The sequence below is a fragment of the Mycobacterium alsense genome, assembly GCF_002086635.1.
Lineage (GTDB): Bacteria > Actinomycetota > Actinomycetes > Mycobacteriales > Mycobacteriaceae > Mycobacterium > Mycobacterium alsense.
Genome location: NZ_MVHD01000002.1, coordinates 225,096 through 268,020 on the forward strand (window position 1 = coordinate 225,096; position 42,925 = coordinate 268,020).

The window sequence follows — 42,925 nt, forward strand, 5'->3', positions numbered from 1 at the left end:
ACAGGTCCCGTATCCGTGACCAGAACATGATCCGGGACATGCCTTCGCAACTCGTGGTTCACATCTGCCCGAAGCAGGAAAGGCTGAGCGGCAATGCGCCGTACACTCTTGTCAAAACCAGCAAAAGCAAGCGCGCCAACAAGTCGCGATTCGTAGATGATGTGGTCGCCTACCGTGCTCGACCAGCGGGACCCGAGTAATGCTTCTGCCCGCGGTACCACCGAAAGGCTCGCCAGGGCGCCGCGTTCGCAAGTTCCTCGCTCCCGGTCGTCGCCCATTCACCCGCAACTTCACTCAGGTCTTCAGCACGGCGATACGAGACAGACGTAGTCGACGCCTTGTCTCCGCTAACCTGGCGGATCCGCCATCACTCCGCCATCACTCGTGAGATTCCGCCACGCCCCGTGAGAACCTACAACAGCGGTGTCATATCAGCGCGCCATGTTGGCGAAGCGCGACAAGTGCAGCTGATGCGCGACAGTCACCGTCTTGGTCGGGCCGTTACGGTGCTTGGCGAGAATGAAATCCGCCTCTCCCCCGCGCGGGTCGTCACGCTCGAACGCGTCTGGGCGGTGCAAAAGGATCACGACGTCGGCATCTTGTTCTAGCGAGTTGTGAACTGCAATACCATTAGCGATGAAATTATGTGTGCCGCTTACTGTTCCGTCGTAAACGTCCTGTTCTCCAAGGCCGGTAATTTCCACCACGGTGTCCCAGTAAACGTCGGTGGTTGCGAGCGCGTGGATTTCCCGATCGTCAAGCACCATTGCCGCACGATGAAGTCTGGACCGGCTGGGCGAGCGCTTCCACATCGTCGAGCCGCAGAACTGGGTACCCATGGCGGCGGCGAACTGTCGATGGGTCATCTGCCTGGCGGACCAGATGCTTCGAATCCGCGCCCAGACCTCGACGGGCACGGTGTCCAGGTTGGGATTGCGCACCAATCCCTCCAGCTGGTCTATGACCTGTTGCACCGCGACCGCTTTCGCACCGTGCACCCCGACATGCCTAAGGAATTTGAGCTGGTTCTCGGCCCCGTAGATATGCAGGTGCCAGGAGGCGCGGTACCCGACCTTCTGGACGTGCTTGATCCGCCCGTACACGCCCACCCGAAGCAGCAACTGAGCGACGTCGTCGATGAGGCGTCGGCTTGTCGACGCATAGTAGATGCGTCCCTGACCCACCTTGGCGTCCCACCGAGCCGAGCCGTCGGTGGCCCAAAGATGACGCAGGAACAACCCCACCTGGTCGTAGGGCACGCGAAAGACGGGTTCCGGCACGAACTTTTCGTAACTGCGCTTGCCGAACAGGCCCAGCCCGTCGAGCCAGGCCGCGATCGGGTTGCGTCTGCCGCGCGCCAGCCGCTCCGGCGCGGGCATCCGCAGCGTGGTCACCCGTGCCGCCGCGTAATCGTCCCGAATCGCGGTCACGCCGAAATGTGCGGCCGAAATCGTCACCGCGGCCAGGCTCGCCTCGTCCACCGATGCGTACCGGATCGGTTGGCGCTTCACACACGACCCGTCGCCGATCATGTGGGCGAGCAGAATCAGCTCCGAGTCGTCCATCCGCTTGGTGTCTACGGGCTCCGGTACTCGCCGCGGAACCGCGAGCCGATCGCCAACCTTCAGCTGCTCCAACGGGGTCCATCCGTCCAGCTTCATGAAGGGATGGTTGCCGGTGGCCTCGACCTCGCGGCCCGAAGCTAGCCGAAGACGGAAGACTTCCTTGCGACCGCTCGGGAAAACGTTGGTCATCGGCCGGGCGACCATGCGCAGCCGCTCGTCCAGCGACCACACCAGGGGCCGCTCACCGGTGCGCATCAGCTCGCCGAAGGTCACCTCGGCGCCCGTGTCTGCGCGCAAGATCCGCGTCGACGCGGTGAGGCAGCCCGACTCGCGAAGGTCGGCCAGCATTGGTTTCTTGTCGGTGCGCTGCTCGGGACCGCGGTTGAGCTGGCTGATGGCGACCACGGGAACCTCGAGCTCCTTCGCCAAAAGCTTGAGATGGCGGGAGAATTCGGAGACCTCCACCTGGCGCGACTCGTGCTTCTTGCCCGACGTCATCAGCTGCATGTAGTCGATGACGATCAGCCGCAGGTCCGCCTTCTGCCGCAACCGGCGCGCCTTGGCGCGGATCTCCATCATGGTCAGGTTGGGCGAGTCGTCGATATACAGTGGCGCCTCGCTGATTTCGCTCATCCGGCGCGCGAGCCGCGTCCAGTCGTCGTCGCTCATGCGGCCCGAACGCATGTCGGCCAGCTTGATTTTCGCCTCCGCGGACAGCAGCCGCATCACGATCTCGGACTTGCTCATCTCCAGCGAGAAGATGACGCTGGCCAGCCGGTGCTTGATCGAGCAGGACCGCATGAAATCCAGTCCCAGCGTCGATTTCCCCACGCCCGGCCGCGCCGCCACGATGATCATCTGGCCCGGATGCAGACCGTTGGTCACCTCGTCGAGCTCGGTGAAGCCGGTCAGCACGCCGCGCGACACCCCGCCGCTGGACGCGATGGCGTCGATCTCGTCCATCGTGGGCTGCAGCAGATCCTCGAGCGCAACGAAGTCCTCGGACAGCCGACGGTCGGCGACGTCGTAGATCTCGGCCTGCGCGCGGTCGACCACCTCCGCCACGTCGGCGCCCTCGGCACCCGCGTAGCCGTATTGCACGACCCGCGTCCCCGCCTCCACCAGGCGGCGCAGCAGGGCCTTCTCGGCGACGATGCCCGCGTAGTAGCCGGCGTTGGCGGCCGTCGGCACCGTCGAGATCAGGGTGTGCAGGTACGGCGCACCGCCGATGCGGCGCAGCAGCCCGCGGCGGTCGAGCTCCGCGGCCACCGTCACGGCGTCGGCCGGCTCGCCGCGGCCGTAAAGGTCGAGGATCGCGTCGTAGACGTTCTGATGCGCCGGGCGGTAGAAGTCGCCGGGACGCAGCCGCTCCAGCACGTCGGCGATCGCATCCTTGCTCAGCAGCATCCCGCCCAGCACCGACTGCTCCGCGGCGAGATCCTGCGGCGGCTGGCGGCCGAACTCCTCGTTAGGCGGCGACGAACCCATGCCCGGTGCCAGGTCATCGACCACCGCCACGGATTCCCACCTCCCCTGCCACGAACACCCTTGTCACAGGCACCCGAACATACATTCGATAACAGCTACCCGGAGCGTAAGTCAAGGCACCGACACCCACGACCCCGCGCACCGATACCGCATCGCGCGGGGACGACGGTAAACGTTGCTGGCAAGTACTTAAAGGGGCCGCTGTTCATAACGTTGTGCATCGCGTGTGCATATCCTTCGACACGTGTGTTAAAGGGGGTGTGGAGAACCTGTGGATTATTTCGGGACACTGCGACATCACTGCTGATACGAGCAGTACAACTCGTCACCGTCGGTGTGGACAGGAAGTCGTTCGGCGTGTCGCGCGAGGTTACCGCGCCGGGCGTGTTGGCTTTCGGCCATATTTTCGCGGCGTTAAGGGCGGGTTAAGAGGATCGCTCTGCCGCCCGCCGAAATAGTTCGCCAGCCAGCCCCCGTGCCGCGTCAGAGGCGCCCGGAGAAACGCGCGCCCGGCGCCCCAAGACCGGCGGCGGCCGAACCGTGGCCGCCGCCGAAAGGGAGCAAAAGCTACGTCGTCAACTACCCGCGACGACCTCGAGCGCGAGCTCGACGTCGACCTCCGGGTGCAAGTGCACCGAGACCCGATGAGAGCCGAGCGCCTTGATGTGCGCTTTGGGCAACCGGACGACGCGCTTGTCGAGGTTTGGCCCCCCGGCCTTCTTGATGGCCGCGACGATGTCGCCGGCGGTCACCGAGCCGAACAGCTTGCCCGTATCGCCTGCGGCCTTCACCGGCAGCGTGACCGCGCCCAGCGCGTCGATCGCCGATTTGATCTCGTTGGCGTGCTCGAGGTCGCGCACCGTCTTGGTTTCGCGGGCGCGCCGAATCTCGTCGGCCTGTTTCTGCGCGCCGCGCGAGGCCAGGATCGCGAGGCCGCGCGGAAGTAGGAAGTTGCGGCCGTAGCCGTCCTTCACTTCGACCGCGTCGCCGACGGTCCCGAGGTGGTCGACGTCGGCCGTCAGAATCAGCTTCATCGTTTACATACTCTCCGTAGGGGTTCGGCGACTAACGCGCCGACGAGGTGAAGGGCAGCAGGGCGACCTCGCGTGCGTTCTTCACCGCAGTCGCGATGTCGCGCTGGTGTTGCACGCAGTTGCCCGTTACCCGGCGCGCCCGGATCTTGCCGCGCTCACTGATATAGGTGCGCAGCAGCGCGGTGTCCTTGTAGTCGATCGCTTGCTCTTTCTTCGCGCAAAAGACGCATTTGCGCGCCTTGACCGGCTTTTCCGGAGCCGGGCGCCGTTTGTTGGACTTGGCCATCTTCGTCTTTCTTTCCGTTTACTGCTGGTCTGAAGTTTGTGGGTCAGAACGGTGGTTCGTCGTCGCCGCCGCCGAAGGACCCCGAGGCCGGGGCGCTGCCCCACGGGTCGTCCCCGGATGTTCCCCCGCCGCTCGGCTGCGCGGCCGGCGCCTGGCGAGAACCCCCGCCGCCTCCGCCGAAGCCGCCGCCCCCGCCGCCGCTGCGGCTGGCCTTGTTGACCTTGGCGGTGGCGTACCGGAGCGAGGGTCCGATCTCGTCGACCTCGACCTCGACGACGGTGCGCTTCTCGCCCTCGCGGGTCTCGAACGAACGCTGCTTGAGCCGCCCGGTCACGATCACCCGGGCGCCGCGCGTGAGGCTTTCCGCGACGTTCTCGGCGGCCTCGCGCCAGATGTTGCACCGCAGGAACAGGGCCTCGCCGTCCTTCCATTCCCCGCTCTGCCGGTCATAGATCCGCGGCGTCGAGGCCACGGTGAAGTTCGCCACCGCGGCACCCGACGGAGTGAACCGCAGTTCGGGGTCGGCCGTCAGGTTGCCGACGACGGTGATATTGGTGTCACCAGCCACAGTTTCCTCCTCGTTGCTGCCTGCTCCGCGCCGCGGGAAGCGGGATCGTCATGGGCATGTCCTCGCTGAGCCTACGCAGGTCGCACGACACTCGGCAGTCAGTGCTTGTCGGTGCGCATCACCTTGGTGCGCAGCACGGACTCGTTGAGGCTCAGCTGGCGGTCGAGTTCGGACACCGTCGCCGGCTCGGCCTTGAGGTCGATGACGACGTAGATGCCCTCGGCGTGCTTGGCGATCTCGTAGGCCAAGCGGCGCTTCCCCCAGATGTCGACATTCTCGACGGTCCCGCCGTCCTTGCGGACGACGTTGAGGAACGTCTCCAGGGACGGAGCCACGGTGCGTTCGTCGAGCGTGGGGTCAAGAATGACCATGATTTCGTATGGACGCATGGAAACCTCACCACCTCCTCTGGTCTCAAGCGGCCACGGTCGGTCCGTGGCAGGAGGGTCGCCTGCGTCGGCAACCGCATCAGGGTACCGGACGCGGCGCCGTGCCGGGAAATTCGAGCACCTACGGGCGGGCTTGCAGGTATTCGTTGGCCCTGGCCAAGGTGGCCTCGCCGGCCTTGGCCAGGGCGCCCGCGTCGAACGGCGGCTGTGGGTCGTACTCGATGAGCAGCTGCGCGGCTTGGGCGGCCTGGCGATCGACGAGCAGCTCGACCAACCGCAACGCCATGTCGATGCCGCTGGACACGCCCGCGGCGGTGATGATGCGCTGCGGCAGGTGCTCGACGACGCGAGTCGGGACGTAGCGCGCGCCCAGGTCGTTGAGGACCTCCGCGGCCCTCCAGTGGGTCGTGGCGGTGAGCCCGTCGAGCAGCCCCGCAGCGGCCAGCAACAGCGCCCCGGTGCACACCGAGGTGGTGAACGCGGTGGTGGGATGCACCGACCGCAGCCAGCCGCCGATGGCGCCACCTCCATCGTCACGGATCAGCTCGCGGGTTCCGATGCCGCCGGGGACCACCACCACGTCGGGGGCGTCGACGTCGTCGAAGGTGGCGTCGCAGGCGAGGCCGAGCATCCCGTTCTCGGTGCGCATCTCGTCCCGGCGGCTGCCCACGAACACGACGTCGATCGACGGAATGCGTTGCAGCACTTCGTAGGGGCCGACGGCGTCCAGCGCGGTGAACCGCGGGAACAGCGGGATCGCGACCAGTGTCATGCGTGCGCCGCTTCCGCCTCGGCCTTCTCGCCGGTTTCGGGCCCCGGTGCGGCCGGGTGACGCAGCCCGGGCGGGCGCAGCCGGGCGGGCAGCCACGCGGGCGGGGCGTCAAAGGCGCGGTCGAAGGGGCCACCCGCCGGATCGTCCACGCGCCCGCCCCAGCGCACCACGTCGTCCTCGGGCCGATAGATCTGGCGTAGCACCAGCGCGCACAGCGCCGCGACCGCGATGTCGCGCAGCAACACCGTGGTGGTGAAGAACTGCTCGGGCAGCCCCCGGTTCGGATTGCCGTACAGGTAGTACATTCGCGGCACCCACACGAGTGCGTCAATCGTCATCCAGGCCAACAGGATTCGACGATGTGGCAACGCCAGCACCGCCAGGGGCACCAGCCACAACGAGAACTGCGGACTCCAGACCTTGTTGGTCAGCAGGAAGGCAGCCACCACCAGGAACACCACCTGCGCCACCCGTGGCCGGCGCGGGGCGGTAAGCGCGACGTACGCGATCGCCGCACAGCACAACGCGAAGGACACCGCGACGACCGTGTTCAACACCGTCGGCGGTTGCCAAAAGCCCAGCCGCGGATCGAAACCGCGCCACCCGGTGAACGACTTCACCACGGCGTACAGCGAGTCCATGTCGTCGCCGCGGCGGGTGTTCAGCCGAAAGAATTCCGACCACCCCCGCGGGAAGAGCACCAGCACCGGCAGGTTCACCGCCAACCACGTCGCCGCGGCCGTCGCCGCGGTGCGCGCAAGGGCTCGAAGGCGCCCGGTCCGGATGCCCAACACCAGCATCGGGCCCAAAAACAGCAGCGGATAGAGCTTTGCCGCGGCGCCCAGCCCGATCAGCACGCCCGCCAATACCGGTTTTCGCCGGGCCCACGCCAACAGGCCCCCCATCGCGAAAGCCGTTGCCAGCGCGTCGAAGTTGGTGAATATCTGGAAGATTATTACGGGGGAGGCGGCCACCAGGGCGGCATCCCAGATGCGCCGGCCCGACAGGCCCGCGGTCGCCCAGACGGTCGCCAGCCAGGCGAACGCCAGCCCGAACGCCGCGACGTCGAAGAACACCACCACCTCGGCGACCACCGGCAGCGGGGCGACCTTGCTCAGCGCGGTGTAGGTCTTGGCCACCGCCATCGACGCGTACTGATACAGGCCGGTGAGCACCGGATACTCCATGTATCGCACCGCAGGCTTGCCGTCGTAGCGGGTCTGTGGGGCGCCGCCGACGTCGGTCTCGATCCAGCTGGATTTATACGGAAACTTCCCCTGGCTCAACAGTTCCGCGCCGTAGAGGGGCACCGTGTCGGAGTAGCACAACTCGTAGTAGGCGCGTTGGTTCTGCCAATTGGCCACCCGTTGATCGCCCGGCCCGGTGCCGCTGCTCTGCAGGCACGCCGCCTTGGTCGACCAGCCGAGCGCCAGAAACACCAGCGCGAGCGCGAACATGACGCGCACCGGCGTCATCAGCCGGGTCCGGCCGATGAGCGCATGCCGGCCCACCGGCCCCCCGGCGACATCCGCCAGTGCCGCGCCGAAAAAGTCGGTGCGGCTGGGGCAATCGCGGTTGTCGGCGCTGCGCCGGTCATGCGCCAAGGGCGCCGGTGAGATCCGTGAGATGGGGGCGCTCTGTTGCCGAGCGCCGGTCACGGCGGAGGCGGGGGCGCTTGCGGGCCGCCCGGCGGCACGCCGGGTGGCAGCGGCGCACCCGGTTCGGTCCCGCCCGGTGGGACGCCGCCGGGTTGAAGTCCGCCGGGTGGCGGCGGCGCATTGGTGACGGTCGTGGGCGGGCCGACCGGGATGGTGATGCCCGGCGCCACCTCGATCGTGGGCTGAATGACGGTCACCGACGGCTGCGGGGGCGGCGGCGGTGGCGCGGGCACGCCCGCGTAGCCGCCGATCTCGGTGGGCTTGGGGAAGCTTTCGTTGGAGGTGCCCTTCAGCGCGCCATCCATGGTCGACTTCCAGATGTCCGACGGCAGCCCGGCCCCGTAAACCGGTCCGCCCGAGGCGGTTACGAGTGGTTGGTCGCCTTTCGCGGTACCCACCCAGACGGCCGTGGACAGCGCCGGCGTGTACCCGACCATCCAGGCGTCCTTGTTGGAGTTGGTGTCACCCAGCTGGGTGGTGCCGGTCTTGGCCGCCGACGGCCTGCCACCGGCCAATGCGTGGCCGCGTGAGTAGCTGGCGATCGGTTCCATGGCCGCGGTGACGTTGTCGGCGACGGCCTTGGGGATCCGCTGCTCGCCGCTGTTGTCCGACGTGCTCGCGTCGAAGAGGACGTGGCCTTCGGAATTGACGACCTTCTGCACGAAGTGGGGCCGGTGATAAACACCCGAGGCGGCCAGCGTCGCGTACGCCGAAGCCATATCGATCACTCGGGTCTGATACTGCCCCAGCACAATTCCGTTGTTCGGCGGTCCGCCCTTGCCGTCCTCGGACAGCGTGTGCTCCACACCGGGAAAGCTGGTCGCGATGCCGGCCTGGTGCGCCGCGTCCGCGACCGCCACCGGCCCGCCCTTCAGCTTGAGCATCAACCGGTAGTAGGAGGTGTTCAGCGACTGCTTGAGCGCCTGGGCGATGTTGCAGGTGCCGCAGCTCTCACCCTCGACGTTGGTGATCTTGATGCCATCGACGGTCAGCGGCGAGCTGTCAACCTGGTACCCCAGCCCGATCCCCTGCTCGAGCGCGGCGACGAGGGCGAACACCTTGAACGACGAACCGGTCTGCAGGCCGGCCTGCGCGAAGTCGAAACCGTTGGCGTCCGTGCCGCCGTAGTAGGCCCGAATCGAGCCGTCGTGCGGGTCGATCGACACCACCGCGGACCGCATGTCCGGGTCTTGCCCGTCGAGGTACTTCGATACCGCCTTCTCGGCGGCCTGCTGGGCCTTCGGGTCGATCGTCGTGGTGACCTGCAGCCCCTGGGTGTTCAGCGTCTGCTCGTCGATGTTGAAGAGCTCCATGAGCTCCTTGGTCACCTGGCGCTCGATCAGGCCGTTGGGACCGGTGGTCTGGGTCTGCGCGCGGGCCTGGTCGGGCGGCACGGTCACCGGAAACACCTGAGCGGCGCGGTCACTCGGCGACAGCGACTTGGTTTCCACCATTCCGTCGAGGACCCAGTCCCAACGGGCCCTGGCGCCCCGCGGGTCGACGGCCGGGTCCAGCGTGGACGGCCGGCGAATCAGCGCGGCCAGCAGCGCTCCCTCCGAAACGGTGAGCTGCTCCACCGGTTTGTCGAAATACGCCTTGGCGGCCGCCGAGATCCCGTACGCCCCCCGGCCGAAGTAGATGATGTTCAGATACGCCTGCAAGACATCGTCTTTGGACCACTCCCCCGACATCTTGGTGGCGATGACCAACTCCTTGGCCTTCCGCATCAGGCCGCTGAGCCCGTGTTGCGCCGAACCGACCAGCGCGTTCTTCACGTACTGCTGGGTGATCGTCGAGCCGCCCTGCAGGTCACCGCCGCCGAAGAGGTTGTTGTTCACCGCGCGCGCGAACCCGCTGAACGAGAAGCCCGGGTTGGTGTAGAAATTGCGGTCCTCGGCCGCGATCACCGCCTGGCGCACATGCACGGGAACCTGGTTGATGTTGACATCGACCCGATTGCCTTCGGGCGGAACGATTTTGGCGATCTCCGAACCGTCGCTGGCCAAAATCGTCGACACCTGGTTGGTGCGGATGTCGCCCGGCCTGGGGACGTCGACGATGAAATACGCCATGGCAAAGGTGACGATCGGCAACAAGACCAGCGCCGCCGCGGTGAGGTAGGCCGCGCGTCGCACCCACAACCAGTTGATCTGCTGGGTCCAGGTCCAGTCGACCCCCCGTCGGGGGGTACCACCGCCCGGTACGCCCGGCCCACCCGGCGGCGGGGGCGGGGGCCCGCCAGGTGGGCGGCGCTCGCGCAGCGGCCCGTCGCGTCGCGGTGACGTCGCCCGTCCGTCCAGTGCCGCCTTGACCTCCTCGAGCGCGTCGCGGTGCGGCGGCGCCGACGCGGGACTGTCCAATGCCGCCTTGACCTCGTCGATGGGATCGGGCCGCCGCGGCGAACGGTCCTCGGCGACCGGCGGCAGGATCGTCGTCAGCCGGTCGTCGGGGGGAACGGGGCGCCGGGCGCCCCGGGGCGAGTCCCGCCGGGCCGGGCGGTCGGCATCGTCCGGTCGGTCGGCGCTGGTGTGCTTGCCCACGCGCTCAGTCGCTGATCCGTTCAGGTCGGCGGGCGACTGGTCGCGGCGCTCGTCGCTACTCAATGGCCGTGCGGGCGTCGTCGCGCGCCGCCCGCGTGGTCGTGCGCCTGCCCCGGGGAGGAGGTGCCGTGCGCACCGCGCCCATCACGTACGACTTCACGAGGTGGTTCCAGCTGCAGGTCCGGCACACCTCCACTACGTGGACGGAAAACTCCTCGAAGCGGGTCGCCAACATCACCAGCTCTTCGGCCGTGCGCGCCGAGCCCGACACCGCGCCCAGGTGGTCGCCGAACACCCACGAGACCAGCGTCAGCTGCTCCTTGCGGCAAATCGGGCACATCACCTGGCTTTGTTTCCCATGAAACTTCGCGGCACGCAGCAGATACGGGTTGGCGTCACACACATCGGACACGCCCGTTCGGCCCGAGTACACCTCGGCCAGCAGGGAGCGCCGCCGAAGCGCGTAGTCCACCACTTGTCGCTGCAGTCGCACCCTGACCAGAGTACGTGGCTGTTCGCACCACCGATACGCAACCGAGGCCGTTGCGGGCGCATCGGTCGTGACCTTCTGTGCCCGGCAGCCGCCGGACTTCTACGATCATCGGCGTGGCGAAATTGCTCGGGACAGCGTTGCGTATCGGGGCGACAACGGCGACCCGCGCCAAGGACAAGGACCGGCAAGACACCTGCCGGATTCTCGACGGCGCACTCAACGACGGTGAGCTCTCCGAGCAAGAGCACCGGGAACGGGTCAGCGCCGCGACCAGCGCGGTGACCCTGGGCGACTTGCAGACCTTGGTGGAGGATCTGCAGACCGACAGCGCGCTCCTGCAGGAGCCGGCCGGCGCACGGACGCCGCGGCTGCCGAGGGTGCCGAAGCTCGGCGGCTTGGGTGTCGTCGCCGCCGCGTTGGCGGGGTCGGTCCTGCTGGGCGTCGCCATCGGCTGGGGTCTGTACGGCAACACCCGCTCGCCGCTGGATTTCACGACCGACCCCGGAGCCAAGCCCGACGGGGTCGCCCCGGTGGTCCTGACCCCGCCCACCCAGCTGCACTCGGTCGGCGGGCTCGCGGGCCTGATGGAGCAAGCGCGCAAGAGGTTCGGTAACACCATCGGCTTCCGGCTGGTGATCTACCCGACCTACGCCGTGCTCGACCGGCCTGACCCGTCCGACGATCGCCGCGTCCTGGCCTACACCTACCGCGGCGGCTGGGACGACCCGACGAGCTCGGCCAAGAGCTCCGCCGACGGCCCGGTCCCCGTCGACCTCGGCAAGTTCGACATCGCCACGACCGTGGGCATCCTGCGCGGCGCTCCCGAGAGCCTCCACATGAAGCCGTCCGACGTCAAAAGCACCTACCTGGTGATCGAGCCCGCGACCGACCCCACCACCCCGGGGGCCCTGTCACTGTCGGCGTACGTCTCGAGTGACTACGGGGGCGGCTACATCCTCTTCGCCGGCGACGGCACCGTCAAACGGATCAGTCCGCCGTAGCGCCTGGTCGGGGGGCAGTTCCGCCGGCAGTCCCGTCGGCGAATGGCGGACCAACGCCCGGTGGTGTTGTGACGAATATATCGAAACGATACGATGACGCGAGGCGTCGAACCGCTAATAAGCAAGTCAGCAACCAGGCCGAGTCATTCCAAGGGGGTGTATCGATTGCTGGAGCTCGCCATCCTGGGCCTCCTGATCGAATCGCCCATGCACGGCTACGAGCTGCGCAAACGGTTGACCGGTCTGCTCGGGGCGTTCCGCGCGTTCTCGTACGGGTCGCTGTACCCGGCCCTGCGGCGGATGCAGGCCGAAGGGCTGATCGCCGAGGATGCCGCGCCGGCGGGCACCCCCGTACGGCGAGCGCGTCGCGTTTACCAGCTCACCGACGCCGGGCGCCGGCGCTTCGCCGAGCTGGTGGCCGACACCGGGCCGCACAACTACACCGACGACGGGTTCGGCGTCCACCTGGCCTTCTTCAACCGCACGCCGGCGGAGGCGCGGATGCGCATCCTGGAAGGCCGCCGGCGTCAGGTCGAGGAGCGCCGCGAAGGCCTTCGGGAAGCGGTGGCGCGGGCGAGCAGTTCGTTCGACCGCTACACCCGCCAACTGCATCAGCTCGGGCTCGAGTCCAGCGAGCGCGAGGTCAAGTGGCTCAACGAGCTCATCGCCGCGGAGCGCGCGATGCCCGGCCTTTCCGAACAGACGTGAAACCCCTGCACGAATCAGCACGAGAACACCCAAGCCCAGAAGTTGTGAAGTTAGGAGAACGCCCTATGAGTGACCACCAGCCGTTAGGGGCGCCGGAGGCGCAGTCGGAGGTACGAGTCGCCATCGTCGGTGTCGGTAACTGCGCGTCCTCGCTGGTTCAGGGCGTGCAGTACTACCAGGACGCGGACCCGAACAGCACCGTGCCGGGCCTGATGCACGTGAAATTCGGCCAGTACCACGTCCGCGACGTGAAGTTCGTCGCCGCGTTCGACGTCGACGCCAAGAAGGTCGGGTTCGACCTGTCGGAGGCGATCTTCGCGTCGGAGAACAACACCATCAAGATCGCCGACGTGCCCCCCACCGACGTGGTGGTGCAGCGCGGCCCGACGCTCGACGGCATCGGCAAGTACTACGCCGACACCATCGAGGTGTCCGACGCCGAGCCCGTCGACGTGGTCAAGGTGCTCAAGGACGCGCGGGTCGACGTGCTGGTCTCCTACCTGCCGGTGGGCTCCGAGGAGGCCGACAAGTTCTACGCCCAGTGCGCCATCGACGCGGGCGTGGCGTTCGTCAACGCGTTGCCGGTGTTCATCGCGTCGGACCCGGCGTGGGCCAAGAAGTTCGCCGACGCGGGCGTGCCGATCGTCGGTGACGACATCAAGAGCCAGATCGGCGCGACGATCACCCACCGCGTGATGGCCAAGCTGTTCGAGGACCGCGGCGTGCAGCTGGACCGCACCATGCAGCTCAACGTCGGCGGCAACATGGACTTCCTCAACATGCTCGAGCGCGAGCGGCTCGAGTCGAAGAAGATCTCCAAGACCCAGGCCGTCACCTCGAACCTGCAGCGCGAGTTCAAGACCAAGGACGTGCACATCGGCCCGTCGGACCACGTCGGCTGGCTCGACGACCGCAAGTGGGCCTACGTCCGGCTGGAGGGCCGCGCGTTCGGTGACGTGCCGCTGAACCTGGAGTACAAGCTCGAGGTGTGGGACTCCCCGAACTCGGCCGGCGTCATCATCGACGCCGTGCGCGCCGCGAAGATCGCCAAGGACCGCGGCATCGGCGGACCGGTGGTACCCGCCTCGGCCTACCTGATGAAGAGCCCGCCGAAGCAGCTGCCCGACGACATCGCGCGCACCCAGCTCGAAGAGTTCATCATCTCGGGCTAACGCCCTTTGACCGCCAGCGTCGAGTCGTTGCGGCGAACCGCCGTCGAGGCGCCCAACGACTCGACGTTCGGCCGGGCTTGACGGTGCAATAGGCGATTCGTCGACACGGCGCTGTGCGGGTGCTTAGCATCACTCACGATGACCGTTCAACCCGCGGCGTTCCTGCGAACGACCCTCCCGCTCGACCTTTCGCAACTGGCGGAGCTCGACAGCGGCCGCTACCACTCGATCTGGCTTCCCGATCACATGGTCAGCTTCTGGCCGGATTCCATCTGGACGCCGGAGTTCACCGACCTCGCCACCGCGTCGCCGTCGCCGCATCGCCACCTCGACGGGCTGGCGGTGGCGGCGGCCGCCGCGGTCCTCACCGCAAACGTTCCGCTTGTCAGCGCCGTCGTCGACACCGTCCGGCGGCACCCCAGCATGCTCGCGCAGACCGCACTCACCATCGACCACCTGGCCAAGGGACGGTTCGTTCTCGGCCTGGGCAGCGGCGAGAGCGAGAACACCCTGCCCTACGGGTTCGACTTCTCGCGCCCGGTCAGCCGGTTCGAAGAAGCGCTGGCGGTGATCCGGCTGCTCTGGGAAAGCGACGGCCCCGTCGACTTCGAGGGGCGGTTCTACTCGCTGCACCACGCCCGGTTGGACACCGAGCCGTACGCGGGGACCCCACCACCGATCTGGATCGGCGCCAGCGGCCCGCGGATGCTCGAGCTCACCGGTCGCCACGCCGACGGGTGGTGGCCCGCCGGCGCATGGTCCCCCGAGCATTACGCCGAGATGCTCGCCACCGTGCGCTCGTCCGCCGAACGCGCCGGCCGGGATCCCCTGGCGATCACGCCGTGTTTCATCCAGGTGTGTTTGCTCGGCGAGAGCGAAGACGCCCTGGCCGAGATCCTGCGGGCACCGCTGGTCAAGGCGTTCCTGCTGCAGGTGTCGGCCGAAACGTTGCGCGGCTTGGGATTCGAACATCCCATGGGCGACGGGTGGCGCGGGTTCCAGGACATCGACCCGGCGGTGCTGAACCGCGAGCGGATCATCACCTTCCTGAACGACACGCGTCCCGAAATGCTGCTCGCCGTCGTGCCGCACGGGACCCCGAGGCAGGTGGCCAAGATCATCAAGACCTACGTCGACTCCGGTCTTCGGGTACCCAAGATCCTCGACTACGGCGCCATGGCGGGCCTCGACTACGCCGCCTCGTCGGCGGCGAATGTGCGTGCGGCCGAGGACGAATTGCTGCGACTCTGTGGACAACCGGCATGAGCGCGCGACTGGACGCGTCGGAGATGCTGCGGGCCGCCGAGGCCGAAACCGGATTGCACGACTACGGCGACCCCACCTTGCCGCAGCGCTTCGCCGCCGCCGTCGAGCACCTCAACGCCCTCGGCATGGACGCCGACGGCGGGGAACGGGCCGCGCAGGTATGCCGGTGGCTGCTGACGTCCCGGCTGGAGTTCATCGAGGACCGCAACCGCTACCCGATCGGTGACGAAGTGATCGATGCGCCGATGTTCGTCACCGGCGAACCGCGTTCGGGCACAACGCTCATGCACGCGCTGATGTCGGTGGATCCGCACGCTCGGGCGCTGCGCTTCTGGGAGGTGATGTATCCCTCGCCGCCGCCGGGACTCGCAACGCCCGACGACGATCGCCGCCAGCGGGCCGACGCGGACTGGCGCGAGATCAACGCCAAGATGCCCAAGTGGCTGCACAGCCACCCCTACAACGACATGCTCGGCGACGGCCTGCCCGAAGACGAACGCACCTGGGCGTTCGACTTCCGGGTCATGACCCCGACGGCGTGGTGGCGGGTGCCTATGCAGTCGCTGGTCGGTGGCCTGCCCACCGATGCGGCGGCACAGTATCGGCTGCACAAGGCCATGCTGCAGCAGCTGCAATACCGCCGGCCGCGAAAATACTGGGTATTGAAGGGCTTTCACGGGTTTCGACTCCGGGAAATGTTCGACGCCTACCCCGACGCCACCATGGTCTGGCTGCACCGCGACCCGGTGCAGGTCGCCGCGTCGCGCACCATGATGATGGCCGACATCGCCGAAGGGATGGTCGGTCCCGTCGACCTGCACGCCCTGGCGAAGATGCATCTGGAATTGACGCGCGCCGGCGTCGCCAACACCATGAGCAATCCCCTGGTTGACGACCCGCGCATCCTGCACGTCCGCTACACCGACTTCATCGCCGACCAGGTGGGGACGGTGCAACGCTATTACGCCTTCGCCGGCCGCCGGGTCGCACCGGAAGCCGAGTCGGCGATGCGCGACTACCTGGCCAACAATCGCGGCGACCGCTACGGCAAGTTCACCTACTCCACCCAACTGCTGGTCGACATCGGCGAAGACCTCGATGCTCTGCACGCCGAATTCCGGCCCTTCCGTGAGCGATTCGGCGTCCCGATCGAGAACCGCGGCTGACATGGGGACCGCGCACGACCGGCTGTCGGTGCACAACGTCACGTTCTACGGCGACTCGCTCGCCGACCTGCGGGCGCACTGGGCGGCCCTCGGCGTCTCCAGGCTGAGCATCCTGGACGCTCAACTGCTCGATCCCGAGTTCCCAAAGCTCCTGCAGCGTAACGACTACACCGTCGAAGCGGTATGCCACCTTTTCGCGGACGGCCGGCTGTCCACCGACGTGAACGCCGCCCGGGACGCGCTGTCGCGGGTGATCGACGCCGCGGCCGAGGTGGGCGCGCGCACCGTCTACCTGCTCACGGGCGGGCGTGAAACCCTGACCTGGGAGCGCGCCGCCGGCCGGTTCCGCGATATGGTCAGCCCCTGCGTGGAGCGGGCCGCGCGATCGGGCGTGGCGCTGGCGATCGAGAACGCCTCCAGCCTCTACGCCGACATGCACCTCGCCCACACCCTGCGCGACACGGTAACCCTCGCCGAGATGTGCGGGCTGGACGTCTGCATCGACGTGTTCCACTGCTGGGCCGAAGGCGATTTCGAGCCGATGGTGCAGCGCGCCCTGCCGCGGACGGCACTCATCCAGTTAAGCGACTACGTCCTGGGCGACCGGGCACTCCCCGGCCGGGCGGTCCCCGGGGACGGCACCATCCCGATCGAACCGTTCGTCGCGCAGGCGCTCGCCGGCGGCTACGCGCACGGCTTCGATCTGGAGCTCATTGGTCCTAGAATCGACGCCGAAGGCCGCCTCGAATCCGCCCGGCGCGCGTGTGACGTCGTCGGGGCGATGCTGACCAGACTGGGTGCGTGACAATGGCTTTCGGTGACGGCGCCGACGACGCGGAGCTGCGATCGGCGTGGCATGAATTCTGTGCACGGCTGCGGGACGCGGGCGAGCAGGTCTTCAAGGAGGCAAACGTCGCCTCGGGCGCGCAGCGCGTCGACGCCTTCCGCTTTCTCACCCAAAACCTGGGGCAGGCCTTCGATCTGGCGCTCGAGACCCGCGACACACGCTACCCGGCGCTGCACACCTTCTGCGGGCCAACCCGCAAGCTCGGCGGGGACTGCGCCGACTTCACGTATCAGCAGGCGTGGATCGACGGTCGGTCGGCGTACCGGCTGACCGGTCATCGGGGCACGTCCCGATTCTTCAACGTAACCGTCCAGGGTGCGCGCAACCCAGGCCCGGGCGTGCTGCACGAACCGTTCGGCGACACACCGCAGGCCAACCTGCTCGGACACCAGCTCCACGTCGACGACGACGGGAGGTTCGAGGTTTTCATCGGTGGCCCCGAACGCGCGCCCAACTGGCTGCCCACCGACGCCGAATCGCGCAAGCTGTTCATCCGCCAGGGCTTCGACCGGTGGGACGAGATCCCCGCGCGGATGCGGATCGAGCGGATCGACATGGCCTCGCCCAAGCCGCTGCCCACCCCGCACGGCATGGTCGAGGCGATGCATTGGGCCGGCGACTTCGTCACCGGCCTGATGTCGGACTGGCCCGAGTTTCCGTTCGCCCACGGGGGCGTCGACGCCACCCACCCCAACACCTTTCCCGGCGTCGGCGCGACCGACGCCGACAGCAAGCGGGGCCGCGCCGCCGCCAACATGTATTGGGAACTGCGCCCCGACGAGGCGCTCATCGTGGAATTCGACGCACACGACGGGCTGTGGATGTTCACCAACATGGGTGTCTTCTTCAACAGCATGGACTACCTCTACCGCCCGGTGAGCTACACGCCGAGCCGCGCAAGAACCGATGGCGACGGCCGGGTGCGGCTGGTCATGGCGCACCGAGATCCAAACGTGCACAACTGGCTCGACACCCAGGGCTTCGCCCGCGGAAACCTGACCTACCGCCACATGCTCGAGGGCGAGCCCGCCGCGCTGGAGACCAGGGTCGTCAAGCACGACGACCTATTCGACGAGCTGCCCACGGACACGGCGATGGTGAGCCCGGAAGAACGCAGCGCGGCGATGTGGGAACGATTCCGCGGCATCCGTCGTCGATACGTCCTCTAGTGTCAAAGATCGTGACCGAGATGTCTGAGGATGAACTGGCCGGCCTATCGGAGTTCTCGCTGTTATCGGAGAACGCCGAGCAGGCCGGGATCGCGGGCCCGCTGCCGGACGTCGAGCGCGTGGAGCGGGGTGCGGCGGAGACCAGGATCAGCGCGCTGCGCTGGGGCCGCACTCCCCCGCGGATCGTGTTCTTCCACGGCGGTGGGCAAAACGCCCACACCTGGGACACCGTGATCGTGGGCCTGGGTGAACCCGCGCTGGCCGTCGACCTGCCCGGCCACGGGCATTCGGCGTGGCGGGAAGACGGCGACTATTCCCCACATCACAACGCGGACGCCCTGGCGCCGGCGCTGCGCGAGCTGGCGCCGAACGCCGACCTCGTCGTGGGCATGTCGCTGGGCGGGTTGACCGCCATCCGGCTGGCCGCCGTGGCCCCCGAGCTGGTGCGTGAGCTCGTCCTCATCGACGTCACCCCGTCGGCGCTGCAGCGCCATTCCGAGCTGACCAAAGAACAGCAGGGCACGGTGGCGCTGATGCACGGCGAGCGCGAGTTTCCCAGCTTCCAGGCCATGCTGGATCTGACCATCGCCGCCGCCCCCCACCGCGAGGTAAAGGCACTGCGCCGCGGCGTCGTGCACAATTCCCGCCGGCTGGACAACGGCAACTGGACGTGGCGCTACGACGCCATCCGCAAGTTCCCGGATTTCGCCGGCCTGTGGGACGACGTCAACGGGTTGGCCGCGCCGATCACGCTGATCCGCGGCGGCTCGTCCGGCTTCGTCACCGACGGGGACGCCGAAGAACTTGCCAGGCGTGCAAACGATTTCCGCGCCGCGCACGTCGTCGAGAACTCGGGGCATTCCGTGCAGAGCGACCAACCCCTCGCGCTGATCGATCTGCTGCGCGGGGTGCTCGACGCGCGCTGATCCATCGTGACCGACCACGATCGCCGTGCCAGGCGGGCCGGGCGGCCGCGTGACACCTCGATCGACGAGCGGGTGCTGGCGGTGACGCGCGGGTTGCTGGTCGAGGTCGGCTGGGACGCTTTGAGCATGCGGCTCGTCGCCGCGCGGACCGGGGTCGGACGAGCCAGCCTGAACCGCCGCTGGTCGTCGAAGGCGGAGCTGGTGTTGCACGCGATCCTCGGTGAAACGCCCGACCTGGCACCGTTTTCCGGCACCGACCTGACCGGCTGGACCGAGTGGGTGGTGCGGGGCAGCCACGAACTGTTCAGCAGACCCGACGTGCGAGCCGCGGTGCCTGGCCTGCTGCTGGCCCTGCGCGAAAACGACGGCCTGCGAAGGGATTTGTGGGCGCGGTTCAGCGGCCCCGCCGTGCAGCTCTTCGCCGAGGACGTGCGCGCGACGACGTCCGTGGCACGACGGCGCGCCGACGTGGAGGCCCGGGCCGCGCTGGCGATGGCCGCGGGTGCCGCATTGTTCGTCACGACCGTCGCCGTCGAGGACGACTCGGAGCAGCTACGAGACCGGATCGCGCAGCTGCTGACGACGGCCGTCGCCGCGTCCCATCCGCACTGACTCGGCGATCGCGGCTTTCGGGCACCGCCAGGCGGCCATTCGGAGGTCGCGCAACGTGGCGCTGTCGTCTGTCGGTGTGGCGGCGGTGAGCAGCAGGGCCGCCTCGTAGCTGAGCCCGTCGCCGAGCGGAACGTATCGGCCCGCGACGTCGGCGACGCGGCCACCGGCCCGCAACAGCTTTGGGGATAGGGGGACCCGCCGTATCCTCCGCCCCAGGCCGTGCTCGAGCGCGTCGATCATCTCGCCGAAGGTGAGCAGTTCTCCGCCGCACACGTAGCGGCGCGGGCCCCGGCCGGCCTCCATGAGGCGAGCGTGAACGTCGGCGACGTCGCGGACGTCGACCATCTGCATGCCCCCGCGCACGCTGGGTGCCAGCGCCCAACGAACGATCGGGGCCCACCCCCGCTCGGTGACACCCGCCGCGGTGCCGAACGCCGGCCCCACGACGCTGGACGGATACGTCACGACGACGGGCGCGCCGTCGGCCTGCAGGCGCCGGGCGACGCGATCCGCGTAGCCCTTGGTCTTGGCGTACGCGCTGCGGCCGGACGCCGTCGGGGAGTCGGGCGAAATGATCCCGTTCGGCGGCGGGAACAGCGCGCTGTAGCTGCTCACCAAGATGATCGGGTCGAGACCAAGGCTCACCGCCCGGGTCAGGATCGCCTCCGTTGCAAAGGCATTCACGTCCCACATCGCCCTCGCCCGGCGTTCATCCGTGCCGACCACGCCGGCCGCGTGCACCAACGCGTCGGCGCCGGCAAGGAGCTCCTCGACGGTTGTCGGGGCGCGCACGTCGCCGATGACCACGGTCACCGGGCCCAGCGGGCGCAACCGGTCCAGCAGCCCGCCCCCGCCGGCCGCGGGATCGTTCGGAGCCACCAGCAGCCGCACGCGGTGTCCCGCGTCCAGCAACGCCCGCACCGTGTGCGCGCCCAGGTAGCCCGTTCCGCCCGTTACCGCGATCTGCACTGTCGCCTCCCGTGCTGCGATATTCCGATGCCAATGGTATCGATACAGGCCCTTGCGCCCCGCCCGGCTGGGTCACCCACGCTGAACTCACGGGGCTTACGGTGGTCCAATGACACCCCCCGTTCGTATCGGCGTCCAGCTGCAGCCGCAGCACGCCCCGCAGTACGGCCAGATCCGCGACGCCGTTCGCCGCTGTGAGGACATCGGCGTCGACATCGCATTCAACTGGGACCACTTCTTCCCGCTCTATGGCGACCCCGACGGCGCGCATTTCGAGTGCTGGACCATGCTCGGGGCGTGGGCCGAGCAGACGTCGCGCATCGAGATCGGTGCGCTGGTGACGTGCAATTCCTACCGCAACCCGGAGCTCTTGGCCGACATGGCCCGCACCGTCGACCACATCTCCGGCGGCCGGCTCGTCCTGGGCATCGGGTCGGGTTGGAAATACAAGGATTACGACGAGTACGGCTACGAATTCGGCACCGTCGGCAGCCGCCTCGACGACTTGGCGGCCGCGATGCCGCGCATCAAGGCGCGGCTGGCCACGCTGAACCCGCCGCCGACCCGCGACATCCCCGTCCTGATCGGAGGTGGCGGCGAACGCAAGACCCTGCGGCTGGTGGCCGAATACGCCGACATCTGGCACAGCTTCACCTCCGCCGACGAGTACCCGGCGAAGTCGGCCGTCCTGGAGCGGCACTGCGGCGACGTCGGCCGCGACCCCGCCGGCATCGAATGCTCGGCCGCGGTCGACGGGGACGTGGCGGGCGGCGGCTTGCTCGCCAGTGCCGAAAGGCTCGTGGGCCTCGGCGTCGGGATGTTGACCGTCGGTTGCGACGGCCCGGACTACGACCTGTCCCGCGCCGAAGCGCTGTGCAAGTGGCGCGATAGCCGCTGACCCCGCCGATAAAACGTTGCCTCACGTTTTGCCCGCGATTCGTCGGCCAAACATGACGACGCGCGCACCAACTCGTGAGAAACTCTCAGCGCCGGATTTGCCCTAGGTTTGAAAGGCACTCAAGAAACGGATGCCAAAGAAATACGGGGTCAAAGAAAAGGACCAGGTTGTTTCGCACATCCTCAACCTGGTGCTCACGGGGAAATTGCGCAGCGGCGATCGTGTGGACCGCAATGAGATCGCGGTGAGCCTCGGGGTCAGCCGCGTCCCGATCCAGGAGGCGCTGGTCCAGCTCGAACACGACGGGATCGTGTCCACCCGCTATCACCGGGGCGCGTTTATCGAGCGGTTCGACGAGGACACCGTCCTCGAACACCACGAGGTCGACGGCCTGCTCAACGGCATCGCCTCGGCGCGCGCGGCGACCAACCCCACGCCGCGGATCCTGGGACAGCTCGATGCGCTCATGCGATCGTTGCGCTCGGCGAAGGAAACCAGGGCCTTCTCGGAGATCGCCGGGGAGTATCGGCGCACGATCAACGACGAGTACGCCGGACCGCGGTTGCATGCGACGATTCGCGCCTCGCAAAACCTCATCCCCCGGGCGTTCTGGACGACCTACCAGGGCAGCCGCGAAGACATCCTGCCGTTCTACGAGGACGAGACCAGCGCGATCCACCGGCGTGATCCCGAGGCCGCGCGGACCGCATGCGTCGGCCGGTCCCACCTCATGGCACAGACCATGCTGACCGAACTGTTTCGGCGCCGAGTGTTCACCGCGCCGAACGACATCGGCCAGGTGGTCGCCGGCCCTCTTCGGGTAGTCACCGACGCGGATGCGACCCGCGAGGAGCCGTCGGTCGCGCTGTGACCTCGCGCTAGCGGGGCGGGGCCGCCGACCGGTCGATACGGTGGCGGTGATGAGTCTGCACGTGGGCCGGCACGCCAAGCGCCGCGGGCGGCTGCTGGCGCTGACCGCGGCCGCGCTCGTGGCGTGCGCCGTCGCGTCCGCGACGGTGGCCGCGCCGGCGCGCGCCGACCGGAACCAATGCGCGCCTGCGGGATTGGACAGCGCCTACGCGTTGCCGAGCGACCTCACCGCAGATTCCGGCATCGGCCAGGACGACCGGCACACAACGCCCACCGTCGAGCCGCTCAGCGCGATCGACGCCGGCGCCCTGGGGCTGGGCACGCCGGGCGTCTTGACCGTCGGCACGCTGTCCGACGCCCCGCCCAACGTCTGCATCAACCCGACCGGCAAGTTCAGCGGATTCGACAACCAGTTGTTGCGCGCCATCGCCGACAAGCTGGGCCTGCAGGTCCGCTTCGTCGGCACCGACTTCTCCGGGCTGCTCGCCCAGGTGGCGTCGCGGCGCTTCGACGTCGGCTCGGCGTCGGTGAAGGCCACCGACGCGCGGCGGCACACCGTCGCGTTCACGAACGGCTACGACTTCGGCTACTACGCGCTCGTCGTGCCCCCCGGCTCGGCGATCCACAACTTCCGCGACCTGGCCGCCGGCCAGCGCATCGGCGTGGTCCAGGGCACCGTGGAGGAGTCGTACGTCGTCGAGGAGCTGCACCTGCAACCCGTCAAATACCCCGACTTCGCCACCGTGTACGCCAGCCTCAAGACCCGCCAGATCGACGCGTGGGTGGCCCCCGCGGGTCAGGCGGCCAACGCCATGCGACCCGGTGACCCGGCCGTGGTCGTCGCGAACACCTTCAGCCGCGGCGATTTCGTGGCCTATGCCGTCGCGCAGGACAACCAGCCCCTTGTCGACGCGCTGAACGCCGGCCTCGATGCCGTCATCGCCGACGGCACCTGGGCGAACCTGTACTCCCAGTGGGTGCCGCGGTCCCTGCCGCCGGGATGGAAGCCGGGTTCGCGGGCGGCCCCCGCCCCGACGCTGCCGGACTTCGCCAAGATCGCGGCGAGCCACCACCGCAAGCCGGTCGGCCCCGCCGCGCCGAGGTCGACGCTGGCGCAGCTGCGCGACTCCTTCTTCGACTGGGACATGTACCGGCAGGCCATCCCCACGCTGTTCCGCACCGGGTTGCCCAACACGCTGATCTTGACCGGCAGCGCCTCGCTGATCGGCCTGGCGCTGGGCATGGTGCTGGCCATCGCCGGAATTTCACATTCGCGTTGGCTGCGCTGGCCGGCTCGGGTGTATACCGACGTCTTCCGCGGCCTTCCCGAGGTGGTGATCATCCTCATCATCGGCCTGGGCGTGGGACCGTTGGTCGGCGGCCTGACGAACGGCAACCCCTACCCGCTGGGCATCGCCGCATTGGGACTGATGGCCGCCGCCTACATCGGCGAGATACTCCGCTCGGGAATCCAGAGCGTCGACGGCGGACAGCTGGAGGCGTCCCGCGCGCTGGGGTTCAGCTATCCGCAAGCGATGCGTCTGGTGGTGGTGCCCCAAGGCGTCCGCCGGGTGTTGCCCGCACTGGTCAACCAGTTCATCGCGCTGTTGAAGGCCTCTGCGCTGGTGTACTTCCTGGGGCTGATCGCCCAGCAGCGGGAGCTGTTTCAGGTGGGCCGAGACCTCAACGCCCAGACGGGCAACCTGTCGCCGCTGGTTGCCGCCGGCGTCTTCTACCTCATGCTGACCATTCCGTTGACCCACTTGGTGAACTACATCGACGCACGGCTGCGCCGCGGCCGAGCGGCGGTTGAGCCCGAACAGGACCTCGACGCGCTCGGCACGACGTTCGGCCAGGAGATGACGTGAGCGCCGCAGTCACTGAACGTCTCTCAGTCTCGTTGGAAGCCAAGGCGATTCATCAGACCCTCGGCGGGACGGCGGTGCTGCGCGGCATCGACCTGGAGGTCCCGGCGGGCAGCACGACGGCCGTGGTCGGACCATCGGGCTCGGGCAAGTCGACGCTGCTGCGCACCCTGAACCGGTTACACGAGCCCGACAGCGGCGACATCCTGCTCGACGGCCGGTCGGTGTTGCGCGACGATCCCGACCGGCTTCGCCAACGCATCGGCATGGTGTTCCAGCACTTCAATCTGTTCCCCCATCGGAGCGTGCTGGACAACGTCGCGCTGGCGCCGCGCAAGCTGCGGCGGCTCTCGGCCGAGGCGGCCAGGGAACTCGCCCTGACCCAGCTGGACCGAGTTGGTTTGAAGCACAAGGCCGGTGCCCGTCCCGGCACCCTGTCCGGCGGCCAACAGCAGCGCGTCGCGATCGCGCGCGCACTGGCCATGGCACCGCAGGTGATGTTCTTCGACGAGGCCACCTCGGCGCTGGATCCCGAAATGGTGAAGGGCATCCTGCAACTGATCGCCGACCTCGGCGCCGACGGCATGACGATGATCGTCGTGACGCACGAAATGGGCTTTGCCCGGTCGGCATCCGACACCGTCGTCTTCATGGACCACGGCAAGGTCGTGGAATCCGGGCCTCCGCAGCAGATATTCGAGGCCGCCCGAACCGAGCGGCTCCAGCGGTTCCTGTCCCAGGTGCTCTGAACGGTTCTTAACTTAGTCCGGGGGTTGGTGCCGGATAGCTCCTTGTTCGCCACGCATATCGGGTTAGACTGCCGACTTATGGCGGATAGCGAATCCACCGCGCCGGAGGTAACCGAGCTTGCGGAAGGTTTGCACCGCGCGCTGTCCAAACTGTTTTCGATTCTGCGCCGCGGCGACCCCAGCGGCGTGGTGGCCGGCGAGCTAACCCTGGCCCAGCTGTCGATCCTGGTCACCCTGCTCGATCAGGGCCCCATCCGGATGACCGACCTGGCCGCGCACGAACGGGTGCGGACCCCGACCACGACCGTGGCGATCCGCCGGCTGGAAAAGATCGGGCTGGTTAAACGCTCGCGCGACCCGTCGGACCTGCGGGCGGTGCTGGTCGACATCACCCCGCGCGGACGGGCCGTGCACGCCGAGTCGCTGGCCAACCGGCACGCGGCGCTCGCCGCGATGCTCAGTCAGCTCCCCACGTCCGACCTGGACACGCTGACGAAGGCGTTGGCACCGCTGCAACGCCTGGCCTGCGGCGAATCGGGCCCGGCCGGCGAGCCCGACGCACGCAAGCAGGCGTGAAAGTACTTGACTCTCAAGGAATCTGGCGGCTCCGGTAGGCTGTAAGCATGCCCACCGCACTCATCACCGGAGCGAGCGGCGGTATCGGTTCCGCGATCGCTACAGCGTTGTCGGCGACCCATACCCTGCTGTTGGCGGGGAGGTCTTCCGATCGGCTCGACTCCGTCGCCCGACGGCTGGGCGCCACGACCTTCCCGCTCGACCTGACCAACCCCGACGAGATCGAGGCCGGCTGCGAGGTCGTGGACGAACTCGACGTGCTGGTGCACAACGCGGGGGTGTTCGTCCCCGGCCACGTCGCCGAGTCCGACATCGACGATTGGCGGGCCACCTTCGCGGTGAATGTGTTTGGGACAGTCGAACTTACGTTGGCCCTGTTGCCGGCGTTGCGCCGGGCCCACGGCCAGGTGGTGTTCATCAACTCCGGTTCGGGGCAAAAGGTTTCGTCGGGCATGGCCTCCTACTCGGCGAGCAAGTTCGCGCTGCGCGCCTTTGCGGACTCGCTGCGGCAGGACGAGCCGGATTTGCGGGTGACGACGATCTATCCCGGCCGCACCGACACCGCGATGCAACGCGAGCTCGTCGCCTTCGAAGGGGGCCAATACGACCCGGCGAACTTCCTGCGGCCGGAGACCGTCGCGGCGGCCGTCGCTAATGCGGTGGCCACGCCGCCGGACGGCCACGTGCACGAAGTGGTGCTTCGGCCGGGTCGGCGATGATCCGCGCGGGCCGCTAAACGACCAAGTTGACCAGCCGGCCGGGGACCACGATCACCTTGCGCGGGGTGGCGCCGGCCAGGAACGTTTGGACCTTTTCGTCGCCCAGGGCCGCGGATTTGAGCGCGTCTTCGTCGGCGTCGGCGGGCACCACCACGCGCCCACGCACCTTGCCGTTGACCTGCACGGGGTATTCCACGGAATCCTCGACGAGGTAGGCCGGGTCGGCCTGCGGGAAGGGCCCGTGGGCCAGAGAGGTCGTGTGGCCCAGCCGCGACCACAGCTCCTCGGCCAGGTGGGGGGCCAGCGGCGCCAGCATCAGCACCAGCGGCTCGACCGCCGCGCGAGGCACGGCGTCGCGGTGCGCCTTGGTCAGGTGGTTGGTGTACTCGATCAGCTTCGCCGCCGCGGTGTTATTGCGCAGCGCCGCGTAATCCTCGGCTACTCCCGCGATGGTGCGGTGCAGCGCCCTGAGGGTATCGCCGTCCAACCTTTGGTCGGCGGCGCCGTGTACCCGGGTTTCGCCGGTCTGCTCGTCGATCACCAACCGCCACACCCGCTGCAGGAAGCGGTGCGCGCCGACGACGTCCTTGGTGGCCCACGGCCGGGAAGCCTCCAGCGGGCCCATCGACATCTCGTACACCCGCAGCGTGTCCGCGCCGTACGCGTCGCAGATCTCGTCGGGGGATATCGAATTCTTCAGGCTCTTACCGATTTTCCCGAATTCCTGAAAGACCTCGATCTCGCCGTCAGGCCCCGGATAGAAAAAGCGGCCGTCACGCTCGACCACGTCCTCGGCCGGCACGTACGACCCCCGCGCATCGGTGTAGGCGAAGGCTTGGATGTAGCCCTGGTTAACCAGCCGGCGGTAGGGCTCGCGGGAACTGACGTGCCCCAGGTCGTAGAGCACCTTGTGCCAGAACCGGCAATACAGCAGGTGCAGCACCGCGTGTTCGGCGCCACCCACGTACAGGTCGACGCCGCCCGGATCGTCCGGGCCGTGCTCGGCCGGGCGGGGGCCCATCCAATAGGCCTCGTTTTCCTTGGCGCAGAACCGCTCCGCGTTGTGCGGATCGGCGTAGCGCAGTTCGTACCAGGAGCTGGCCGCCCACTGTGGCATCACGTTGGTGTCGCGGGTGTAGGGCCTCAGGCCGTCGCCGAGATCCAGCTCGACGTGCACCCAGTCGGTCGCCTTGGCCAGCGGGGGCGACGGTTCGCTGTCGGCGTCGTCGGGGTCGAACAACACCGGCGAGTAGTCCGGCACGTCGGGCAGCTCGACGGGCAGTGCGGCCTCGTCGAGCGCGTGCGGGCGCCCGTCGCCGTCGTAGACGATCGGGAACGGCTCGCCCCAGTAGCGCTGCCGGGCGAAAAGCCAGTCGCGCAGCTTGAATTCGACGCGCGCGCTCCCCCGGCCCTCGGCCTGTAGCCGGTCGGTGATCGTTTTCTTGGCCGTGGCCACGTCCAGGCCGTCGAGGTAGCCGGAGTTGACCAACACGCCGTCACCGGTGTGCGCGGCCTGCGAAATATCGCCGCCGGCAATGACTTCCAGGATCGGCAGGCCGAACTCGTGGGCGAAGTCCCAGTCGCGCTGATCGTGGCCCGGGACCGCCATGATCGCGCCGGTACCGTAGCCGGCCAGGACGTAGTCGGCGATGAAGATCGGCACGGGCTCTCCGTTGGCAGGGTTGGTGGCGTAGCTGCCCAGGAAAACGCCCGTCTTCTCTTTGCTCTCCTGGCGTTCGAGGTCCGACTTCGCGCTGATGGCGCGGCGATAGGCCGCGACCGCCTCGGCCGGGCCGGCGGAGCCGTACGTCCAACGGGAGTCGGTGCCGCCGGGCCACTGCGGGGCGACCAGGTCGTCGACCAGGTCGTGCTCGGGGGCCAGCACCAGGTAGGTGGAGCCGAACAGCGTGTCTGGTCGGGTGGTGAACACCTCTATATCAACGGCGGTGCCATCGGTTTTGATCGCGGAGAACAGCGCCTGCGCACCGGTCGAGCGACCAATCCAGTTGCGCTGCATCGTCTTTACCTTTTCAGGCCAATCCAGCACGTCGAGGTCGTCCAGCAGCCGGTCGGCATACGCGGTGATGCGCATCATCCACTGCCGCAGCCGTTTGCGAAACACCGGAAAATTGCCCCGGTCGCTGCGCCCGTCGGCGGTCACCTCTTCGTTGGCCAGCACGGTGCCCAGGCCAGGGCACCAGTTCACCAGCGAGTCGGCCCGGTAGACCAGCCGGTGGGCGTCGATCACGTCGGCCCGCTCCCCCGCCGACAGCGTGGCCCAGTCTCGGCCGTCATCGAGACGGCGCGCGCCGGAGTCGAACTCGGCGATCAGCGCGGCGATCGGGCGCGCCTTGTTGGCGGCGGGGTCGAACCAGGCATTGTAGATCTGCAGGAAGATCCACTGCGTCCACCTGTAGAACTCGACATCGGTGGTCGAAAAGCTGCGCCGGCTGTCGAGGCCCAAGCCCAGCCGGCCCAGCTGGCGCCGGAAATTGACGATGTTGGCCTCGGTCCGGGTGCGCGGGTGCGTGCCGGTCTGCACGGCGTACTGTTCGGCGGGCAGGCCAAAGGAGTCAAAGCCCAACGCGTGCAAGACATTACGTCCGGTCATCCGGAAGTAGCGCGAGTACACGTCGGTGGCGATGTAGCCAAGTGGGTGGCCGACGTGCAGCCCGTCGCCCGACGGATAGGGGAACATGTCCTGCACGAACAACTTGTCTTCGGGCAGCGGGGCCCCGTCAGCCGGGGCCAGGTCACCGACCGGGTTGGCCACGTTGAACGTCCCGAGCCGCGCCCAGTTCTCCTGCCACGCTCCTTCGATGGCGCCCGCCAGCACCGCGGTGTAGCGGTGCGGCGGCGCATCGGCGTCGGGCTGGGGCGCACCGGGGCTGCTCCCAGCCGCGGCGGTCGGGGATTGGTTCACCCAAACAGGGTATAAGGGCCTCCCCGCCGGGCCCGTCGGCCACGGGTTGGTCTCGGTTCCGTTGCACACCGATCAGAGCTTCATCCCAGCTCGGTGTCGAGCCTGTCCACCCGTTTGACCTCTGGTTACAGTCAGCCTCTAAGACGGGCGCGCACGCCCGTGGGATTGGGAAGGATCGACGCAGATGATTCAGATCGCCCGTACGTTGCGGGTATTCGCGGGAGGCCTGGCCGCCGGCGCGATCGGTGTCACGGCGTTCGCGGGCGCCACCGCTTCGGCCGATCCAGTGCTTCCGGCACCGCCGCCCGCCCCCGCGGTTCCGGCCACCGCGCCGCAGAACGTCGTCGCGGCCCCCGGACAACTCCCCGCGAACAGGGGGCTCGCCGCTCCCCCGGCCGCGAACCCGTTCGTGGCGCCGAACACCGCCGCCGCGCCCGCCGGCCCCGCGCCCAGTGCCGTCGCGCCGGCCCCCGCCGCCGCGCCCGCCGTTACCGGCACCGTGCGTGACTACCTGCAGTCCAAGGGCGTCAAGCTCGAGGCGCAGAAGCCCCAGGGATTCAAGGCGCTGGACATCACGCTGCCCGTGCCCCCGCGCTGGACGCAGGTGCCCGATCCCAACGTGCCCGACGCGTTCGCGGTGATCGCCGACCGGCACGGAACCAGCATCTACACCTCGAACGCGCAGGTAGTCGTGTACAAGCTGGTCGGTGACTTCGATCCGAAAGAGGCGATCACCCACGGCTTCGTCGACAGCCAGCAGCTGCCCGCCTGGCAGACCACGAACGCTGCGATCGCCGACTTCGGCGGGTTTCCCTCGTCGGTCATCGAGGGCACCTACCGCGACGGCGACATGATGCTCAACACGTCGCACCGCCACGTCATCGCGACGTCCGGGCACGACAAGTACCTGGTGTCGCTGGCGGTGACCACCGACCGTTCGGTGGCCGTCGCGGATGCGCCGGCCACGGATGCGATCGTCAACGGCTTCCGGGTTACCGTCCCCGCGGCCACCGCACCCTCCCCCAGTACGTCGCCGGTCGGAATTCCGGCCCAGAACGTCCCCGCGTCGCCGGCCGTTGCCCCCGCCCAGACGGCCCCGGTCGCCCCAGTCGCGGTGCCCGCGCAGCCGGTCCCCGCAGCGCCCGCCGGGCTGCCCGCACAGACGGTGCCGGCCGCGCCGGTCGGGCTTCCCGCGCAGCCGGTCGCGCCGAACCAGGTGGCCCCCCGGCCCGTGCCCAACCTGTTGACGATGGTGCCCGGCCTGCCGCCGCTGCCGAACTTCGCCTTCCTCCAAGGGCGCTGACCGCCGACGCCGGCGTCCTGGAGCCGCGCGCGCGGGCCGACGAGCCGCCTCGTATTGTGAGGCGATGCTGATCGCGGGTGTGGTGTGCATGGTTGCGGCGGTGGCCTCCGCCGGGTTCGGAAGCTGGTCGCTGTCCCAACACCGGGCCGCCGACAGCGCCGCCACCACCCAGGTGGCGCTGCATGCGATGGCACCGACCCAGCTGGCCGCCGCGGTGATGTTGGCCGCCGGAGGCGTGGTGGCCCTTGCCGCCGACGCCGACACCGCCCTGGTCGTGCTGATCGTCTGTGTCGCCGGCGCCCTGGGGACGCTCGCCACGGGTTCGTGGCAAAGCGCGCGCTTTGCGATCCGCCGGGAGGCGGCGGCACCCGGGTGCGCCGGCAGTTGCGCGGTCTGCACACAGTCCTGCCACTGATCCGATGGTGGCGACGCGCCGCCGCGCCGTCGGGCCGACCGGCGGGGGAGGGGCCTAATTTCGGCTGATGTCGATGGGGTGTGTCGCCAGCAGTGAAAGCGGTAGCGGCTGCCGACGCAGCACCTGCCCCCACAGATCGGCCCTTGGCCCGACCAGAACATCGGATGGCAACGCGGACAAGACAATCCAGTCGTCGCGTTCGATCTCGCCCTCGAGCTGCCCGATGGTCCAACCGGAGTATCCGGCGAAGATCCGCACCCCTTCGACCAGTGGGGCGATCAGTTCGGGCTCGGCGTCCAGGTCGACCATCACGATCCGGCCGTCCACGTGCCGCAGGCCCGGCACGCCCTGTGGATCGGCGCCGACCCGCAAGGCCGCAAGGCAAAGGGCCGCGTCGCGCTTTACCGGCCCACCGATGAACATGGTTTTGGGTTTGGCCGCCACCTTGGCCCACTGCGGCAACACGTTGTACACGGCGGTCTCGCTGGACCGGTTGAGCACGACACCCAATGTGCCGCCGTCGTTGTGCTCGACGATGTAGATAACGCTGCGCCGAAACGTCGGTTCGAGGAGATCGGTGTTGGCGAGCAGCAACGTGCCCGCGCGCACCCGCTGCGCGGCGGGTGCGACATAGTCCTCGGGGTCTTCGGGTGGCGGCACGACACCATCATCGCACCATCGCCTCGTCGGCCGGGTCAATCGAGCGTGGCGCGCACATATTTGTACTGTTGGTGCAGCGGCGCCGACCGCGGCGATCGTGCCCCACCCCAATCGTGGAAGTCGGTCCTGTGATCCCAGCCCGGATGCAGTCACGCGCACCGGCCTACTTGTGGCGGTCGGTGCGCGGCCTGCCGGATTTCTGGCGATTGCTGCAGGTGCGCATGGCGAGTCAATTCGGCGACGGACTTTTCCAGGCGGGGCTGGCCGGTGCGCTGCTGTTCAACCCGGATCGCGCCGCCGACCCGCTGGCCATCGCGCGCGCCTTCGCGGTGCTGTTCTTGCCCTACTCCCTGCTGGGGCCGTTCGCCGGCGCGTTGATGGACCGCTGGGATCGGCGGCTGGTGCTCGTCGGCGCCAACGCCGCCCGCCTGGTCCTCATCGCCGGCATCGGTACCATCCTGGCCCTGCGCGTCGGCGATCTCCCGCTACTGGTCGCGGCGCTGGTCGCCAACGGCCTGGCGCGGTTTGTCGCCTCGGGCCTGTCGGCGTCCCTGCCGCACGTGGTGCCGCGTGAGCAGGTGGTGACAATGAACTCGGTGGCCACCGCCTGCGGCGCGGCGGCGGCCTTCGTCGGCGCCAATTTCATGCTGGTGCCGCGCATCCTCGTCGGCGCCGGCGACAGGGGTGCCTCGGCGATCATTTTCCTGACCGCGATACCGGTCGCGCTCGCGTTGCTTTTGGCGCTGCGCTTCGCCTCGCGCGCGTTGGGCCCGGACGACACCAAGCTCGCCATCCACGGGTCGGCCGTCTACGCGGTGATCACCGGCTGGCTGCACGGCGCGCGCACCGTTGCCCAGAGCCCGACGGTCGCGGCCACCCTGTCCGGGCTGGCCGCACATCGCATGGTGGTCGGGGTCAACTCGCTGGTGATGCTGGTCCTCGTTCACCACCTGCCCGAGTCCGGCGGGGGAGGGCTCGGTATCGCGTTGGTGTTCTTCGCCGTTTCGGGTCTCGGCGCCTTCCTGGCCAACCTGCTGACACCGTCGGCGGTCCGCCGCTGGGGGCGCTACGCCGCCGCAAACGGCGCACTGGTGGCTGCCGCGATCGTCCAGATCCCGGGCGCCGGGCTGCGGATTCCGGTCATGGTCGTGTGTGGCTTCCTGCTTGGGGTGGCCGGCCAAATGGTCAAGCTCTGCGCCGACTCGGCGATGCAGATGGACGTCGATGACGCGCTGCGCGGACACGTTTTCGCGGTCCAGGACGCGCTGTTCTGGGTCGCGTTCATCGCCTCGATCACGGTGGCCGCGACCCTGATTCCCGACGACGGACGCGCGCCGGTCTTCGTGCTGTTCGGGTCGGTGCTGTACCTGGTCGGGCTGGCGGTCCACGCCGTTCTCGGCCGCCGCGGCCAGCAGGCGAACGATCGCTAAGGTGCACATGTGACGAGCACCGCCGAGCCGATGATCGCCGACCTGCGCGCCGAAAGCGACGAGCTCGACGCGTTGGTGGCGCCGCTTCCGGCGGAGCGCTGGGCGGAGCGCACTCCTGCGCCCGGTTGGACCATCGCCCACCAGATCGGACACCTGCTGTGGACCGACCGGGTGGCGCTGACCGCCGTCACCGACGAGGCGGGCTTCGCCGCGGCGCTGCAGGCCGCGCAGGCCGATCCCACCGGATTCGTCGACGCGGGCGCCGAGGCGCTGTCCGCGCTGGCCCCGGCCGACCTGCTCGCCGACTGGCGGGCCACCCGCGCGCGGCTGCACGACGCCCTGCTGGACGTGCCCGACGGCCGCAAGCTCCCGTGGTTCGGGCCGCCGATGAGCGCGGCCTCGATGGCGACGGCGCGGCTGATGGAGACCTGGGCGCATGGTCTTGACGTCGCCGACACCCTCGGCGTCCGACGACCCGCGACGGCGCGGCTGCGGTCGATCGCGCACATCGGGGTGCGCACCCGCGACTACGCCTTCGTCGTCAACGGCCTGACCCCGCCGGCCGAACCGTTTCTGGTCGAGTTGCGCGGACCCGACGGCGACACCTGGTCGTGGGGGCCGCGGGATGCCGCCCAGCGGGTCACGGGCTCCGCCGAGGATTTCTGCTTCCTGGTGACGCAGCGCCGCCCGCTGGCGGCCCTGGACGTCACCGCCCACGGGCCCGACGCCGAGCGGTGGCTGCACATCGCGCAGGCCTTCGCGGGCCCGCCCGGCCCCGGGCGATGAACGCGCAGCGCGAAGAGAGCCGGGGCCATCAACACCGGCCGGGCGATGAGCGCGCAGCGCGAAGAGAGCCGGGTTTAGGGGCCGTCCGTCGGCGCGTTGAATTTCTGAAACCAGGCGAAGTGGTAGTTCGCCGCTACCGCATCCCCGGTGACGGCTCCCTCCGTGGCGGCCAGCAGCAGGCAGTTGAGAAACAGGCCGGGATCGATGTTCGGGTGCTGGATCAACAGTTGATAGCGCGCGGTATCGAGATGCACTCGCAGCAAGTCGATTTCCTCTTGCGCGACGCCGGTCCCGGCGGCGGCGGCCCGGGCCAATGTGTGCACCATGCGCGGCAGTCCGTCCCGCCAATGCGTGGCCTGGCTCAGTTCCCATCCGATGTCGTCGACCGCGGCCACCTCGCGGGGCTGCGCCGAGGCCGCCGTCTCGGCGAAGTCATCCAGCCGGCCCAGGGCGTCCCCGGGCGCGTAGGTGACGATGCGCATGTTCTCGCCCACCAGCGCGGACACCTTGCCGGTGCGTCGCTCCGGTTCCAACAACCGCACGCCCTCCGGGACCGCGATGTCCGGCGGCACCCATCCATGGGCGAAATCCGTGACCAATACGGTGGTGCCGTCTGGGCGGTCGCCAACCGCCCAGTTCAGGCGTGGCTCCTGATGGACCACGAATGCGAGGAGGCGCCGCAGCCGCTGGTCGTCGGATTCGCCGGCATTCGGGGGAGTGGGTTCGACCGGCGGAGTCGGCGCGACCGGCGGGGCCGGTTCTACCGGGGCTGAGGGAGCGTCGTCGATGGCTCCCGGGGGTTCAAGAGCGGCGTCGGCAGGCGCGTCGGCGGGGGTCTCCACGTCGGTGACGGCGGGGATGATTTGGGTCTTGTCGAGATCGGCTCCGTTGGGGTTCTGGACGTCATGTGGGACGTCAGGTTCGGCGCGCAGGCGGGCCTTTACCTCGTGCAGTTGGCGCATCGTCGAGTCGACGCGTCGCTGGGCACGCGCGCGAGCCTCTTCGATGACCCTGCCTTCCTCTGCCTTCCGGACGGAATCGGCCATCCCCGACAGCCGGATCGTCCTGAGCTCGTCGTTGGCGCGTCGGGTGATTCGCTGCAGAGAGGCCTTCAGATACTCTGCGAGAGCGGCTGTTTCGGGCGTCGTCGTGGACAGCTCGGCGGGCCACAGCCCACCGGTCACCCAGGGGCCGCAGTCGACGGGAGAGCTGAAAGCGGGAATCGCCAGGGATTCCCGGGCAGCTCTTCGGAGGCGCTGTCGCGCCGATATCCGACCGAAGATCGCCACTGGCTAAGCCTACCTGCATCCATCGGGTCGTCTATTCAGTCGGTGAATTGTGCAGCTGCGAGCACCTGGGTAGCGTGGGGGCATGGCCGAATCTGCGCTGCAGCAGCAACTCGACGAAGTGCGTGCCCTGCTGGCGCGCGCGCGAGAGTTGTTCGGCCCCAACCCCATCGAACCGCCCACCGACATCGCACCGGATCCTGAAAGCGCGAAGACGTGGTTGTTGTAGGCGGCGTGGTCAGCGTGCCTTGCCGCGGCGGCGCAGTTTGTGCGCCAGCAGCCTCTCGATCGCCACGTCAAGATCGTGCGGGCTGGGAACCTCCGCCGAGGGGGTATGGCCGGCCGCGACGATCTCGTTGCGCACCTCCAGTAACGCTTTGAGGCAGGACACGTCGGCGGTCAACAGGATGCCCTGCGCCAGCGCCTCGGCGTCGGTGTCCATCGCCTCTTCGCTCAGCGCGACGCTGTGCATGTAACCGCCGCGGCAGGAGCGGACAAGGATGTGCCCGCTCGGGTGGACGGTGTCAAAGGCGGGATTGGCGTCCGTCATCGACCGCCGTCAACGATGCCGCCGAAATCTCGTGCCGCGTCTTGTTCGTGCTGTTCCCACATTGCCGCCGACGCGACGAGGTTCTCGGCCATGTCGGCGTGGTCCTCGGCTTGCTGCTCGTAGCACTGGCGGCGCAGCTCGAGCAGTTCGCGTCCGGCGTCGCGCAGTTCGCTGAAGACCGGTCCGAGCGAGTCGAGGCTTTCCTGGATCGCCGCATGCGACGACGTAACGGTGCGCAGGTACTCCGAGGTCTCCTGGTGATGCGCGGCGGCTTCGCGCAACTGCGCGGGCACCACACGGATCGGATCTGCCATGCTCTCCTCCTCATGCGCCGCCGGGCACGGCCGGCGAGATCACTGTCTCAGGTGGTGGTCGACGTGCCCGCCGGCCCCGTGGGTGTCGGTGTGTGCGGCTTAGCCGGTGCGGTCGCGGGTGCGGACGCCGCCGGTGGATGCTCCCAGCCTAGAAAGCTCGGGCCGCTCACGGTGGCGATGCGTTGAATCTGGCCGTCGAGAAGCGCTTTTTCGTGGCCGAGTGCGAGTGCGTGACGATCGGTGAAGATGCCGATATCGCCGGGGAGAGCCTGCTGCGGGTCGACGGGGTTGGCAACCGCGGTTCCCGGTGGGGGGACGGTGATTCCCTGCTGACGGAACGCGTCGGCGATCGGCGTCCCGCCGACCGCGGCTTTGATCACCGCCGCCAGCTGAGGGCTGGCCGCGGTCACGGTGTCTCCGTCGGGCAGGGTCACCGCGGTAGGGCCCGGCGGCGCTTCGGGTTGGTCCGCCGCGATGTCCTCGTCGCAAGCCTTCCCGTCGTCGCCGTCCTGGTCGTCCGGGTGATCGTCGATGCCGGGGTCGTGGGATTCGGGCAGGCCCTCGTCGTCGACGTCGCGCGCCGCCGGCGCGATGCGATCCGTCAGGTCGGGGAGCGGCAGGCCACCCGGCCCACCCAGGCCCGGCATCGAAGCTCCGCCGAAGCTGGGGATTGGTGGCATGGCCTGCGGCACCGGGGCTGTCGCGCCCGCGGCAGGAGCCGGGGCTCCGACATCCTCGGCGGGCAAGCCGGGGTCGTCGGCGAACATCGGGTCCAGCAGCGGGTCGTCTTCGGGATCGTCGATCGCCGCCAGGTCCGTGTCGTCGGGGGGCGCGGCATCGGCGGCGGGCAGGTGGTCGTCGGGGGGATTCTTGGAGGCGTCGTAGAGCGACGTCCATGCGGCCATCAGGGCCGATTTCGACGTGTCGTCCAGGCTCGCGTTGACGACTACCGCGCGGATGTCCTTGAGCTTGCCGATCAGGAACCGCTGGAAATCGCGCGCGCCTGCCGGGGTGTCCAGATCCGATCGCGTCAGGACGGCCGTTTCGATTTCCCGCTGCAACCCGGTCAGGGCCCCCTGACCCTCGACGGCCTTGAGGTGTGCGTTGAGGATGGCCGCAATCACCTGCATGTCGAGCTGCGAACTCGCCGAGTTTTGGTGTGCCAGAGCCGCTTCGGCACCTGCCATGGCCTCGGCGGCCGCTCCCTGGCCGGGTTGCCCCGACGGCGTGCCGGCGGGCGTTACCGCGCCGAAGACGTCCGGGTGCTGCTGGCGGATCGTGCGCACGATCGTGTCGAGCCGGCGCGCAGGGGTGCCGGGGGTGATCGCCGCGACCACCTCGTCCGGCGTCAAACCCGCCTGCCACGCGTTCGGATCGCCGGTGCGGTCGCGCACGCGCTGGATCGTGGTGATCAGCTCGTCCTGCGTCGACATCGCTGTCGCGGCCCCTCCATGCCGGGCGACAGTACGTAGGCACGTTCGTGGCCACAACTCACCCCGAGGCGGCTGTGAGCGAACGAGCCGGCGTGCCTTCGGGCTAGCCCGAAGGCACGGCGTACTGCGCCCGGAGGCCATCCAGCACAACCCTTTTCGCGCGACCGAGTTCGCGGGCATCGGAAATCACCGTTGCGATCTCGCGTTGCTTGTCCAGCAGGAACCTGTGCAATTCGCGTGCGCCCAAGGGTGTGTCCGCGGCAAGGCCCGCGCGTTGGGTGGCCACTCGGTCGATCTCCTCGGCGATCGCGTCGAGCCGCGTGATGCTCTCCAGTGTCGCGGCGTGCGCGCTGGCGAGCACCTCGCTTAGCACGCGGTCGGCGTCGGCGACGGTGGTGTGTTGGCCGGCCAGCGCCGACTGCCGCGCCTGGATGGCGCCGATGGAGAGTCCGGCATGTTCCGACATCGGTTCAACCTCTTCTTGTCATAGCGGCCGGCGGATTGCGATGTTGCTGCCAAGCCGGCTGATTCGCACCGACGCACCCGAATAGGGCGCCTCGACGACCAGGTTGTTGCCGATGGCCATCTGCACGTGTCCGGCGTGCGGAAAGACGAGATCGCCAGGCCGGACTTGCGAACGGGGCACCGGGGTCCCGTCGTTGATCTGTTGATAGGTGGTGCGGCCCAGGTGGATACCGGCCTTCGCGTAGGACCACTGGACCAGACCGGAACAGTCGAATTCGTTGGGCCCGGTGGCTCCCCACACGTAGGGCCGCCCCAGCCGGGACAACGCGGCGCGCACCGCGATCCCGGCGCGGCCACCCGGCAACCCCAGGCGGCGATGGTGCGCTATTCGGTAGCGCAGCGCCCGCAGGGCGGCCGAGTGGCGCCGCGCCCTCAGGTGGGCGGACAGAACGTGCGCCCGTTGCGCGCGCAGTCGGGCGATCCGACGGCGCATCGCCTCGCGCTGGGCAAGCGGCGTCGTCGCCGTCACCCCTGCGTCGGCGCGCGCCTCCTCGACGACCGACTTAGTCCGCTCACCGGCCTCGTCCCGATCCCGGCGGGCGGCGGCGATGATGCTGGTGGCGTCGGCGTCCGTACCGGCCGCCGACAGCAAGACGCGCCGCCCATGATCGGCCGCGAGCCGGTAATCACCCCGCGCCCCACCGTGGTTCACGTCGGCGGCGCGCCGCAGCAGCGCGTCGTACTGTGCCGCGCCGGCATCGAGCGTCGGCCGCCCGGCGCTGCCGGAAAACAGACGGTGGGCGCGGCTCAGCACCTCGATTTCGCCGTCGCTCACTGCGCCCCCTCCCGGCCGTCCTGGTCGGGGGAGTCCGCGCTCGTCGACTCGACGGCCTCGGCGAACGCCCGAACGCGGGGGAGCGCTCCCGGCGGGATGGCCCCTCGGTTGCGGATGTCCCACATTTCGTCGATGCCGACACCGACCAGCGCCGCGATGACGGCTTCCGGCAACGACGACTGCGCGCACGCGCGGTCGAACCGGGCGCCCAGGCTTGCGGGCATCCGCTCCAAAAGGGCCGTGCGCGTTGCCTCCAGCGCCTCCAAGTGCTCCATCAGCCGGCCCGTCGAGTCAGCCCCGGCGTTCACGGCCACCCGCCAGGAGCTGGCGGCCAGCATCTCCGCCTTCACGCACTGAGCGATCACAGACAGAATATACGTCTCATATTCGTTTGATGTCGTCGCAGGCAGCCGATCGATGACGGATTTGAGGGCGTCGAGCTGAGCTTCGGCGTAGCCTTCCAGCACTTCGGTGTCACTGTGACGGCCGACGATCACGGCGCCACTGGGCCTCCCGGCGCCCGCGTCAACCGGTTGCGCGGCGATCAGCCGGGCCAGCTCGGCGTCGGGATCGGCGGCCACCAGCAGCCGCGAGTAGGTACCCGGCGGCAGACCCAGCCCGTTCTCAACCTTCTGAACTGTGCTTTTATGCGGCTTACGGGCGCCGCGCTCCAGAAAGCTCAGACCCATGACGCTGACGCCGGTCGCGGCGGCGAGGTCTGCCAGCGACCAATCACGTGACTCGCGCAACGCGCGGATGGCCGCGCCGGCCGATTCACGGCTCACCGCACACTCCGGCCATAGGCCGGATATTACACAGGCGCACGTCGCATCCAGGGGATATACGTTTTTGTCACATTTCTCTTGCGTTGAGTCGGTATCTGTGTATACGCTTTTGCCTACGTTTCACCGCGGACAAGGAGACCGACATGGGACACCCCTGCGCAGCCAACCCGGAACTGTGGTTCGGCTATCCCGACGACGACGGCGGTGACGGCGCGGCGAAGGCGCGCGCCTACGAGCGGTCGGCCACCGAGGCGCGGATTCAATGCCTGCGCCGGTGCCCGCTCGCACAGCAGCGCCGCTGCGCCCAGCACGCCATCGCGCACCACGAGGAGTACGGCGTCTGGGCCGGCGTCAAACTTCCCGGCGGCCAGTACCGCAAGCGCGAACAGCTCGCCCGGGCCCACGAGGTCTTGCGCCGGATCGCCGCCGGCGAGATCAACTCGCGGCAGCTGCCCGAAAACGCGAGCCTGCTGGCGCGCCACGAGCATGAGGCGGCGCCCGCCCCCGCCGTGGTGCTGCACCTGCCGATCGCGCAAGTGGGGCCGCGCTCTGCGGCCTGAGCTCCGCTCCAGGCAGTTTGTTGCCCCAGCCAACGGGGTAGACGGGCTTGGCACGACCGAGTCCGTCGACCCGAAGGCGGGAAGCATGACGTTCGACCTGACCCCGACGGCAGCACAGCACGACCTGGCCCGGCGAACGCACGAGTTCGCCGACGAAGTGATCCGCCCCGTGGCGCTCCATTACGACCAACGGCAGGAATTCCCGTGGCCGGTGCTCGAGGAGGCCGCCCAACGGGGCTTCTACAGCCCGCTATTCTATCGCGATCTGATCGGCGACCCGACGGGCCTCTCGTTGCCGATGTTCATGGAGGAGCTGTTCTGGGGCTGCGCCGGCATCGGTTTGGCGATCGTCATGCCGGCGTTGGCCTTGTCGGCGATCGGGCAGGCCGCATCACCCGAACAGATGCTTGAGTGGGCACCCGAATGTTTCGGCACACCAGGCGATCTCAAACTCGCGGCGCTTGCCATCTCGGAACCCGAAGGCGGCAGCGACGTCCGCAACCTGCGCACCCGCGCGCGACGCGACGGTGACGACTGGATCATCGACGGCCACAAGATGTGGATCGGCAACGGCGGCATCGCCAACGTGCATGTGGTCAACGCGGTCGTCGACGAGGAGCTCGGCCACCGGGGTCAGGCGCTGTTCGTGGTTCCCGGCGGAACGCCCGGCCTGAAACTGGTGCGAAAGCTCGACAAGCTGGGTTGCCGGGCCTCCCACACCGCGGAGTTGCTCTTCGAGGGCGTGCGCGTTCCGGGCGCCAATTTGCTTGGCGGCGAAGAAAAGCTCGAACACAAACTCGCCAAGGCCCGCGAGGTGGTGGCCGGCGGGAAACGTTCGGGCTCGGCCACGTTGGGCACCTTCGAACAAACCCGACCGATGGTGGCCGCCCAGGCGATCGGGATCGCCCGTGCGGCACTGGAATACGCCACGTGGTATGCCACACAGCGCGAGGCCTTCGGCGGACCCATCATCGACAACCAGGGCATCGCCTTTCCGCTGGCCGAACTGGCCACCCAGATCGACGCGGCCCGGTTGCTGACCTGGCGCGCGTCCTGGATGGCGGCCAACAACGTGCCGTTCGAACGCGGCGAGGGCTCGATGTCGAAGATGGCCGCCAGCGAGGTGGCGGTCAAAGCCACCGAACGCGCCATCCAGACCATGGGCGGCTGGGGCTACATCACCGATCACCCGGTGGAGAAGTGGTATCGAGATGCCAAGCTGTACACCATTTTCGAGGGCACCAGCGAGATCCAGCGCATGGTCATCTCCAATGCGCTGGGCGCGGCGGTCGGCACCCCGCCACTGCACGTGGTGCTCGAGCCGTCCGGGGGACCGCTGAACCGGGTGTTCGGCCGCGGCACCCCGCTGCGCTCCCGCGTCGCAGACACCGCGCTGTCGATGCAGGACCGCGTCCCCGAACCGGTTATGCGGCTGGCCATGAAGGTGCTCCGCCCGCCGGGCCGGTGAGGTCCCGGCAAGGCGTAGCGTCGGGCGGGTGAGCAACCTCGAGGCCGCGCCGGTCGAGGTCGCTTGCCGCGCGTCAGGGGCCGCGGGGGTCGAGGTTTTACATCCGCGCGAGGTTCCGCTGGGCGGCCCGCGGGCGATCCGGGTGCAGCGCACGCTCCCGCAGCGCCGGCGCTCGCTGGTCGGCGCGTGGTGTTTCGTCGACCACTACGGCCCCGTGCGCGCACGCATGGACGTGGCGCCCCATCCCCACACCGGATTGCAAACCGTGAGTTGGTTGTTCAGCGGGGGAGTAGAGCACCGCGACAGCGCCGGGGTGCACGCCGTGATCCGGCCCGGCGAGCTGAATCTCATGACCGCGGGCGCGGGCATCTGCCACTCCGAGGTGTCGGTGGGGTCGAACGACCTCCTGCACGGGGTCCAGCTGTGGGTGGCGTTACCGGATTCCGCCCGCGACACCGGCCGCGACTTCGCCCATTACGCGCCCCGGCCGACATTGCTTCCGGGCGCCTCGGTGCGCGTTTTTATCGGGGAGATGTGCGGCAGCCGTTCGCCGGTGCACACGTTCACCCCGCTGATCGGCGCGCAGATCGACCTGGAGCCGAACGCCGGCGTGGACATCGCCGTCGACGCGGCCTTCGAGCACGGGCTGCTCTGCGACGTGGGGCCCGTCGCGATGGGCGGGACTAGCCTGGCGGTCGGTGACCTCGGCTACCAGGGCCCGGGCGAGTCGGCGCTGCACTTGCGCAACCTCGATGACCGTCCGGCGAGGGTGCTGCTGGTGGGCGGGACCCCGTTCGACGAAGAGCTGGTGATGTGGTGGAACTTCGTCGGGCGCAGTCACGACGACATCGCCGGCTACCGCCGGCTGTGGGAGGACGCCGACGACCGCTTCGGCGCCGTCACCGGGTACCGGGGTCCGGTCACGCGGCTGCCGGCCCCACCGCTGCCGACCACCCGGCTGCTGCCCCGCGCGACACCGCAACGAAAGGACACGCGAAATGACAACCGATAAGACCGGCGCCGAGGCCGTCGTCACCAAGGAGGAGAGTCGGTACACCATCGCCGTCGACGGCACGCCCGTCGGCCTCGCCGACTTCGCTGACCGCGACAACCAGCGCGTCTTCTACCACACCGAAATCGACCCCGCATACGGCGGACGCGGCCTGGCGACCATCCTCGTCGAGGAAGCCCTCAACGGGGCGCGTGGCGACGGCAAGCGCGTCGTCCCCGTCTGCTCGATGGTGGTCACGGTGCTCAAGAAGCATCCCGAGTTCGACGACATCACCGATCCCGTCACGCCCGACGTCCAACGCTGGCTGCGGGGCTAGCTGTACTCAGCTAGGACGTTGGTGACACTCTGGTGATCGGGGGTTTGCCTCCGATGGCTGAGTGGCGTCGTTGATTGT

General features: G+C 68.6%; 43 protein-coding genes. 24 read left to right on the forward strand and 19 right to left on the reverse strand.

The features are described from left to right. Positions 1–431: 431 nt before the first annotated feature. From BST11_RS02490 to BST11_RS02530, 9 genes are all read right to left on the reverse strand, one after another. Positions 432–3,083: a replicative DNA helicase gene (locus tag BST11_RS02490; protein WP_083136424.1), complete on the reverse strand. Its 2,652-nt coding sequence runs from the start codon at positions 3,081–3,083 to the stop codon at positions 432–434. Between the two features lie 545 nt (positions 3,084–3,628). Then, complete coding sequence (rplI, locus tag BST11_RS02495) at positions 3,629–4,087, reverse strand: 50S ribosomal protein L9 (protein WP_083136425.1); 459 nt, start codon at positions 4,085–4,087, stop codon at positions 3,629–3,631. A gap of 31 nt (positions 4,088–4,118) precedes the next feature. Next, entirely contained in the window at positions 4,119–4,373 is a 255-nt protein-coding gene (rpsR, locus tag BST11_RS02500) for a 30S ribosomal protein S18 (protein WP_068236173.1), read from the reverse strand. Between the two features lie 43 nt (positions 4,374–4,416). Then, a complete protein-coding gene (locus tag BST11_RS02505; protein ID WP_067317476.1) occupies positions 4,417–4,941 on the reverse strand; it encodes a single-stranded DNA-binding protein in 525 nt (174 codons plus the stop codon). 98 nt (positions 4,942–5,039) lie between these two features. Beyond that, the gene (gene rpsF / locus BST11_RS02510; protein WP_083136426.1) at positions 5,040–5,330 is read right to left on the reverse strand and encodes a 30S ribosomal protein S6; all 291 of its coding nucleotides are present in this window, start codon (positions 5,328–5,330) and stop codon (positions 5,040–5,042) included. A 121-nt stretch (positions 5,331–5,451) separates the two neighbouring features. Next, a complete protein-coding gene (locus BST11_RS02515; protein ID WP_083136427.1) occupies positions 5,452–6,102 on the reverse strand; it encodes a DJ-1/PfpI family protein in 651 nt (216 codons plus the stop codon). Beyond that, entirely contained in the window at positions 6,099–7,760 is a 1,662-nt protein-coding gene (locus tag BST11_RS02520; RefSeq protein ID WP_083136428.1) for a glycosyltransferase family 87 protein, read from the reverse strand. Before BST11_RS02520 ends, BST11_RS02515 begins: the two co-directional genes overlap by 4 nt. Further along, positions 7,757–10,300: a transglycosylase domain-containing protein gene (locus tag BST11_RS02525; RefSeq protein WP_083136429.1), complete on the reverse strand. Its 2,544-nt coding sequence runs from the start codon at positions 10,298–10,300 to the stop codon at positions 7,757–7,759. Before BST11_RS02525 ends, BST11_RS02520 begins: the two co-directional genes overlap by 4 nt. A gap of 55 nt (positions 10,301–10,355) precedes the next feature. Beyond that, positions 10,356–10,793, reverse strand: coding sequence for a DUF5318 family protein (locus BST11_RS02530; RefSeq protein WP_067317463.1), 438 nt, complete (start codon positions 10,791–10,793; stop codon positions 10,356–10,358). Between the two features lie 113 nt (positions 10,794–10,906). Between BST11_RS02530 and BST11_RS02535 the strand changes: the two genes are divergently transcribed. The 9 genes from BST11_RS02535 (at position 10,907) to BST11_RS02575 (ending at position 19,660) form a co-directional block, all read left to right on the forward strand. Beyond that, the gene (locus tag BST11_RS02535) at positions 10,907–11,794 is read left to right on the forward strand and encodes a DUF1707 SHOCT-like domain-containing protein (RefSeq protein WP_083136430.1); all 888 of its coding nucleotides are present in this window, start codon (positions 10,907–10,909) and stop codon (positions 11,792–11,794) included. Positions 11,795–11,959: 165 nt separating this feature from the next. Further along, positions 11,960–12,502: a PadR family transcriptional regulator gene (locus BST11_RS02540; protein ID WP_067317880.1), complete on the forward strand. Its 543-nt coding sequence runs from the start codon at positions 11,960–11,962 to the stop codon at positions 12,500–12,502. A gap of 65 nt (positions 12,503–12,567) precedes the next feature. Beyond that, positions 12,568–13,674 (forward strand): inositol-3-phosphate synthase, encoded by a 1,107-nt coding sequence (locus tag BST11_RS02545; protein WP_083136431.1) that lies wholly within the window; start codon positions 12,568–12,570, stop codon positions 13,672–13,674. Positions 13,675–13,812: 138 nt separating this feature from the next. Then, complete coding sequence (locus BST11_RS02550) at positions 13,813–14,940, forward strand: LLM class flavin-dependent oxidoreductase (protein WP_083136432.1); 1,128 nt, start codon at positions 13,813–13,815, stop codon at positions 14,938–14,940. Next, positions 14,937–16,106 carry a sulfotransferase family protein gene (locus BST11_RS02555; protein ID WP_083136433.1) on the forward strand — a complete coding sequence of 390 codons (1,170 nt, stop codon included), beginning with the start codon at positions 14,937–14,939 and terminating at the stop codon, positions 16,104–16,106. Before BST11_RS02550 ends, BST11_RS02555 begins: the two co-directional genes overlap by 4 nt. A 1-nt stretch (position 16,107) precedes the next feature. After that, positions 16,108–16,911: a sugar phosphate isomerase/epimerase family protein gene (locus tag BST11_RS02560; protein WP_083136434.1), complete on the forward strand. Its 804-nt coding sequence runs from the start codon at positions 16,108–16,110 to the stop codon at positions 16,909–16,911. A 2-nt stretch (positions 16,912–16,913) separates the two neighbouring features. Continuing rightward, a complete protein-coding gene (locus tag BST11_RS02565; RefSeq protein WP_083136435.1) occupies positions 16,914–18,122 on the forward strand; it encodes a DUF1214 domain-containing protein in 1,209 nt (402 codons plus the stop codon). Between the two features lie 20 nt (positions 18,123–18,142). After that, positions 18,143–19,048, forward strand: a complete 906-nt coding sequence (locus tag BST11_RS02570) for an alpha/beta fold hydrolase (protein ID WP_142276165.1) — start codon at positions 18,143–18,145, stop codon at positions 19,046–19,048. A gap of 6 nt (positions 19,049–19,054) precedes the next feature. Further along, the gene (locus tag BST11_RS02575) at positions 19,055–19,660 is read left to right on the forward strand and encodes a TetR/AcrR family transcriptional regulator (RefSeq protein ID WP_083136436.1); all 606 of its coding nucleotides are present in this window, start codon (positions 19,055–19,057) and stop codon (positions 19,658–19,660) included. Here the strand turns inward: BST11_RS02575 and BST11_RS02580 are convergent. Next, positions 19,601–20,629, reverse strand: a complete 1,029-nt coding sequence (locus BST11_RS02580) for an NAD-dependent epimerase/dehydratase family protein (RefSeq protein ID WP_083136437.1) — start codon at positions 20,627–20,629, stop codon at positions 19,601–19,603. The genes BST11_RS02575 and BST11_RS02580 overlap by 60 nt on opposite strands. A 109-nt stretch (positions 20,630–20,738) precedes the next feature. On the opposite strand from BST11_RS02580, the gene BST11_RS02585 reads away from it, so the two are divergent. The 6 genes from BST11_RS02585 to BST11_RS02610 all read left to right on the forward strand — a co-directional run bounded on the left by BST11_RS02585 (position 20,739) and on the right by BST11_RS02610 (position 26,306). After that, positions 20,739–21,527: an LLM class F420-dependent oxidoreductase gene (locus BST11_RS02585; RefSeq protein ID WP_083136438.1), complete on the forward strand. Its 789-nt coding sequence runs from the start codon at positions 20,739–20,741 to the stop codon at positions 21,525–21,527. Between the two features lie 130 nt (positions 21,528–21,657). Next, entirely contained in the window at positions 21,658–22,398 is a 741-nt protein-coding gene (locus BST11_RS02590; protein WP_083136439.1) for a GntR family transcriptional regulator, read from the forward strand. A 49-nt stretch (positions 22,399–22,447) separates the two neighbouring features. Continuing rightward, positions 22,448–24,265 carry an ABC transporter substrate-binding protein/permease gene (locus tag BST11_RS02595; protein ID WP_083136481.1) on the forward strand — a complete coding sequence of 606 codons (1,818 nt, stop codon included), beginning with the start codon at positions 22,448–22,450 and terminating at the stop codon, positions 24,263–24,265. Continuing rightward, entirely contained in the window at positions 24,262–25,011 is a 750-nt protein-coding gene (locus tag BST11_RS02600) for an amino acid ABC transporter ATP-binding protein (RefSeq protein ID WP_083136440.1), read from the forward strand. Before BST11_RS02595 ends, BST11_RS02600 begins: the two co-directional genes overlap by 4 nt. Positions 25,012–25,089: 78 nt before the next feature. Beyond that, positions 25,090–25,587 carry a MarR family winged helix-turn-helix transcriptional regulator gene (locus BST11_RS02605; RefSeq protein ID WP_083136441.1) on the forward strand — a complete coding sequence of 166 codons (498 nt, stop codon included), beginning with the start codon at positions 25,090–25,092 and terminating at the stop codon, positions 25,585–25,587. Between the two features lie 47 nt (positions 25,588–25,634). Beyond that, positions 25,635–26,306 (forward strand): SDR family oxidoreductase, encoded by a 672-nt coding sequence (locus tag BST11_RS02610; protein ID WP_083136442.1) that lies wholly within the window; start codon positions 25,635–25,637, stop codon positions 26,304–26,306. A gap of 13 nt (positions 26,307–26,319) precedes the next feature. Here BST11_RS02610 and leuS read toward each other — a convergent pair whose 3' ends face one another. Further along, positions 26,320–29,229 carry a leucine--tRNA ligase gene (leuS, locus tag BST11_RS02615; protein ID WP_083136443.1) on the reverse strand — a complete coding sequence of 970 codons (2,910 nt, stop codon included), beginning with the start codon at positions 29,227–29,229 and terminating at the stop codon, positions 26,320–26,322. A 184-nt stretch (positions 29,230–29,413) separates the two neighbouring features. Here leuS and BST11_RS02620 point away from each other — a divergent pair, with 184 nt between their 5' ends. Both BST11_RS02620 and BST11_RS02625 read left to right on the forward strand, forming a co-directional pair. Beyond that, on the forward strand, positions 29,414–30,532 hold the full coding sequence (locus tag BST11_RS02620; protein WP_083136444.1) for an LpqN/LpqT family lipoprotein: 1,119 nt from the start codon (positions 29,414–29,416) through the stop codon (positions 30,530–30,532). A 64-nt stretch (positions 30,533–30,596) separates the two neighbouring features. Continuing rightward, a complete protein-coding gene (locus BST11_RS02625; protein ID WP_083136445.1) occupies positions 30,597–30,947 on the forward strand; it encodes a hypothetical protein in 351 nt (116 codons plus the stop codon). 54 nt (positions 30,948–31,001) lie between these two features. Here BST11_RS02625 and BST11_RS02630 read toward each other — a convergent pair whose 3' ends face one another. Continuing rightward, entirely contained in the window at positions 31,002–31,607 is a 606-nt protein-coding gene (locus BST11_RS02630) for a YqgE/AlgH family protein (protein WP_083136446.1), read from the reverse strand. 143 nt (positions 31,608–31,750) lie between these two features. Here BST11_RS02630 and BST11_RS02635 point away from each other — a divergent pair, with 143 nt between their 5' ends. Further along, entirely contained in the window at positions 31,751–33,037 is a 1,287-nt protein-coding gene (locus BST11_RS02635) for an MFS transporter (protein WP_083136447.1), read from the forward strand. A gap of 30 nt (positions 33,038–33,067) precedes the next feature. After that, entirely contained in the window at positions 33,068–33,823 is a 756-nt protein-coding gene (locus BST11_RS02640) for a TIGR03084 family metal-binding protein (protein WP_142276172.1), read from the forward strand. Between the two features lie 74 nt (positions 33,824–33,897). On the opposite strand, the gene BST11_RS02645 is transcribed toward BST11_RS02640, so the two are convergent. Beyond that, positions 33,898–35,112 (reverse strand): DUF5631 domain-containing protein, encoded by a 1,215-nt coding sequence (locus tag BST11_RS02645; protein ID WP_083136449.1) that lies wholly within the window; start codon positions 35,110–35,112, stop codon positions 33,898–33,900. Between the two features lie 82 nt (positions 35,113–35,194). On the opposite strand from BST11_RS02645, the gene BST11_RS27880 reads away from it, so the two are divergent. Then, positions 35,195–35,338 carry a hypothetical protein gene (locus tag BST11_RS27880; protein ID WP_169834865.1) on the forward strand — a complete coding sequence of 48 codons (144 nt, stop codon included), beginning with the start codon at positions 35,195–35,197 and terminating at the stop codon, positions 35,336–35,338. A 9-nt stretch (positions 35,339–35,347) separates the two neighbouring features. Here the strand turns inward: BST11_RS27880 and BST11_RS02650 are convergent, their stop codons facing one another. From BST11_RS02650 to BST11_RS02675, 6 genes are all read right to left on the reverse strand, one after another. Next, positions 35,348–35,659 carry a DUF2694 family protein gene (locus BST11_RS02650; protein ID WP_083136450.1) on the reverse strand — a complete coding sequence of 104 codons (312 nt, stop codon included), beginning with the start codon at positions 35,657–35,659 and terminating at the stop codon, positions 35,348–35,350. Continuing rightward, a complete protein-coding gene (locus tag BST11_RS02655; protein WP_083136451.1) occupies positions 35,656–35,973 on the reverse strand; it encodes an ESX-1 secretion-associated protein in 318 nt (105 codons plus the stop codon). The genes BST11_RS02650 and BST11_RS02655 overlap by 4 nt, the downstream gene beginning before the upstream one ends. 47 nt (positions 35,974–36,020) lie before the next feature. Then, positions 36,021–37,406, reverse strand: coding sequence for a DUF4226 domain-containing protein (locus BST11_RS02660; protein WP_083136452.1), 1,386 nt, complete (start codon positions 37,404–37,406; stop codon positions 36,021–36,023). Positions 37,407–37,509: 103 nt separating this feature from the next. Then, on the reverse strand, positions 37,510–37,872 hold the full coding sequence (locus BST11_RS02665) for a DUF4226 domain-containing protein (protein WP_083136453.1): 363 nt from the start codon (positions 37,870–37,872) through the stop codon (positions 37,510–37,512). 18 nt (positions 37,873–37,890) lie between these two features. Further along, positions 37,891–38,706, reverse strand: coding sequence for a C40 family peptidase (locus BST11_RS02670; RefSeq protein WP_083136454.1), 816 nt, complete (start codon positions 38,704–38,706; stop codon positions 37,891–37,893). Next, positions 38,703–39,491, reverse strand: a complete 789-nt coding sequence (locus BST11_RS02675; protein ID WP_083136455.1) for a helix-turn-helix domain-containing protein — start codon at positions 39,489–39,491, stop codon at positions 38,703–38,705. The genes BST11_RS02670 and BST11_RS02675 overlap by 4 nt, the downstream gene beginning before the upstream one ends. A gap of 143 nt (positions 39,492–39,634) precedes the next feature. Between BST11_RS02675 and BST11_RS02680 the strand changes: the two genes are divergently transcribed. The 4 genes from BST11_RS02680 to BST11_RS02695 all read left to right on the forward strand — a co-directional run bounded on the left by BST11_RS02680 (position 39,635) and on the right by BST11_RS02695 (position 42,847). After that, the gene (locus tag BST11_RS02680) at positions 39,635–40,051 is read left to right on the forward strand and encodes a WhiB family transcriptional regulator (protein WP_068213841.1); all 417 of its coding nucleotides are present in this window, start codon (positions 39,635–39,637) and stop codon (positions 40,049–40,051) included. A gap of 85 nt (positions 40,052–40,136) precedes the next feature. Then, entirely contained in the window at positions 40,137–41,519 is a 1,383-nt protein-coding gene (locus BST11_RS02685; protein ID WP_083136456.1) for an acyl-CoA dehydrogenase family protein, read from the forward strand. Positions 41,520–41,547: 28 nt separating this feature from the next. Further along, positions 41,548–42,531: a pirin family protein gene (locus tag BST11_RS02690; RefSeq protein WP_083136457.1), complete on the forward strand. Its 984-nt coding sequence runs from the start codon at positions 41,548–41,550 to the stop codon at positions 42,529–42,531. Further along, positions 42,518–42,847 (forward strand): GNAT family N-acetyltransferase, encoded by a 330-nt coding sequence (locus BST11_RS02695; RefSeq protein WP_083136458.1) that lies wholly within the window; start codon positions 42,518–42,520, stop codon positions 42,845–42,847. The genes BST11_RS02690 and BST11_RS02695 overlap by 14 nt, the downstream gene beginning before the upstream one ends. Positions 42,848–42,925: the final 78 nt, after the last annotated feature.

Bases quoted from the DNA above. Each gene is read 5' to 3' on its own strand.
- rplI (WP_083136425.1), bottom strand. From the start codon at position 4,087: ATGAAGCTGATTCTGACGGCCGACGTCGACCACCTCGGGACCGTCGGC.
- rpsR (WP_068236173.1), bottom strand. From the start codon at position 4,373: ATGGCCAAGTCCAACAAACGGCGCCCGGCTCCGGAAAAGCCGGTCAAG.
- rpsF (WP_083136426.1), bottom strand. From the start codon at position 5,330: ATGCGTCCATACGAAATCATGGTCATTCTTGACCCCACGCTCGACGAA.
- BST11_RS02515 (WP_083136427.1), bottom strand. From the start codon at position 6,102: ATGACACTGGTCGCGATCCCGCTGTTCCCGCGGTTCACCGCGCTGGAC.
- BST11_RS02545 (WP_083136431.1), top strand. From the start codon at position 12,568: ATGAGTGACCACCAGCCGTTAGGGGCGCCGGAGGCGCAGTCGGAGGTA.
- BST11_RS02550 (WP_083136432.1), top strand. From the start codon at position 13,813: ATGACCGTTCAACCCGCGGCGTTCCTGCGAACGACCCTCCCGCTCGAC.
- BST11_RS02555 (WP_083136433.1), top strand. From the start codon at position 14,937: ATGAGCGCGCGACTGGACGCGTCGGAGATGCTGCGGGCCGCCGAGGCC.
- BST11_RS02560 (WP_083136434.1), top strand. From the start codon at position 16,108: ATGGGGACCGCGCACGACCGGCTGTCGGTGCACAACGTCACGTTCTAC.
- BST11_RS02565 (WP_083136435.1), top strand. From the start codon at position 16,914: ATGGCTTTCGGTGACGGCGCCGACGACGCGGAGCTGCGATCGGCGTGG.
- BST11_RS02570 (WP_142276165.1), top strand. From the start codon at position 18,143: ATGTCTGAGGATGAACTGGCCGGCCTATCGGAGTTCTCGCTGTTATCG.
- BST11_RS02585 (WP_083136438.1), top strand. From the start codon at position 20,739: ATGACACCCCCCGTTCGTATCGGCGTCCAGCTGCAGCCGCAGCACGCC.
- BST11_RS02590 (WP_083136439.1), top strand. From the start codon at position 21,658: ATGCCAAAGAAATACGGGGTCAAAGAAAAGGACCAGGTTGTTTCGCAC.
- BST11_RS02595 (WP_083136481.1), top strand. From the start codon at position 22,448: ATGAGTCTGCACGTGGGCCGGCACGCCAAGCGCCGCGGGCGGCTGCTG.
- BST11_RS02605 (WP_083136441.1), top strand. From the start codon at position 25,090: ATGGCGGATAGCGAATCCACCGCGCCGGAGGTAACCGAGCTTGCGGAA.
- BST11_RS02610 (WP_083136442.1), top strand. From the start codon at position 25,635: ATGCCCACCGCACTCATCACCGGAGCGAGCGGCGGTATCGGTTCCGCG.
- BST11_RS02620 (WP_083136444.1), top strand. From the start codon at position 29,414: ATGATTCAGATCGCCCGTACGTTGCGGGTATTCGCGGGAGGCCTGGCC.
- BST11_RS02625 (WP_083136445.1), top strand. From the start codon at position 30,597: ATGCTGATCGCGGGTGTGGTGTGCATGGTTGCGGCGGTGGCCTCCGCC.
- BST11_RS02635 (WP_083136447.1), top strand. From the start codon at position 31,751: ATGCAGTCACGCGCACCGGCCTACTTGTGGCGGTCGGTGCGCGGCCTG.
- BST11_RS02640 (WP_142276172.1), top strand. From the start codon at position 33,068: ATGATCGCCGACCTGCGCGCCGAAAGCGACGAGCTCGACGCGTTGGTG.
- BST11_RS27880 (WP_169834865.1), top strand. From the start codon at position 35,195: ATGGCCGAATCTGCGCTGCAGCAGCAACTCGACGAAGTGCGTGCCCTG.
- BST11_RS02650 (WP_083136450.1), bottom strand. From the start codon at position 35,659: ATGACGGACGCCAATCCCGCCTTTGACACCGTCCACCCGAGCGGGCAC.
- BST11_RS02655 (WP_083136451.1), bottom strand. From the start codon at position 35,973: ATGGCAGATCCGATCCGTGTGGTGCCCGCGCAGTTGCGCGAAGCCGCC.
- BST11_RS02660 (WP_083136452.1), bottom strand. From the start codon at position 37,406: ATGTCGACGCAGGACGAGCTGATCACCACGATCCAGCGCGTGCGCGAC.
- BST11_RS02665 (WP_083136453.1), bottom strand. From the start codon at position 37,872: ATGTCGGAACATGCCGGACTCTCCATCGGCGCCATCCAGGCGCGGCAG.
- BST11_RS02680 (WP_068213841.1), top strand. From the start codon at position 39,635: ATGGGACACCCCTGCGCAGCCAACCCGGAACTGTGGTTCGGCTATCCC.
- BST11_RS02685 (WP_083136456.1), top strand. From the start codon at position 40,137: ATGACGTTCGACCTGACCCCGACGGCAGCACAGCACGACCTGGCCCGG.
- BST11_RS02695 (WP_083136458.1), top strand. From the start codon at position 42,518: ATGACAACCGATAAGACCGGCGCCGAGGCCGTCGTCACCAAGGAGGAG.